Source organism: Actinoplanes sp. NPDC051851 (assembly GCF_040681165.1).
Taxonomy (GTDB): domain Bacteria; phylum Actinomycetota; class Actinomycetes; order Mycobacteriales; family Micromonosporaceae; genus Actinoplanes.
Window position 1 is genome coordinate 1 of sequence record NZ_JBFAYF010000037.1, and the last position, 57,671, is coordinate 57,671.

At 71.7% G+C, this 57,671-nt stretch carries 48 protein-coding genes (1 of these 48 running past the window's edge); 30 read left to right on the plus strand and 18 right to left on the minus strand.

What is annotated here, in order from left to right; all coding sequences use genetic code 11:
- The 11 genes from AB0M08_RS29890 to aroH all read left to right on the plus strand — a co-directional run.
- A partial coding sequence (locus AB0M08_RS29890) for a condensation domain-containing protein (RefSeq protein ID WP_364500271.1) occupies positions 1-1,955 on the plus strand: 1,955 nt, incomplete at its 5' end.
- Position 1,956: 1 nt separating this feature from the next.
- On the plus strand, positions 1,957-8,901 hold the full coding sequence (locus tag AB0M08_RS29895) for an amino acid adenylation domain-containing protein (RefSeq protein ID WP_364500274.1): 6,945 nt from the start codon (positions 1,957-1,959) through the stop codon (positions 8,899-8,901).
- A gap of 38 nt (positions 8,902-8,939) precedes the next feature.
- Positions 8,940-9,518, plus strand: coding sequence for a hypothetical protein (locus AB0M08_RS29900; protein WP_364500276.1), 579 nt, complete (start codon positions 8,940-8,942; stop codon positions 9,516-9,518).
- A gap of 161 nt (positions 9,519-9,679) precedes the next feature.
- Positions 9,680-10,282, plus strand: coding sequence for a hypothetical protein (locus AB0M08_RS29905; protein WP_364500277.1), 603 nt, complete (start codon positions 9,680-9,682; stop codon positions 10,280-10,282).
- A complete protein-coding gene (locus AB0M08_RS29910; protein WP_364500279.1) occupies positions 10,279-11,433 on the plus strand; it encodes a peptidoglycan-binding protein in 1,155 nt (384 codons plus the stop codon). Before AB0M08_RS29905 ends, AB0M08_RS29910 begins: the two co-directional genes overlap by 4 nt.
- On the plus strand, positions 11,430-12,173 hold the full coding sequence (locus AB0M08_RS29915; RefSeq protein ID WP_364500281.1) for an ABC transporter ATP-binding protein: 744 nt from the start codon (positions 11,430-11,432) through the stop codon (positions 12,171-12,173). Before AB0M08_RS29910 ends, AB0M08_RS29915 begins: the two co-directional genes overlap by 4 nt.
- Entirely contained in the window at positions 12,170-13,366 is a 1,197-nt protein-coding gene (locus tag AB0M08_RS29920; protein WP_364500283.1) for an ABC transporter permease, read from the plus strand. Before AB0M08_RS29915 ends, AB0M08_RS29920 begins: the two co-directional genes overlap by 4 nt.
- 253 nt (positions 13,367-13,619) lie before the next feature.
- Positions 13,620-13,754 (plus strand): hypothetical protein, encoded by a 135-nt coding sequence (locus tag AB0M08_RS29925; protein ID WP_364500285.1) that lies wholly within the window; start codon positions 13,620-13,622, stop codon positions 13,752-13,754.
- Between the two features lie 150 nt (positions 13,755-13,904).
- Complete coding sequence (locus tag AB0M08_RS29930) at positions 13,905-15,269, plus strand: PLP-dependent aminotransferase family protein (protein WP_364500286.1); 1,365 nt, start codon at positions 13,905-13,907, stop codon at positions 15,267-15,269.
- The gene (locus AB0M08_RS29935) at positions 15,266-16,762 is read left to right on the plus strand and encodes a tryptophan 7-halogenase (protein WP_364500288.1); all 1,497 of its coding nucleotides are present in this window, start codon (positions 15,266-15,268) and stop codon (positions 16,760-16,762) included. The genes AB0M08_RS29930 and AB0M08_RS29935 overlap by 4 nt, the downstream gene beginning before the upstream one ends.
- 71 nt (positions 16,763-16,833) lie before the next feature.
- Complete coding sequence (gene aroH / locus AB0M08_RS29940) at positions 16,834-17,196, plus strand: chorismate mutase (protein WP_364500289.1); 363 nt, start codon at positions 16,834-16,836, stop codon at positions 17,194-17,196.
- 67 nt (positions 17,197-17,263) lie between these two features.
- On the opposite strand, the gene aroF is transcribed toward aroH, so the two are convergent.
- Positions 17,264-18,307: a 3-deoxy-7-phosphoheptulonate synthase gene (aroF, locus tag AB0M08_RS29945; RefSeq protein ID WP_364500292.1), complete on the minus strand. Its 1,044-nt coding sequence runs from the start codon at positions 18,305-18,307 to the stop codon at positions 17,264-17,266.
- Between the two features lie 643 nt (positions 18,308-18,950).
- Between aroF and AB0M08_RS29950 the strand changes: the two genes are divergently transcribed.
- Both AB0M08_RS29950 and hppD read left to right on the plus strand, forming a co-directional pair.
- The gene (locus AB0M08_RS29950) at positions 18,951-19,952 is read left to right on the plus strand and encodes a ParB N-terminal domain-containing protein (protein WP_364500294.1); all 1,002 of its coding nucleotides are present in this window, start codon (positions 18,951-18,953) and stop codon (positions 19,950-19,952) included.
- A 69-nt stretch (positions 19,953-20,021) separates the two neighbouring features.
- Positions 20,022-21,104 (plus strand): 4-hydroxyphenylpyruvate dioxygenase, encoded by a 1,083-nt coding sequence (hppD, locus tag AB0M08_RS29955; protein WP_364500296.1) that lies wholly within the window; start codon positions 20,022-20,024, stop codon positions 21,102-21,104.
- A 56-nt stretch (positions 21,105-21,160) separates the two neighbouring features.
- On the opposite strand, the gene AB0M08_RS29960 is transcribed toward hppD, so the two are convergent.
- Positions 21,161-22,207, minus strand: a complete 1,047-nt coding sequence (locus tag AB0M08_RS29960; RefSeq protein WP_364500475.1) for an alpha-hydroxy acid oxidase — start codon at positions 22,205-22,207, stop codon at positions 21,161-21,163.
- Between the two features lie 271 nt (positions 22,208-22,478).
- Here AB0M08_RS29960 and AB0M08_RS29965 point away from each other — a divergent pair, with 271 nt between their 5' ends.
- The 3 genes from AB0M08_RS29965 to AB0M08_RS29975 all read left to right on the plus strand — a co-directional run bounded on the left by AB0M08_RS29965 (position 22,479) and on the right by AB0M08_RS29975 (position 25,912).
- Complete coding sequence (locus AB0M08_RS29965) at positions 22,479-23,315, plus strand: prephenate dehydrogenase (RefSeq protein WP_364500299.1); 837 nt, start codon at positions 22,479-22,481, stop codon at positions 23,313-23,315.
- Between the two features lie 92 nt (positions 23,316-23,407).
- The gene (locus AB0M08_RS29970; protein WP_364500301.1) at positions 23,408-24,664 is read left to right on the plus strand and encodes a cation:proton antiporter; all 1,257 of its coding nucleotides are present in this window, start codon (positions 23,408-23,410) and stop codon (positions 24,662-24,664) included.
- 12 nt (positions 24,665-24,676) lie between these two features.
- Positions 24,677-25,912: a cytochrome P450 gene (locus AB0M08_RS29975; protein ID WP_364500304.1), complete on the plus strand. Its 1,236-nt coding sequence runs from the start codon at positions 24,677-24,679 to the stop codon at positions 25,910-25,912.
- A 29-nt stretch (positions 25,913-25,941) separates the two neighbouring features.
- Here AB0M08_RS29975 and AB0M08_RS29980 read toward each other — a convergent pair whose 3' ends face one another.
- The 3 genes from AB0M08_RS29980 to AB0M08_RS29990 are packed head-to-tail and all read right to left on the minus strand — an operon-like array spanning position 25,942 to position 30,649.
- Positions 25,942-27,396, minus strand: a complete 1,455-nt coding sequence (locus AB0M08_RS29980; protein WP_364500306.1) for an MDR family MFS transporter — start codon at positions 27,394-27,396, stop codon at positions 25,942-25,944.
- Entirely contained in the window at positions 27,393-28,934 is a 1,542-nt protein-coding gene (locus tag AB0M08_RS29985) for a hypothetical protein (RefSeq protein ID WP_364500309.1), read from the minus strand. The genes AB0M08_RS29980 and AB0M08_RS29985 overlap by 4 nt, the downstream gene beginning before the upstream one ends.
- A complete protein-coding gene (locus AB0M08_RS29990; RefSeq protein WP_364500311.1) occupies positions 28,931-30,649 on the minus strand; it encodes an NAD(P)/FAD-dependent oxidoreductase in 1,719 nt (572 codons plus the stop codon). Before AB0M08_RS29990 ends, AB0M08_RS29985 begins: the two co-directional genes overlap by 4 nt.
- A 154-nt stretch (positions 30,650-30,803) precedes the next feature.
- Between AB0M08_RS29990 and AB0M08_RS29995 the strand changes: the two genes are divergently transcribed.
- Genes AB0M08_RS29995 through AB0M08_RS30015 form a run of 5 tightly spaced genes read left to right on the plus strand, consistent with a single transcriptional unit; the run spans position 30,804 to position 34,878 of the window.
- The gene (locus AB0M08_RS29995) at positions 30,804-31,475 is read left to right on the plus strand and encodes a response regulator transcription factor (RefSeq protein WP_364500314.1); all 672 of its coding nucleotides are present in this window, start codon (positions 30,804-30,806) and stop codon (positions 31,473-31,475) included.
- 43 nt (positions 31,476-31,518) lie between these two features.
- A complete protein-coding gene (locus AB0M08_RS30000; RefSeq protein ID WP_364500317.1) occupies positions 31,519-32,715 on the plus strand; it encodes a cytochrome P450 in 1,197 nt (398 codons plus the stop codon).
- Between the two features lie 14 nt (positions 32,716-32,729).
- Positions 32,730-32,927 (plus strand): ferredoxin, encoded by a 198-nt coding sequence (locus AB0M08_RS30005; protein WP_364500319.1) that lies wholly within the window; start codon positions 32,730-32,732, stop codon positions 32,925-32,927.
- Entirely contained in the window at positions 32,924-34,069 is a 1,146-nt protein-coding gene (locus AB0M08_RS30010; RefSeq protein WP_364500322.1) for an FAD-dependent oxidoreductase, read from the plus strand. The genes AB0M08_RS30005 and AB0M08_RS30010 overlap by 4 nt, the downstream gene beginning before the upstream one ends.
- On the plus strand, positions 34,066-34,878 hold the full coding sequence (locus AB0M08_RS30015; protein WP_364500324.1) for an SDR family oxidoreductase: 813 nt from the start codon (positions 34,066-34,068) through the stop codon (positions 34,876-34,878). The genes AB0M08_RS30010 and AB0M08_RS30015 overlap by 4 nt, the downstream gene beginning before the upstream one ends.
- 29 nt (positions 34,879-34,907) lie before the next feature.
- Here the strand turns inward: AB0M08_RS30015 and AB0M08_RS30020 are convergent, their stop codons facing one another.
- On the minus strand, positions 34,908-36,221 hold the full coding sequence (locus tag AB0M08_RS30020; protein WP_364500326.1) for a GAF domain-containing sensor histidine kinase: 1,314 nt from the start codon (positions 36,219-36,221) through the stop codon (positions 34,908-34,910).
- Positions 36,205-36,549, minus strand: coding sequence for a PAS domain-containing protein (locus tag AB0M08_RS30025; protein ID WP_364500329.1), 345 nt, complete (start codon positions 36,547-36,549; stop codon positions 36,205-36,207). The genes AB0M08_RS30020 and AB0M08_RS30025 overlap by 17 nt, the downstream gene beginning before the upstream one ends.
- Positions 36,550-37,025: 476 nt before the next feature.
- On the opposite strand from AB0M08_RS30025, the gene AB0M08_RS30030 reads away from it, so the two are divergent.
- Positions 37,026-38,267, plus strand: a complete 1,242-nt coding sequence (locus tag AB0M08_RS30030; RefSeq protein WP_364500331.1) for a family 43 glycosylhydrolase — start codon at positions 37,026-37,028, stop codon at positions 38,265-38,267.
- On the opposite strand, the gene AB0M08_RS30035 is transcribed toward AB0M08_RS30030, so the two are convergent.
- Positions 38,268-38,477: a hypothetical protein gene (locus AB0M08_RS30035; RefSeq protein ID WP_364500334.1), complete on the minus strand. Its 210-nt coding sequence runs from the start codon at positions 38,475-38,477 to the stop codon at positions 38,268-38,270.
- 231 nt (positions 38,478-38,708) lie between these two features.
- Between AB0M08_RS30035 and AB0M08_RS30040 the strand changes: the two genes are divergently transcribed.
- Genes AB0M08_RS30040 through AB0M08_RS30050 form a run of 3 tightly spaced genes read left to right on the plus strand, consistent with a single transcriptional unit; the run spans position 38,709 to position 40,825 of the window.
- Positions 38,709-39,005 (plus strand): hypothetical protein, encoded by a 297-nt coding sequence (locus AB0M08_RS30040; protein ID WP_364500337.1) that lies wholly within the window; start codon positions 38,709-38,711, stop codon positions 39,003-39,005.
- A gap of 7 nt (positions 39,006-39,012) precedes the next feature.
- Positions 39,013-39,891: a Scr1 family TA system antitoxin-like transcriptional regulator gene (locus AB0M08_RS30045; protein ID WP_364500339.1), complete on the plus strand. Its 879-nt coding sequence runs from the start codon at positions 39,013-39,015 to the stop codon at positions 39,889-39,891.
- A 46-nt stretch (positions 39,892-39,937) separates the two neighbouring features.
- Positions 39,938-40,825 (plus strand): aldo/keto reductase, encoded by an 888-nt coding sequence (locus tag AB0M08_RS30050; RefSeq protein ID WP_364500341.1) that lies wholly within the window; start codon positions 39,938-39,940, stop codon positions 40,823-40,825.
- Here the strand turns inward: AB0M08_RS30050 and AB0M08_RS30055 are convergent.
- The 8 genes from AB0M08_RS30055 to AB0M08_RS30090 all read right to left on the minus strand — a co-directional run bounded on the left by AB0M08_RS30055 (position 40,809) and on the right by AB0M08_RS30090 (position 50,387).
- Positions 40,809-42,038: an erythromycin esterase family protein gene (locus AB0M08_RS30055; RefSeq protein ID WP_364500344.1), complete on the minus strand. Its 1,230-nt coding sequence runs from the start codon at positions 42,036-42,038 to the stop codon at positions 40,809-40,811. The two genes, AB0M08_RS30050 and AB0M08_RS30055, sit on opposite strands and share 17 nt — an antisense overlap.
- Positions 42,035-42,811, minus strand: coding sequence for a glycoside hydrolase family protein (locus AB0M08_RS30060; protein ID WP_364500347.1), 777 nt, complete (start codon positions 42,809-42,811; stop codon positions 42,035-42,037). Before AB0M08_RS30060 ends, AB0M08_RS30055 begins: the two co-directional genes overlap by 4 nt.
- The gene (locus AB0M08_RS30065) at positions 42,808-44,085 is read right to left on the minus strand and encodes a UDP-glucose/GDP-mannose dehydrogenase family protein (protein ID WP_364500478.1); all 1,278 of its coding nucleotides are present in this window, start codon (positions 44,083-44,085) and stop codon (positions 42,808-42,810) included. Before AB0M08_RS30065 ends, AB0M08_RS30060 begins: the two co-directional genes overlap by 4 nt.
- 6 nt (positions 44,086-44,091) lie before the next feature.
- Complete coding sequence (galE, locus tag AB0M08_RS30070) at positions 44,092-45,117, minus strand: UDP-glucose 4-epimerase GalE (protein WP_364500350.1); 1,026 nt, start codon at positions 45,115-45,117, stop codon at positions 44,092-44,094.
- Positions 45,118-45,146: 29 nt separating this feature from the next.
- Positions 45,147-46,937 carry a glycosyltransferase family 2 protein gene (locus AB0M08_RS30075; protein WP_364500352.1) on the minus strand — a complete coding sequence of 597 codons (1,791 nt, stop codon included), beginning with the start codon at positions 46,935-46,937 and terminating at the stop codon, positions 45,147-45,149.
- Positions 46,934-47,905: a UDP-glucuronic acid decarboxylase family protein gene (locus tag AB0M08_RS30080; protein WP_364500355.1), complete on the minus strand. Its 972-nt coding sequence runs from the start codon at positions 47,903-47,905 to the stop codon at positions 46,934-46,936. Before AB0M08_RS30080 ends, AB0M08_RS30075 begins: the two co-directional genes overlap by 4 nt.
- 226 nt (positions 47,906-48,131) lie before the next feature.
- Positions 48,132-48,887, minus strand: a complete 756-nt coding sequence (locus AB0M08_RS30085) for a hypothetical protein (protein WP_364500357.1) — start codon at positions 48,885-48,887, stop codon at positions 48,132-48,134.
- A gap of 822 nt (positions 48,888-49,709) precedes the next feature.
- Positions 49,710-50,387 carry a TetR/AcrR family transcriptional regulator gene (locus AB0M08_RS30090; RefSeq protein ID WP_364500360.1) on the minus strand — a complete coding sequence of 226 codons (678 nt, stop codon included), beginning with the start codon at positions 50,385-50,387 and terminating at the stop codon, positions 49,710-49,712.
- 57 nt (positions 50,388-50,444) lie between these two features.
- Here AB0M08_RS30090 and AB0M08_RS30095 point away from each other — a divergent pair, with 57 nt between their 5' ends.
- The 3 genes from AB0M08_RS30095 to AB0M08_RS30105 all read left to right on the plus strand — a co-directional run bounded on the left by AB0M08_RS30095 (position 50,445) and on the right by AB0M08_RS30105 (position 53,190).
- The gene (locus tag AB0M08_RS30095) at positions 50,445-52,046 is read left to right on the plus strand and encodes a CocE/NonD family hydrolase (RefSeq protein WP_364500362.1); all 1,602 of its coding nucleotides are present in this window, start codon (positions 50,445-50,447) and stop codon (positions 52,044-52,046) included.
- 16 nt (positions 52,047-52,062) lie between these two features.
- Positions 52,063-52,497, plus strand: a complete 435-nt coding sequence (locus AB0M08_RS30100; RefSeq protein WP_364500365.1) for a DUF3237 domain-containing protein — start codon at positions 52,063-52,065, stop codon at positions 52,495-52,497.
- Positions 52,498-52,629: 132 nt separating this feature from the next.
- Positions 52,630-53,190: an ester cyclase gene (locus tag AB0M08_RS30105; RefSeq protein ID WP_364500368.1), complete on the plus strand. Its 561-nt coding sequence runs from the start codon at positions 52,630-52,632 to the stop codon at positions 53,188-53,190.
- A 10-nt stretch (positions 53,191-53,200) separates the two neighbouring features.
- Here AB0M08_RS30105 and AB0M08_RS30110 read toward each other — a convergent pair whose 3' ends face one another.
- Entirely contained in the window at positions 53,201-53,794 is a 594-nt protein-coding gene (locus AB0M08_RS30110) for a restriction endonuclease (protein ID WP_364500371.1), read from the minus strand.
- Positions 53,795-53,898: 104 nt separating this feature from the next.
- Between AB0M08_RS30110 and AB0M08_RS30115 the strand changes: the two genes are divergently transcribed.
- Positions 53,899-54,717, plus strand: coding sequence for a methyltransferase domain-containing protein (locus AB0M08_RS30115; protein WP_364500374.1), 819 nt, complete (start codon positions 53,899-53,901; stop codon positions 54,715-54,717).
- A 131-nt stretch (positions 54,718-54,848) separates the two neighbouring features.
- Here the strand turns inward: AB0M08_RS30115 and AB0M08_RS30120 are convergent, their stop codons facing one another.
- Positions 54,849-55,205, minus strand: a complete 357-nt coding sequence (locus tag AB0M08_RS30120; protein WP_364500376.1) for a helix-turn-helix domain-containing protein — start codon at positions 55,203-55,205, stop codon at positions 54,849-54,851.
- A gap of 155 nt (positions 55,206-55,360) precedes the next feature.
- On the opposite strand from AB0M08_RS30120, the gene AB0M08_RS30125 reads away from it, so the two are divergent.
- Positions 55,361-57,671, plus strand: the 5' portion of a protein-coding gene (locus AB0M08_RS30125; RefSeq protein ID WP_364500378.1) for a hypothetical protein. Its footprint extends 998 nt past the window's final position; the window shows 2,311 of its 3,309 coding nt (coding positions 1-2,311); its start codon is at positions 55,361-55,363; the stop codon falls past the right edge of the window.

The window sequence follows — 57,671 nt, forward strand, 5'->3', positions numbered from 1 at the left end:
ACGACCGCCTGGTCGCCTACGTCGTCGGCGGAACCGAGGGCCTGCGGGAGCACGCGGCGGCGAACCTGCCCGACTACATGATCCCCGCGATCGTCACCCTCGACGCGCTGCCCCTGACCGTCAACGGCAAGCTCGACCGGGCGGCCCTGCCGGATCCCGACCTCGACGGCGACAGTGGCCGGGCGGCACAGACCCCGCGGGAACAGCTGTTGTGCGAGCTGTTCGCCGAGGTCCTGGGCAGGGATGACGTCCCCGCCGACGGTTCGTTCTTCGCGCTCGGCGGCGACTCGATCATGTCGATGCTGCTGGTCTCCCACGCTCGCAAGGCCGGCCTGGCGATCACCGCCCGGCAGGTCTTCGAACACCAGACCCCGGCCGCCATCGCGGCCGTCGCCGCCGAGATCGTCGAGGGCGTCGTCGTCGGCGGGGGTGACTCCGGTGTCGGCGAGGTGCCGCTCACCCCGGTCATGCACGAGCTTCTCGACCGGGCCGGCCCGGAACGGCTGGCCCGGGCCAGCCAGTCCAACCTGCTGGTCACCCCGGCCGGAGTGCGCCCGGAGACCCTGGTAGCGGCGTTGCAGGCGCTCGCCGACCACCACGACGTGCTGCGCGGGCGTCTCGTCCGGGGCGACGAGAGCGGCTGGTGCCTGGAGGTGCCCGCCACGGTCGACGCCGCCGCCTGGATGCACCGCGTGGACACGGCCGGGATCACCGGCGACGCCCTGCGGAGTCTGATCGGCGACGAGTCCCGGGCGGCGGTGAGCCGGCTCGACCCGCGGGCCGGGGCGCTGGTGCGGGCGGTGTGGTTCGACGCCGGGCCGGACGCGCCCGGACGGCTGCTGCTGGTGATCAACCACCTGGTGGTGGACGGCGTCTCCTGGCGGATCCTGGTGCCCGACCTGGCCGAGGCGTACACGGCGCTCGCCGCGGGGCGCGAGGTGGCGCTGCAACCGGTGCCGACCTCGTACCGGCACTGGGCGCGGTCGCTGGCCGCGCAGGCGGTCGAGCCCCGGCGGGCGGCCGAGCTGCCGGACTGGCTGCGCCTGCTCCCGGAGACCGATCCGCCACTCACCACCCGGCCGCTCGACCCGGCGCGCGACGTCGGCGGCGCGATGCGGCAGCTCTCCCTCAAGGTGCCGTCCCTGACCACGGAAGCGCTGCTCACGACGGTGCCCACCGCCTTCCACGCGGGCATCGAGGACGTGCTGCTGACGGGTCTGGCCGGCGCGGTCGCGGAGTGGCGCCGGCGCCGCGGTCAGGAGGGTGCCGGGCTGCTCGTGGACCTGGAGGGGCACGGCCGGGAGCCGCTCGACGACCGTACCGACCTGTCACGCACGGTCGGCTGGTTCACCGCCGGTCATCCGGTGCGGATCGAGGTCGCGCCGGCCGACCTGCCGGCGCTGCGGGCCGGGGGAGTGGGCGCCGGCCGGGCCGTGAAACGGGTCAAGGAGCAGCTGCGCGCGGTGCCGGGCGACGGGCTCGGTCACGGCATGCTGCGCTACCTCAACCCGGAGACGGCCACCGCGCTCGCGGCCCGGCCCCCCGCGCAGGTCGGTTTCAACTACCTCGGCCGGCTCCCGGGCCGTCCGGTGGGTGAGCCGGCGGCGGGCGCGGATCGCTCCCGGGACTGGCAGGCCGCCGCCGAGGGCGGTGGGGGCGGCGCCAACGAGGACATCCCGGCCCTGCACGCGCTCGAGGTGATGGGTGTCGTGCACGACCAGGCGGACGGGCCGGAGCTGTCGCTGATCATGACCTGGCTGCCGGACCTGCTGGCCGAGCGGGACGTCCGCGACCTGATCGAGGGCTGGGCGGCGATGCTGTCCGGTCTGGCCGGCCACGCCACGGAGGCGGGCGCCGGCGGACACACCCCGTCCGACTTCCCGCTGGTGGAGATCGGCCAGGACGAACTGGACGAGTTCGAGGCGGCAGCGAAGCAGATCGAAGAAGGGGCATGAGATGAGCGATTCGGCGCTGGTCGGGGTCTGGCCGCTGTCACCGTTGCAGGAGGGCATGCTGTTCCACTCGGTCTACGAGGAACAGGGCACCGACGTCTATGTGTCGCAGATGATCACCGGACTGGAGGGCGACGTCGACGCGGTCGCGCTGCGGGCCGCCTGGCAGTCGATGATCGACCGGCACGAGTGCCTGCGGGCCGGTTTCCGCCGCCGGCCCAGCGGCGATCCGGTGCAGCTCATCGTGCGCCGTGCCGTGCTGCCGTGGCGGATGGAGGACGTATCCCACCTGCCGGCCGACGAGGCGTGGCAGCGCTCCGAGGAGATCGGTGTCGAGGAGCGCGCCCGCCGGTTCGACGTGGCCGTTCCGCCGCTGCTCAAGGTGCTGCTGGTCAAGGTCGGCGCGGACCGCTACCGGATGATGGTCACGCTGCACCACATCCTGCTCGACGGCTGGTCGCTGCCGATCCTGATGCGCGAGTTGTGGATGACGTACGAGGCGGGTGGCAGCGCCGCGGGCCTGCCGCCGGCCGGGCAGTACCGGGACTACCTCGGCTGGCTCGCCGCGCAGGACCGGGACGCGGCCCGGGAGGCCTGGCGGCGGGCGCTGGCCGGGATCGAGGGGCCCACCCTGGTCGCCCCGGTCGACCGGGCGGCCCCGGCCACGCTCACCGTGGCCGTTCCGGGACGGGCCGCCCCGGAGCTGGACACGGCCCTGCGCGAGCTGGCCCTGGAGCAGGGCGTCACCCTGAACACGGTCACCCAGGTGGCCTGGGCGTTCCTGATCGGCCAGCTGACCGGCCGCCGGGACGTGGTGTTCGGCGCCACCGTGGCCGGCCGACCGGCCGACCTGCCGGGCATGGAGACCATGCTCGGGCTCTTCATCAACACCCTGCCGGTGCACGTCCGCCTCGACCCTGCCCAGTCGGTCGCCGGGCTGCTCGCCGAGGTCCAGGCCGAACAGTCCGCGCTCCTCGACCACCAGTACGTCAGCCTCAGCGACGTCCAGCAGGCGGCCGGGCCGGGCGCGGGCTTCGACAGCCTGCTGGTCTTCGAGAACTTCGGTTCCGCCATGGGAAAGGGCGACGGCCCGGCGAAAGGCGACGGCCCGGCCAAGGGCGACGGGACTCCTCGTGGTCCCGGTGGCCTGCGCTTCACCGAGTCCGCGGGCCGGGAGTCGGCCAACTATCCGCTCGGCCTGGTCGTCGGCCCGGCCGGAGGCCTCAGCCTGCGGCTCAACTACCGGCCGGACCTCTTCGACGAGGCCGGCGCCCAGGCACTGGTCGACCGCCTGCTGCACGTCCTGGCCACGATGGTCGCGGCCCCGAAGGCCCCGATCGGCTCGCTCTCGGTCCTGACCGACGCCGAGCGCGACGACCTGGTGGTGTCCCGGAACGCCACGGCGTGTCCGGTGGAGTGGGGCACGTTGCCGGAGTTGTTGGCGCGTTCGGTGGCGCGTTTCCCGGGGTCGGTGGCGCTGGTGGGTGCTGATCGTTCGTGGACGTTCGCGGAGTTGGATGATCGTTCGTCGCGGATCGCTGCGGAGTTGGTGCGGCGTGGTGTGCGGCCGGGTGATCGGGTGGCGGTGATGGTGCCGCGTTCGCTGGAGTTGTTCGCGTTCTGGTTGGGGGTCTCCAAGGCGGGTGCGGCGTTCGTTCCGATCGACGTGGCGTATCCCCAGGAGCGGATCGATTTTCTGTTGGCGGATGTGGTTCCTCGTCTGGTGATCACCGTGGAGGGCTGGGATGACCTTCCGGTCGGCGAGGTGCCGCCGGTGACTGTTTTGGATCTGCCTGCGTATGTGATTTATACGTCGGGTTCGACGGGTCGTCCGAAGGGTGTGGTGGTGCCGCATCGGGGGTTGGCGAATTTGGCGGCGGCGCAGATCGATCGGTTCGCTGTGGATTCGAAGGCGCGGGTGTTGCAGTTGGCGTCGCCGAGTTTCGATGCCGCGGTGTCTGAGTTGTTGATGGCTTTGGTGTCGGGTGCCGCTTTGGTGGTTGCTGATCCGGGTGAGTTGCCGCCGCGTGGTGGTCTGTCGGAGGTGCTGGCTCGTTATGAGGTCTCGCATGTGACGGTGCCGCCGTCATTGCTGGCGACGGTGTCCGATCTGCCGGAGTCGGTGCGGACGCTGGTCGTGGCGGGTGAGGTGTGTCCTCCTGCCCTGGTGGAGCGTTGGTCGGGTCGTCGATTGGTCAATGCTTATGGTCCGACGGAGACGACGGTGTGCGCGGCGATGAGCGATCCGTTGTCGGCTGGTGGGGCGCCGATCGGTCGTCCGGTGGCGAACGCGCGAGTGTTCGTGTTGGACGAGTTCCTGCGTCCGGTGCCGGTGGGTGTGCGTGGTGAGTTGTATGTGTCGGGTCCGAATGTGGCGCAGGGTTATCTGGATCGTCCGGGTCTGACAGCGCAGCGGTTCGTGGCGTGTCCGTTCGGTGGTGGGCGGATGTATCGGACTGGTGATGTGGTCTGGTGGGACGCGGCGGGGGATCTGTATTTCGCGGGTCGTGCGGATGATCAGGTGAAGGTGCGTGGGTTCCGGATCGAGCCCGGCGAGATCGAGAACGTCCTGACCGGCCTCGAAGGGGTGGCCACGGCGGCCGTCGTCGTCCGCGAGGACACGCCCGGCGACCCGCGCCTGGTGGCCTATGCCGTCCCGGCCTCCGGCGCCACTCTTCCCGCCGCCGAGCTGCGCGGCTACCTGGCCGACCGGTTGCCCGAGCATCTGGTCCCCTCCTCGGTGGTGGTGCTGGACGCGCTGCCGGTGACCGTCAACGGCAAGCTGGACCGGGCCGCCCTGCCCGCCCCCGGCGTCGCCGGCATCGACACCGGCCGGGCCCCGGCCACCCCCACCGAGCAGATCCTCTGCGACCTGTTCGGCGAGATCCTCGGCCTGGACCGGGTCGACGCCGACGCCTCCTTCTTCGACCTCGGCGGCCACTCGCTGCTCGCGATGCGGCTGATCAGCCGGATCCGTGCCCTGCTCGACGTGCAGATCGAGGCGCGCGACGTCTTCGCCGACGCCGACGTCGCGACGCTCGCCGCCCGGATCGACCGGGAGCGGGCCGACGGCGCCGGTGCCCGGCCGCCGCTGACCCGGGCGGACCCCCGGCCCGAGGTGCTGCCGCTCTCCTACGCCCAGCAGCGGATGTGGTTCCTCAACCGCCTCGAAGGCGCCGGGGTGGGCGCGGCCTACACGATGCCGATGGCGCTGCGGATGTCCGGCGAGCTCGACGTGGCCGCCCTGGAAGCGGCCCTGCGCGACGTGGCCGGCCGGCATGAGAGCCTGCGCACCGTCCTCGCGGAGGTGGCCGGGGTGCCCCGGCAGCGGGTGCTGGACGGCGTGGCCGGGCAGCCGTCGCTCACCGTCGCCGACAGCGCCGAGGACCGGCTGGCGTCCGAGGTCGCCGAGGAGGTCCGGCGCGGCTTCGACCTGAGCAGCGACCTGCCGTGGCGGGTTCGGCTGCTGCGCCTCGGCGAGCGGGAGCACGTCCTCCTGATCGTCGCGCATCACATCACCGTGGACGGCGCCTCGATGGGGCTGCTGGCCCGGGATCTGGGCGCCGCGTACACGGCCCGCTGCCGCGGTGAGGCGCCGGACTGGGCGCCGCTGCCGGTGCAGTACGCCGACTACGCGCTCTGGCAGCGCCGTGTGCTGGGCGACCTCGACGACCCGGACAGCCTGCTCAGCGCGCAGTCGGCGTACTGGCGGAAGACCCTCGCCGGGCTGCCCGGCGAGCTGCCGCTGCCGGCCGACCGGCCCCGCCCCGAGGTCGCGTCGTTCCGGGGCGCGTCGGTGCCGGTCCGGGTGGGCGCGCACACCCACGCCCGGCTGGCGCGGATCGCCCAGCGGGGCCGGGCGACGATGTTCATGGTCGCGCAGGCGGCCCTGGCCATGCTGCTGGCCCGGTCCGGGTCCGGCGCCGACGTGCCGATCGGCACCGCGATCGCCGGGCGTGGCGACGCCGCCCTCGACGGCCTGGTCGGCTTCTTCGTCAACACCCTGGTGCTGCGGACCGACGTGAGCGGCGTGCCCACCTTCGAGGAGGTGCTGTCCCGGGTCCGCACCGGTGACCTGGCCGCGTACCAGAACGGTGACCTGCCCTTCGAGCGACTGGTGGAGGAGCTCAACCCGGAGCGGTCACTGGGCCGCAACCCGCTCTTCCAGGTCTCCCTGGCCGTGCAGAGCGTGGGCGGCGGGCGTACGCCCGGGCGGCTCTGGGACCTGCCCGGCCTGCGGGTCCGCCCGTTCGACGGCACCCGGGGCACGATGGCGGCCCGGGTCGACCTCGCCGTCGACCTGGTCGAGCAGCGGGACCCGGAGGGTGACCCGGCCGGCCTCGGCGGCTCCCTGCTGTACGCCACCGACCTGTTCGACGAGGCCACCGCGGCGGCCCTCGCCGCCCGGCTCGCCCGGGTCCTCGACCAGGTGGCGGCCGACCCGGCGGTGCGGCTGAGCGACCTCGACCTGATGACCTCCGAGGACCGGTCCCGGGTGCTCACCGGGTGGAACGACACCGCGCTCCCGGTTCCGGCCGCCACACTGCCCGAGCTGTTCGCCGCGCAGGTACGCCGTACGCCGGAGGCCGACGCGGTGATCGGTGACGGCGTCCGGACGAGCTACGCCGCGCTGGACGGCGCATCGGACCGGGTGGCCGCCGAGCTGGCCGCCCGCGGGGTACGCCCCGGTGACCTGGTCGCGGTGCTGCTGCCGCGTTCGCCCGCGACGGTCCCGGTGCTGCTCGGGGTGAGCAAGGCCGGCGCCGGATTCGTGCCGGTCGACCCGGAGTACCCGGCCGAGCGGATCGCGTTCATGCTCAACGACGCCGCGCCCGCCCTGGTGATCTGCGCGGAGGGGACCGCCGGACCGGTGCCGGACCGGCTGGTCCGGCTGGTCTGGGACGACCCGGCCACGGTGGCCTCGGTGGCGGCCCGCACGACGGCGCTGCCCGGCGTGCCGTCCGCCCTGGACGCCCCGGCGTACGTGATCTACACGTCCGGGTCGACCGGTGTGCCGAAGGGCGTCGTGGTCACCCACCGGGGCATCGGCAACCTGGCGGCGGCACAGGCGGAGCGCCTCGCCCCCGGGCCCGGCGACCGGGTGCTCCAGCTCGCCTCGCCCAGCTTCGACGCCTCCTTCTGGGAGATGATCATGGCGGTTCTCTCCGGCGCCGCGCTGGTCTCCGCCACCGCGGACCGGCTGCCGCCGGAGGGCTCGCTGAGCGAGGTCTGCGCCGAGTACGCGGTCACCCGGGTGACCGTCCCGCCCTCCGTGCTGGCGACCGTCGACGACCTTCCGCCCTGCGTCACCGATCTGGTGGTGGCGGGGGAGGCCTGCCCGCCGGCGCTCGCCGCGCGCTGGGCGGACCGGCGGCTGGTCAACGCGTACGGGCCGACCGAGACGACGGTCTGCGCGACCATGAGCCGGCCGTTACGGCCCGGTGCGGACGGTCCGGTCCCGATCGGCCGGGGCATCGCCAACACCCGTGCGTTCGTGCTCGACGACTTCCTGCGACCGGTGCCGCCCGGTGTCACCGGCGAGCTGTACCTGACCGGTCCCGGACTCGCCCGCGGCTATCTCGGGCGTCCCGGGCTCACCGCGGCGCGCTTCGTGGCCGGCCCGTTCACACCGGGACGGATGTACCGCACCGGCGACCTGGTGCGCTGGACCGGGGAGGGCGACCTGGTCTTCGTCGGCCGCTCCGACGACCAGGTGAAGATCCGTGGCTTCCGGGTGGAGCTCGGTGAGATCGAGGCGGTCCTCGCCGATGACGAGCGGCTGGCCCAGGTCGCGGTGGTGATCCGCGAGGACCGGCCGGGCGACCGTCGTCTGGTCGCCTACCTGGTGCCGGCGCCCGGGCGGGAGATCGACCCGGACGGGCTGCGTACCCGGGCGCGGGCCCGGATGCCGGAGTACATGATCCCGACCCTGGTCCCGCTGGAGGCCCTGCCGACCACACCGAACGGCAAGCTGGACCGGGCCGCGCTGCCCGGCCTGGAGCAGAGCCGGGTGGCCGGACGCGACCCGGAGACGCCCGCCGAGGAGGCGCTCTGCGGCCTGTTCGGTGAGGTCCTCGGCGTCACCGGGGTGCCCGCCGACGCGTCCTTCTTCGATCTCGGCGGCGACTCGCTGCTCGCCATGCGGCTGATCGCCCGGATCCGGGAGACGCTCGGCGCCGAGGTCGGCATCCGCACCCTGTTCACCGCGCCGACCCCGGCGGCGGTCGCCGCGTCGATCGCCGGCGATCACGACGCGGGCGCCGAGCTGCTGCTGACCCTGCGGGCAGGTGGTGACGGCGCGCCGCTCTTCTGCCTGCCGCCCAGCTCCGGCCTGAGCTGGACCTACGCCACACTGGCCCGGCAGCTTCCGCCGGGCCGTCCGGTCTACGGACTGCAGGCCCGCGGGTACGCCGCCGGCGAGGACCTGCCGGACAGCGTCGAGGAGATCGCCGCCGACTACTACGCGCGGATCCGGGAGGTCCAGCCGGACGGCCCGGTCCACCTGGTCGGCTGGTCCTTCGGGGGACTGGTGGCGCACGCGATCGCGGCCCTGGCCCAGGCCGGCGGCGGCGAGGTCGGATCGCTCACCGTCCTCGACGCGTACCCCGGCCGGCCGGAACCGGAGCCGGTCGCCGGCGACGCGCCGGACGACCCGGAGCGGCCGCGGATCCTCGCCGAGATCGAGAAGGTGAACGCGAACAGCGTCCGCCTGATCGAGGGATTCACGCCCGGCGTGGTCCAGGGCGATCTGCTGCTGGTGGTCGCCGATCAGGGCCGCCCCGGGGCGCCCACCCCGGCCGACCCGGCGCTCACCTGGGCGCCGTACGTGAAAGGCGAGGTGGTCGCGGTCCGCATCGATTCCGGGCACGACGAGATGATGCGTCCCGCGAATGCGGCCCGGATTGCGCGGCTGATCTCGGGAGAGCACCCGGCGGAACCGGGGGTCTGACATTTTTTCCATATTCTGGATTTCGAATGGGGAGGGCCATGGACGACAAGACGGAAACTGATTCCACGGTTCGCGTGGAACCGCAGCGGATCAGTCCCTGGATCATCGTTCTCGGTGTGCTGGTGGCGGCTCTTCTGGTCGGTGGCGGCGTCGCCCTCGGCGCCCTGGCCGGCGGCTCCGGCGGGGGCGGCGCCACGGCCGGCCCGGCCGCCGCGGCGAGCGACCCGGCGCGGGCCCGCACCGTCGCGTTCGCGCAGTGCATCCGGGACCACGGGGTGCCCGACTTCCCCGATCCGGATGCGAACGGAGTTCTCGCCTTCCGTCCTGACCAGGGCATCGACATCGAGAGCGACACGTACAAGGCGGCCGAGGCCGCCTGCGCCTCGCTGCGCCCGAGTGGCGCGCCGGCCCAGCAGGGACCGGCGCCCGGCACCGCGAACGGCCCCGACACCACCGCGTACGTGGCCTGCATGCGCAAGAACGGGCTACCCGATTTCCCGGACCCCGACAAGCAGGGAATGTTCATCGGCATCGACGTGAAATCGGCCGCTTTCACCGCCGCGCAGGAGAAGTGCCGTCGATATCTCCCGGGCGGCGCGCCCGAGCCCTCGGCCTGATACCGGATCCGGCCCCGGCGTGTCCACCGTGACATGCCGGGGCTTTTCCGTGTCGCCGGATCGGGGACGGCCGTGCACCGAGGAAACCTTCGGGAAACCGGGCCGGGAGTAGAAAGTCCCCATGTCTTGGCCGACGTCTTCTGGAGGACGAAATGCATAACATGACACGCCGCGTGGTCAGCGGGGGAGCCGTCCGGCGGGGCGTCGGCCGGTTCGGGGTGCTCGCGCTGGTCACGCTCGCCGTGACCCTGGCCGCCGGCTGCGGTGGCGAGAAGGAGGACCCGTCGAGCGAGGTCGCGTCGCTGCCGTCGACGGCCTCGTCCGCGCAGCCCGCGTCCAGCCAGGCCGGTGACATCCTGGCGTACGCCAAGTGCATGCGGGAGAACGGCTTCCCCGACTTCCCAGACCCGCAGGCCGGCGGCGGACTCGGCCTCCCGGAGGGCATCGACCCCGAGTCCGACCAGTTCAAGGCGGCCGAGGCGAAGTGCAAGGAGTTCATGCCCGGCGGTGAGCCCAACGTGCAGAACGGCGGGGCGGACCAGCAGACCTGGACGTCGGAGCAGAAGCTCAAGTACGCCGCCTGCATGCGGGAGAACGGCCTGCCCAAGTTCCCGGACCCGGACTCGAGCGGCGGCTTCGTGTTCCTGCAGGACAGCGGCATCGACCCGCAGTCCGACGTGTTCAAGAACGCGGAGAAGGCCTGCGCCCAGTACAAGGCACAGAGCCTGCCGCAGGATCCGACGACCGCGGGCGCCGGATCGTGAGCACGACGGACACCCGGCCGGAGGCGGGGGTCGGCGCCGGCGGCGACAGCCCCGGCCGGCACTCGGCCGGCCGGGCCCGCCGGGGCCTGACCGCGGTGGCGGTGCTCGCCGTGGTCGCCGCGGCCGGGGTCACGTTCGTGGTGGTCGACCCCCTGCACTACCGGACCGAGGCCGCCGCGACCGCGTCCGCCCCGGTGACCACCGGGCTGGCCACGGTGACCAAGGGTGATCTGAGTGCCCGTACGCTGGAGAACGGCACACTCGGCTACTCCGGCGACTACGACGTGCTGAACAACGTGAGCGGGCGGCTGACGAAGATGCCCGCGGTCGGCGACGTCGTCAAGGCGGGGAAGACGCTCTACAAGGTCGACGGCAAGGCGGTCGTCTACCTGTACGGGGCGTACGTGCCGGCCTACCGCGCCCTGTCCTGGGGGATGGAGGGCGCCGACGTCCAGCAGCTCAACGCGGCGCTGGTCGCCCTGAAGTACGCGACCAAGAGCCAGATCGACCCGGAGTCCGACTACTTCGGGCGGCAGACCTACTACGCCGTACGCCGGTTGCAGGACGCGGCCGGCCTCTCCAAGACCGGGCAGCTCCCGATCGGCCAGGTGATCTTCCTGCCCACCCGGCAGATCCGGATCACCAAGGTGAACGGCACGCTCGGCGCCACCGCGCCCAACGGCTCGACGCTCTTCGAGGCGTCCTCCACGGACCGCGAGGTGACCGTGTCGCTGAACGCGAGCCAGCAGTCCGACGTGGCCGCCGGTGACGCCACCGAGATCACCCTGCCGACCGGTAAGACCACGCCGGGCAAGGTGGCCTCGGTCGGCAAGGTCGCCACCAAGAGCGACGACAGCACGACCGTCACGGTGCTGATCCGGCCGACCAAGCCGAAGGAGACCGGCACGCTCGACCAGGCGCCGGTCCAGGTGTCGATCGTCTCGGACACCGTGAAGGACGCGCTCTCGGTGCCGGCCAACGCGCTGCTGGCCCTGGCGGGCGGCGGGTACGCGGTCGAGGTGGTGGACGCCGCCGGCGCGCACCGGCTGGTCGGGGTGACGACCGGTCTCTTCGACGACAGCGCGGGCAAGGTGCAGGTCAGCGGTGACGGCCTCGCCGAGGGCCAGAACGTGGTGGTGCCGACGTCATGACCCCCGTGGACGAGCAGGAGACGCGGGAACCGGTCCTCCAGCTGGAGGAGGTGACCAAGGTGTACGGGGGCGAGTCGCCCGTGGTGGCCCTGGAGAGGGCGAGCTTCACCATCAACCGGGGCGACCTGGTGGCGATCGTCGGCCCGTCGGGTTCCGGGAAGTCCACCCTGCTGCAGGTGATGGGCACGCTGGACCGCCCGACCTCGGGCCGGGTGCGGGTGGTCGGCGACGACGTGGCGACGATGTCCGACCGGGCCCTGGCCGGGCTGCGCGCCACCCGGATCGGCTTCGTCTTCCAGCAGTTCTTCCTCTCCGCGCACATGACGGCGCTGGAGAACGTCGCCGACGGCCTGCTCTACGCGGGTGTGCGGCACGCGGCCCGGATGGTGGCGGCCCGCACCGCGCTGACCCGGGTCGGCCTGGCCCACCGGGTCGACCACCGGCCGCCGCAGCTCTCCGGCGGGGAGCGGCAGCGGGTCGCGATCGCCCGGGCGCTGGTCGGCAACCCGGCGATCGTGCTGGCCGACGAGCCCACCGGCAACCTGGACAGCGTCTCCGGCGCCGCGATCTACAAGCTGCTCACCGATCTGAACGCGGACGGCTCGACCATCGTGGTGATCACCCACGACCGGGAGCTGGCGGCCCGGCTGCCCCGCCGGATCGAGGTGCTGGACGGGCACATCGTCGCCGACGTCCACTCGTCCGAGCAGCCGCTGATCGTCGAGAGGCAACTGTCATGAGCGGGACGTCGGCCGGCCGGCTCTACCTCGCGGACCTGGCCAGGATCGCCAGCGTCGGCCTGCGGACCCGGCGGATGCGGGCGGCCCTGTCGGCGCTCGGCATCGCGATCGGGGTGGCCGCGATGGTCGCCGTGCTCGGGCTCTCCGCCTCGTCGCAGGCCGGTCTGCTCGCCGAGATCGACAAGCTGGGCACCAACCTGCTGACCGTCACCCCGGGCCAGACGATGGAGGGTCAGGACGCGAAGCTGCCGTACGACGCTCCCGCCATGATCGCGCGGATCGGTCCGGTGGAGATGGTGGAGAGCACCGGGGCGGTCGACGCGAACGCGTACCGGAGCCCGTACATCCCGGAGATCAACACCAACGCGATCACGGTGAAGGCGGCCACCCTCGATCTGCCGACCGTGCTGCGGACCAGCGTGGCGAAGGGCGGGTACCTGAACGCGGCGACGGCCAATGAGCCGGTCGCGGTGCTGGGCGCGGCCGCGGCGCGGCGCCTGGGCATCTTCTCGATCGTGCCGGACGCGCGGATCTGGGTCGGCGGCCGCTGGTTCTACCTCGCGGGCATCCTCAACGCCTCCGCCCTGTCACCGGAGATCGACAGCGCGGTCCTGGTCGGCTACCCGGCGGCCGAGAAGTACCTGAACTTCGACGGTCACCCGACGATGGTCTACGTACGCGCCAACACCGAGCGGGTCAACCAGGTCGCCGGGGTGCTGGCCGCCACGGCCAACCCGGCCGCCGCGAACGAGGTCATCGTGACCCGCCCGGCCGCGGCCCTGGTCGCCCGGGCCGCGGCGCAGAACGCGCTCAGCGGGCTCTTCCTCGGGCTCGGTGCGGTCGCACTGCTGGTCGGCGGCATCGGGGTGGCCAACACCATGGTGATCTCGGTGCTGGAACGCCGGTCCGAGATCGGGCTGCGGCGCTCGCTCGGCGCCACCCGGGGGAACATCCGCACCCAGTTCCTCTCCGAGGCGGTGCTGCTCGCGGCGCTCGGCGGCGTGGTCGGGGTGGCGGCCGGTGCGATGGCCACCGTCGTCTACACCCAGGTCAAGGGCTGGGCCGCGGTGATCCCGCCGCTCGCCTGGGGTGGTGGCCTGGGCGCGGCGATCGTCATCGGCGCGGTCGCGGGCCTCCTCCCCGCCCTGCGCGCGGCGCGGATGCAGCCCACGGAGGCGCTGCGCACCGCCTGACCTCACCCGGAGATCTGCCCGGTGCGCGGTTCCCCCGGCCGTGTGCCGGGCAGCCGCGTGCTCGCTGAACCCCACCCAGATTGTTGGAGCGATGGTGTTTTCAAGAATTCGCGTAGCCGTTTTGTGCGCGCTGTTTCTGACGAGTGGATGCAGTACGGCGACACCCGCCGCGCCGGGGCCGTCGAATGAATCCGGTAATTCATCTCCGGCGCCGGTCACGGCGAGCGCGGATCCGGCCGCGTTCACCGCCTGCATGCGCGCGCACGGCGTACCGCAATTCCCCGACCCGGACGAGTACGGCGGCTTCGCCCTGGGGCCGAAATCCGAGGTGAACCCGGGTACGCCCGAGTATCACGACGCGTACGAGGCCTGCCAGAAGAACGTGTGATCGCGGCGCCCGGTGTCCAACCGTGAACCACTCGCGGTTGGACACCGGGCGCCGCTGTGCAGTCGGTTGGACGCCGTTGTAGCCGATGGAACCCCGTGTGATCCTGATGCGGCGAAAACCATCAGGATCGGCTTTCAGCCGGGGGTGAGAATGGCCGTACAGAATATCGATCTGCGCCGCCGGGATCTGCACGGAAGTGTCGCCGACCCGGTTCTGGACACGATGAACTTCCTCAATGAGGTGACCCTGCGGTATCCGGACGCGATCTCGTTCGCGCCGGGCCGTCCGTACGACGGGTTCTTCGACACCGAGGAGATCTTCCGGCACCTCCGGCGGTACCTCGACCACCTGCTGGAGGAGGGTGCCGCGCCGGAGCAGGTGCGCACCGCGATGTACCAGTACGGCCCGACCGCCGGGCAGATCCGCGAGATCATCGCCGACTCGCTGCGGGCGGACGAGGGGATCGACGTACCGCCGGAGTCGGTCGTGGTGACCGTCGGCGCCCAGGAGGGCATGCTGCTGGTCCTGCGCGCCCTGTGCGGCGGCCCCGAGGACGTGCTGATGGTCTCCAGCCCCTGCTACGTGGGGATCACCGGAGCGGCCCGGCTGCTGGACGTCCCGGTCAGCCCGGTCGAGGAGGGGCCGGACGGATTCCGCTGCGCCGACCTGGCCGCGGCGATCGACCGGGAGGTGGCCGCCGGCCGTCGTCCCCGGGCCTTCTACGTGGTGCCCGACCACTCCAACCCGTCCGGTACGACGATGAGCCGGGCGGCCCGGGACGAGCTGCTGGAGCTGGCCGCCCGGTACCGCCTGCTGATCCTGGAGGACAGCCCGTACCGGCTGGTCAGCCCGGGTACGCCGTTGCCGACGCTGAAGTCGCTGGACCGGCATCGTTCGGTGGTGCACCTGGGGTCGTACTCGAAGACGGTCTTTCCCGGCGCCCGGGTCGGGTTCGTCGTGGCCGACCAGCGGGTCGACCCGGGCGGGGACCGGGAGACGCTGCTCGCCGACGAGCTTTCCAAGATCAAGAGCATGGTCACGGTGAACACCTCCTCGCTGAGCCAGGCGGTGGTGGCCGGGATGCTGCTGGCCGCGGACGGCCGGGTCTCCGAGCTCAACCTCAAGGCCGCGGCGTACTACGGCGACGCCATGCAGGCCGTGCTGCGCCGTCTCGACCAGCGCCTGCCCACCGCCCGGCGCGCGGAGCTCGGGGTGAGCTGGAACAGCCCGGCCGGCGGCTTCTTCCTCGCCATGCGGGTCCCGTTCCGGGCGGACAACGCCGCGCTCACCCGGTCCGCGCAGGAGCACGGCGTCATCTGGACGCCGATGTCCTACTTCCATCCGTGGGGCGGCGGCGACCACGGCATCCGGCTCTCCACCAGCTACCTCACCCCGGCCGAGATCGACGAGGGCGTCACCCGGCTGGCGGACTTCATCGAGGTGGAGACCCGGCGGCAGCAGCAGACGGTCCCGCCGGTGGCGTACACCGGCGCTTCTCCGAGAGGCGGACAATGAGCACACCAGAACCGGAAGAGTTCGACGTCGTCGTGGTGGGCGGCGGTCCCGGCGGCTCGACCATCAGCACGCTGGTCGCGCAGCAGGGCCACCGGGTCCTGCTCCTGGAGAAGGAGACCTTCCCCCGGTACCAGATCGGCGAGTCCCTGCTGCCCTCCACGGTGCACGGCATCTGCCGGATGCTGGGCGTGACCGACGAGCTGGCCTCGGCGGGCTTCCCGAAGAAGAACGGCGGCACGTTCCGCTGGGGCGCCAACTCCACCCCGTGGAACTTCAGCTTCTCGGTCTCCCCGAAGATCGCCGGGCCGACCTCGTTCGCGTACCAGGTCAAGCGCAGCGAGTTCGACAAGATCCTGCTCGACAACGCGGCCCGCACCGGCGTCGACGTGCGGCAGAACTGCGCGGTCGCCGACGTGATCGAGGACGGCGACCGGGTGACCGGAGTGCGGTACACGGACGCCGAGGGCACCGAGCGGCGAGCCTCCGCGCGGTGGGTGGTGGACGCCTCCGGCAACACCAGCGGGCTCTACAAGCGGGTCGGCGGGGTCCGGGAGTACTCCGAGTTCTTCCGCAGCCTCGCCCTCTTCGGCTACTTCGAGAACGGCAGGCGGCTGCCCCCGCCGAACTCCGGCAACATCCTCTCCTGCGCCTTCCCGAGCGGCTGGTTCTGGTACATCCCGCTGAGCGACACGCTGACCAGCGTCGGCGCGGTCGTCCGGCGGGAGGACGCGGCCAAGGTGCAGGGCGATCCGGAGGCCGCGCTCGCCGCGCTGATCGCCGAGTCCCCGCTGATCTCGGAGTTCCTCGCGGATGCCACCCGGGTCACCGAGGGCCAGTACGGCCAGCTGCGGGTCCGCAAGGACTACTCGTACCACAACACCACGTTCTGGCGGCCCGGCATGGTGCTGATCGGCGACGCGGCCTGCTTCGTCGACCCGGTCTTCTCCTCCGGGGTTCACCTGGCCACGTACAGCGGCCTGCTCGCCGCCCGGTCGATCAACAGCGTGCTGGCCGGCCGGGTCGACGAGCGCGCCGCGTTCGACGAGTTCGAGACCCGGTACCGGCGGGAGTACGGCGTCTTCTACGAGTTCCTGATGTCCTTCTACGACATGCACGTCGACGAGAACTCGTACTTCTGGTCGGCCAAGAAGGTCACCCGCAACAGCCACACCGAGCTGGAGTCGTTCGTCCAGCTGGTGGCGGGCCTGACGTCGAGCGACTTCGAGCTCGCCGACGCCGAGGACGCCGCCCTGCGGTTGAAGGAGCGGTCCTCGGAGTTCGCCGACGCGATCGGCGTGCTCTCCGACCAGCGGGAGCAGAACATGGCGCCGCTCTTCAAGTCGTCGGTGGTACGCCAGGCGATGCAGGAGGGCGCCCAGGTGCAGACCCGGGCCCAGCTCGGCGAGGACGCCGGGGCGGAGGCGCCGGTCTTCGAGGGTGGCCTGATCGCGTCGTCGGACGGGTTGTTCTGGGAGGTACCCGAGCGGGCGTGACACCCTTTCGGTGGATCCGGGTCGTCGCCCGACGGCCCGGATCCTTCTCGTGCAGGGACAGGAGGAGTCGTATGACGGTGCGTGCCGTGCGTGGCGCGATCCAGGTGGAGTCGGACGAGCGGGAGCTGATCCTCGCCGCCACCACCGAGCTGGTCACCGAGGTGATGACCCAGAACGAGCTGATGATCGACGATGTGATCAGTGTGGTGTTCACCGCGACGCCGGACCTGGTCGCCGAGTTCCCCGCCGTCGCCGCTCGCAAGATCGGGTTCGAGGCGGTCCCGCTGCTCTGCGCCGCGGAGATCGCGGTGCCGGGCGCGATGCCGCGGGTGGTGCGCCTGATGGCGCACGTGGACACCGAGCGGGACCGGTCCGAGATCCGCCACGTCTACCTGCGGGGTGCCACCGCGCTGCGGCGCGACATCGCCCAGTGACACCGGCGCCCGGGGAGGCGCGAGGCCGGGGCCGGCGGAGAACCGCCGGCCCCGCTGCCGTGCGCGCTCAGGCCGCCACGGCCGGCTGGACGGGCTCGGCCAGGACCCGCCCCATCAGCGGCGCCAGGCCGGTCACCGCGTCCGCCAGCTCCCGCAGGTCGGCGTCGGTGAGCGCCTGGTCGCCGTCGCAGAGCGCGGTCCGGGGCCGCGGGTGCACGTCGATGATCAGCCCGTCGGCGCCGGCCGCGACGGCCGCCCGGGTCAGCGGGAGCACCAGGTCGCGGCGGCCGCCGGAGTGCGACGGGTCGACGATCACCGGCAGGTGCGACAGCTGCTGGGCGACCGGCACCGCGCTGATGTCGAGGGTGTTGCGGGTGGCCGTCTCGAACGTCCGGATGCCCCGCTCGCAGAGCACGATGTCCAGGTTGCCGCGCTGCGCGATGTACTCGGCGGCGCTGAGCCACTCCTCGACGGTGGCGCTGAAGCCCCGCTTGAGCAGCACCGGCCGGTCGATCGCGCCGACCGCCTGGAGCAGCGCGAAGTTCTGCATGTTGCGGGCGCCGATCTGCAGCATGTCGGCGTACGAGGCGACCATCTCGACGCTGCCCGGGTCGATCACCTCGGTCACCACCGGCAACCCGGTCTCGGCCCGCACGTCGGCCAGGATCCGCAGGCCCGCCTCGCCCAGCCCCTGGTAGGAGTAGGGCGACGTGCGCGGCTTGAAGGCGCCACCGCGCAGCATCGACGCACCGGCTGCCCGGGCCATCAGCGCCGCCTCCAGGGTCTGCTCGGGCGTCTCGACCGCGCACGGTCCGGCGATCACGCTGAGCGTCCCCGGCCCGATCGGCACCCCGCCGACCCGGATCACCGAGCGGGCCGGATGGTGCTCCCGGCTGACGAGCTTGTACGGCACCGAGACGCGCATGACCCGCAGCACGCCGGACCGGCTGCCCAGATTGAGGGCGTCGAAGTCCGCCACGTCGCCGACCAGCCCGACGATCGTACGGGAGACGCCCCGGCTGACGAAGGCGTCGCCGCCCGCGGCCCGGACCAGGTCCACCACGGCCTGCACCTCGGCCGGCGTGGCACCCGGAGCCATCACCACCACCATTTCGCACTCCTCTCCGATGAATGTTCGGTGAAACGCCCGCGCATCGCCGGGAACGGCGGGATTCGATGCCGGTAATGGCGGCGGAGCGAGCGTTTACAAAGGTTCTCACGATGTCATTGACCGGGCAATTAATAATGTGTCGGTAATTGTCACATCCGTGGACCACCCCTGTCCGTGGTCCGGGATGCTCCGATTGGGTGGAATGTCGGGGGTGGGCCGTTCAGGCATGTCTTATCTGGCCACTGGGCGGAGCCTAGGGGTCGGCTGAACGGTGGGCCCGGTGGGGGATCGTGAGGGAAATTGGCCGCCAGAACATCCGGCACCAGGGCTTTTTTGCCCGTGAGTCGGACATTCATCGCAACGAGTGGATCGTGCCCCGGTAAACAGGTGTTTAAGCGCGGAAGAGGTGCCGAAACCGGCAAATCTCTGCGGAGTGGCCTAGGGGGTGTCAGGGGTACCCGGTTTCACTGGGGTTTCGTCGGCAAAAAAGGCGGTGCTAGGTTCCTTTCGGTACGAAATTCGTGTTCTACCGGGGGCGCTTCTCAACAGATGATGGGGAGTCGGAAGACGTGACAGAAAAGTATCCGGAAAACATCACCGGCAGGATTCGCGGAGATCACCGCGACCGGATCTCGGAGCCGGTGTGAGAACTGACGAGGAGAAGATCAATCAGCAGCCGGCCGTTCAGGTGGAGGTCGGAGCTCTCGTCCTGGCAGACTCTCCGCGGCTGTCCGGCGTGAACGACGAGCACATCGAGGTGCTCGTCGCGGCCGAGAACCCGTTGCCGCCGATCGTCGTGCACCGGGCGACGATGCGGGTGATCGACGGGGCTCACCGCCTGAAGGCCGCCGTGCGACGTGGCGCGGCGACGATCGCGGTCCGTTTCTTCGACGGCGACGAGTCCGAGGCGTTCGTCCTCGCCGTACGCCTCAACGTGGCACACGGCCTGCCGCTCGCGCTCGCCGACCGCAAGCGGGCCGCGGAGCGGATCATCGCCTCCCACCCGCAGTGGTCGGACCGCCGGGTCGCCTCGGCCACCGGCACCTCACCGGTGACCGTGGCCGAGGTGCGCCGCCGGGTGATCGGTGAGGTCTCGTCGACCGGCAGCCGGATCGGGCAGGACGGCCGGGTCCGTCCGCTCGACGGCAGCGCGGGCCGGCTGCTGGCCGGCCGGCTCATGGTGGAGAACCCCGAGCTCTCCCTCCGGCAGGTCGCCCGGGCAGCGGCGATCTCCCCGGAGACCGCCCGGGACGTACGCAATCGACTGCGCAACGGCCGGGAACTGGTGCCCGGCCCCCGCCGGCGGGACACCTCCGGCGCCGCCGAACCGGCCACCGGCCGCGGCGAGCGGACCTCGGTCGGCATCCTGCCGCCGCCGGTCCGGCTCACCCGGCGACCGGTGCTGGACCGGGGCGTCATGGTCAACCGGCTCCGCTCCGATCCCGCGCTGCGCTACAGCGAGACCGGCCGCAACCTCCTGCGGCTGCTCAGCCTGCACGCGCTCTGGACCGAGGACTGGGAGTCGATCGTGCACAACCTGCCGCCGCACTGCAGCGGCATGGTGGCCGACCTCGCCCGGCAGTTCGCCGACCTCTGGGCCGACTTCGCGAGCCGGGCCGACCAGGACGTGGCCCAGGTCGGCTGACCTGCGTCCCGGCAGTCCAAGCAGACAACACGAACGGTTGGACGACCAACACCGCAGTGGAGGCTTGTCATGGACATCCACACCATCGATCATCTCGAGTTCTACGTGGAGGACGCCGAGAAGGCGGCCACCGAACTGAGCGACCTGTTCGGCTTCACCGTCTGCGGTCAGGGCGGTCCGGACAGCGGACTGGCCGGCCGCCGGTCGGTGCTCCTGCGCCAGAACGCGGTCACCCTGCTGGTCACCTCGGCGCTCGACGCCGGGCACCCGGCCGCGGACTTCGTCCGGGAGCACGGCGCCGGGGTGGCGGTGGTCGGCTTCGCGGTCGACGACGCGGCCGCCGCGTACGCCGAGGCGGTCCGCCGGGGCGCCGAGCCGGTCACCGGCCCGGTCACCCACACCCGGGACGGCGAGAGTGCCACGTTCGCGACGGTCCGCGGCTTCGGGGACGTCGCCCACCGGTTCACCTCGAGAACCGGGACGGGCGGCACCTTCGCGCCCGGCGCCATCGAGGAGACCACCGGGCCGGGCGCCGCACCCGGCCTGCTGCACGCGGTCGACCACCTGGCGGTCTGCCTGCCCGCCGGAACCCTCGACCCGACCATCCGCTGGTACCAGGAGGTCTTCGACTTCGAGCAGACCTTCGAGGAACGCATCATCGTGGGCAGCCAGGCGATGAAGTCCAAGGTGGTGCAGAGCGGCTCGCGGGGCGTCACCTTCACCATCATCGAACCGGACACGTCCCGTGCCCCCGGCCAGATCGACACCTTCATCCGGGACAACGCCGGGGCCGGGGTGCAGCACGTGGCCTTCCTGACCGAGGACATCGCCGCCGGCGTGCGCGACTGCACCGACCGGGGGCTGCGCTTCCTCGTCACGCCGGACGAGTACTACGCCGCGCTGCCGGACCGGCTCGGCGACGTGGGGATGCCGGTGGCGACCCTGCAGGAGCTGAACGTCCTGGCCGACCGGGACTACGGCGGCGTGATGCTGCAGATCTTCACCGAGTCCCGGCACGAGCGCCGCACCCTCTTCTACGAGCTGATCGAGCGGCACGGCGCACGTACCTTCGGCAGCAACAACATCAAGGCGCTGTACGAGGCGGTCGAGCGCCAGCAGGCCGCCGAGCGCGAGTCCCTCGACCTCGACTGAGGTCTCATGACCGGAAGGGATCACCCGCCGCACGAGAGGCGGGTGATCCCTTCCGGTCAGCGGGCCGGCCCACGGACGGTGCCGAGCGCCGCGGCCTCGGCCACGGTCGCGCACCCGGCCAGGCCCAGCGCGTCGCGGATCTCGCCGGTGAGCAGGTCGAGGGCCCGGGCGACCCCGGGCTCACCGCCGGCGGCCAGCGCCCAGCAGACCGGGCGGCCGACCAGCACACCGGCCGCGCCCAGCGCCAGCGCGCGCACCACGTCGGTGCCGCTGCCGATCGCCCCGTCCACCAGCACCGGGTACCCGCCGTCCACCGCCGCGACCACCTCGGCCAGGGCATCGACGGCGGGCAGCGCCCCGTCCAGCTGCCGGCCGCCGTGATTGGAGACGACGATCGCGTCCACCCCGGAATCGACGGCCCGCCGCGCGTCCTCGGGCGCGAGGATCCCCTTGAGCACCACCGGCAGCCGGGTGCTCCGGCGCAGCAGGCCGACCGTGTCCCAGCTCAGCGCGGGGGAGAAGGCCTCGGCCGTGTGCCGTGCCACCGCCGACGTCGTGGCCTCGCGGGTGTGCGCGGTCGCCCCGGTCTCCAGGTTGGCGGCGCGGACCCCGGCCGGCAGCGTGAAGCCGTTGCGGAGGTCGCGGAGCCGCCGGGCCATCCACGGGACGTCGACGGTGAGCACCACGGCCCGGCACCCCGCGGCCTCGGCCCGGGCGACCAGGTCGAGGGTCCGCCCGGTGTCCCGCAGCCAGTACACCTGGAACCAGACGTCACCGCCGGCCGTGGTCAGCTCCTCGATCGCCACGCTGCTCAGCGTGCTCGCGATGAACGGCACCCCGGCCGCCGCCGCGGCCCGCGCCGTGGCCAGTTCCCCCTCCGGGTGCAGCAGCCGCTGGTACGCCACCGGCGCGATGGCGACCGGAACGCTCGCCGGGCGCCCCAGCAGCCGGGTGCCGGTCGTGCACCCGGCGACGTCGCGCAGCACCCGGGGGCGCAGGAAGACGCCGTCCAGCGCGGCCCGGTTGGCCGCCAGGGTGATCTCGGCACCGCTGCCACCGGCCACGAAGTCCCGGACGGCGGGGTCCAGCACGGCCCGGGCCATCGGCTCGAAGTCGGCCAGGCAGTGCGCCGCGGCGACCCGCTCGCTGCCGGTGGGTGTGATCGTGGCGACGGTCGAATCCCGCATGGACGTCCCCCGTTCCTCGATGTTTCTGGAATCGACTCGGACCCTACGATGACGCCGGTAAATCTGGCCATGCTGTTCGCGGTGAATGGGCAGGCGTCCAACTGTCAGTTTTCCGAAGGGGCCGTACTCCCTAAACTGGGCACGCATTTCAGGAACTGCCCGCGGTTATTCGAGGCGGTGACACCGGATGATTCGCAGTATCGCCATCATCGGCACCGGGCTGATCGGGACCTCGGTCGCGCTGGCCGTACGCCGACAGGGGATCACCACCTTCCTGGCCGACCGCGACGGCGCCGTGGCCCGGGCCGCCGCGGCGCGCGGAGCCGGCCGGGCCGAGGCACCGCCGGGGCCGGTGGACCTCGCGGTCCTCGCCGTCCCCCCGGGGCAGATCGGCCCGGTGCTGACCGCCGCGCAGGCCGCCGGGCTGGCGCGCAGCTACACCGACGTGGCGAGCGTGAAGGGTGAACCGGAGCGCGCGGTGCTGCGGGACGCGCCCGACCCGGCCGCGTTCGTGGGCGGCCACCCGATGGCCGGCCGGGAGCGGTCGGGTGCCGCCGCGGCCCGGGCGGACCTCTTCGACGGGCGGTCCTGGCTGGTCACACCGTCCGCGGTGACCTCGGCGGAGGCGCTGGACCGCGGGGTCGAGCTGGCCCGGCTGTGCGGCGCCGACCCGGTGGTGATGTCCAGCGCCGTCCACGACGAGACGGTGGCCCTGGTCTCCCATCTGCCGCACCTGGTCGCCAGCCTGATGGCGGCCCGGCTCGCGGACGCGCCCGGTGGGGTGGTCCGGCTGGCCGGGCGGGGCGCCCGCGACGTCACCCGGATCGCCGCGGGCGACCCGGCCCTCTGGACCGACATCGTCCGCGCCAACGCGCCGGCCGTGGCCCGGCTGATGCGCGACCTCTGCGCGGACGCCGGCCGGGTCGCCGCGGCGCTGGACGAGGTGGCGGAATCGGGCACCGGCCTCGCCACGGTGACGGACCTGCTGGAGCGCGGCGCGATCGGTGCCGGCCGACTCCGGTGACCATTATTCCCTCGGAGGAAAAGATCGTGCTGGACGCCCCCGTACCCCCTATTCCGGGCCATTCTCTGGTACTGCTCCTATTGCAGATCGGGGTGCTTCTGACATCGGCGATCCTGCTGGGACGGCTGGCCGGGCGATACGGCATGCCGGCCATCGTCGGTGAGCTCGCGGCCGGCGTCCTGCTCGGGCCGTCGCTGCTGGGCTGGCTGGCGCCCGGGATCTCCGCCGGGCTGCTGCCGGCCCGGCCGGACCAGGTGCACCTGCTCGACGCGGTCGGCCAGATGGGTGTGCTGCTGCTGGTCGGCCTCACCGGCATCGAGATGGACCTGCGGATGATCCGCCGCCGCAGCGGCACCGCGGCCACGGTGAGCCTGTCCGGCCTGCTGATCCCGCTCGGGCTCGGCGTCGGGCTCGGCTTCCCGCTGGCCCGCCTGCTCGACGTACGTGGGGACGTCACGGTCTTCGTGCTCTTCCTCGGCGTGGCGATGTGCGTCAGCGCCATCCCGGTGATCGCCAAGACCCTGCTCGACATGCGGCTGATGCACCGGGACATCGCGCAGCTCACCCTCGCCGCCGGAACCCTGGACGACGCCGTCGGCTGGTTCCTGCTCTCGGTGGTGTCGGCGATGGCGGTCGGCGGCCTGACCGGGTGGCAGATCGGGCTGGCCGTCGGGTGTCTGCTGCTGGTGGTCCTGCTGGCGGTGGTGGTCGGCCGCCCCCTGGTCCGTGCCGCGATGCGCTTCGCCGGCGACGATCCGCAGCGGACGATCGGGGTCTCCGCCGCGCTCATCGTGCTGGCCGGCGCGGGCACCCAGGCGCTGGGGCTGGAGGCGGTGTTCGGCGCGTTCCTCTGCGGCATGCTGATCGGCAACACCGGTGACCGGGTCCGTGGCCGGATCGCCCCGCTGCGCACCGTGGTGCTCGGCGTGCTGGCCCCGGTCTACTTCGCCACCGCCGGCCTGCGGATCGACCTGCGCGCGCTGGCCCGCCCGGCGGTCCTCGGCGCCGCGCTGCTGGTGCTGGTCACCGCGGTGGTGGGCAAGTTCGCCGGCGCCTACCTGGGCGCCCGTCTCAGCCGGCTCGGCCGCTGGGAGGCCCTGGCCCTGGGCGCCGGGATGAACGCGCGCGGCGTCATCGAGGTGATCGTCGCGATGGTCGGCCTGCGCCTGGGCATCCTCAACACCGCCACCTTCACGATCGTCGTCCTGGTCGCGGTGGTCACCTCGCTGATGGCACCCCCGCTGCTGCGGATCGCCATGCGGCACGTCCCGGTCACCCCGGAGGAGGAGGCCCGGCGGCAGCTCGGCACCGTCTCCGGCCCGTCCGCCGCGGCCCTGCCGAGTCACTGAGAGGAACGAGCCATGGACGTACGCACACCCCGCTGGACGGTCGGCGAGGACATCGACCTCGCGGCACCCGATCTCTACGCCGGATCACGGCACCACGACCTCTGGCGGCGGGCCCGTGCCACCCACCCGGTCGCCTGGGTCGACTCGGCCCGGGCCGGCGGGTTCTGGTCGGTGACCACGCACGACCTGGCGAGCCGGGTCCTCAAACAGGCCCGGATCTTCAGCTCGGCGCAGGGCATGCGGCTGGGCGGCAGCCCGGCGGCGGTACGCGCCGCGTCCGGCCGGATGATGGTGGTCTCCGACGGGGAGACGCATCGCGCGCTGCGCTCGGCGCACGCCTCCTGGTTCAGCGGCCGGGCGGTGGCCGCTCTCGGCCCCCTGCTGGACCGGCGTCTCGAGGCGCGGCTGCGGGAGATCCTCGCCGAGCCGGGCCCGGTCGACGCGGTGCCGGCGATCGCCGGGCAGATCCCGATGTGGGCGCTGTTCGGGATGATGGACGTACCGGAGAGCGACCAGGACGAGCTGGCCCGGCTGACCGCGGCGGCCTTCGACGACGCGGACGAGAGCGTGGCCGCCGCCCGGGAGCGGGCCGGCGCGCACGCCGGGATCTTCGGGTACTTCGCCGACCTGGTCGACCGGCGGCGCGAACGGCCCGGCAACGACGTGGTGAGCTCGCTGACCCGGGCCGAGACGAAGATCGGCAGGCTGAGCGACGACGTCGTCATCCTGAACTGCGACGGCCTGCTCAACGGTGGCCTGGAGACCACGCCACACGCGGTGTCCGGGGCGCTGCTGGCCTTCGCCGAGCATCCCGGGGAGTGGCAGCGGCTCCGCAAGGACCCCGGGCTCATCGCCCCGGCGGTGGAGGAGATCCTGCGCTGGACGTCACCGGCGATGCAGGCGATGCGGACCGCGACCGAGGACGTGACCCTGGGCGCGGCCGAGATCCGCGCCGGTGATCGGGTGGCGGTGTGGCTGCCCTCCGCGAACCGGGACGAGACGGTCTTCCCGGAGCCGGACACCTTCCGGATCGACCGGGAGCACAACCCGCACCTGGCCTTCGGCGGCGGCCCGCACGTCTGCATCGGCGCCACCCTCGGGCGGCTCGAGCTCCGCAGCTTCCTCTCGGTGACGACCCGCCTGGTGGCGGCCGTGGAGTTGGACGGCGAACCGGTCCGCCAGCCGTCGAACTTCCTGCACGGCCTCACCCACCTGCCGGTTCGCCTGATCCCCGACTTCGGCGCCTGACACCATGGAGGACCGGCGCCGCCGCCGGCTCAGCGATCCGCGGGTTCCGGGGCCGGCTTGTCCAGGCTGGTGCGCAGCGAGACCGGCTGGAGCAGTACCGCCGCGACCACGCCGAGCAGCGCCACGGCCGCCGAGAGCGCGAAGATGTGGCCGGTGGCGTCACCGTACGCGACCGGAACCGGCACCCCCGAAGCCCGCGCGGCGGCGACCTGCCGGGCCAGCACCGCGCCCAGGACGGCGACGCCGATGGTGCCGCCCAGCGACCGGAAGAACGCCACCGTCGCGCTCGCCGCGCCGATGTCCGCGAGCGCCACCGCGTTCTGCACGACCAGCACGAAGTTCTGCAGCGTCATGCCGACCCCGGTGCCGATCAGCACCATCGCCACCGCGATCAGTGCGATCGGCGTACCGGAATCGATCAGTCCCAGGACCGCGAACCCGGCGGTCAGGCTGATCGCGCCGGAGACCAGGAACGGCTTGAGCCGGCCATGACGGCTGATCAGGCGCCCGGCGACGATCGAGGAGATCAGGATTCCGGCCATCATCGGAATGGTCAGCAGTCCGGCCTCGGTCGGTGTGTGACCGCGACTGACCTGGAAGTACTGTGTCAGGAAGACGGCGGCGCCGTACATCGCGGTCCCGGCGGCGAGGCTGCCGAGGATGGCGAGCGCGGTGGTGCGCTGCCGCAGGATCCGCGGCGGCACGACCGGCTCGGCGGCGCGCGTCTCCACCCATGCGGCGAGCACCAGCAGGACCAGCGTGCCGCCGACCATCGCCGCGGTCTGCCACGAGCCCCACGCGAAGCTGTCGCCGACGAACGACACCCAGATCAGCAGCAGGCTGACGGCGGCGGTGATCAGGGTCGCGCCCCAGTAGTCGATCGTCACGTCGTCCCGCCGCACGGTCGGCAACTTCAAGGTCAACTGCAACAGGATCAAGTTCAGGACGCTTACGGGTACGCCGATGAAGAAGCACCACCGCCACCCCAGCCACGAGGTGTCCACGATGAACCCGCCCAGCAGCGGCCCGCCGATCGTCGAGATCGCCGTGACGCTCGACAGGTACCCGGCGTACCGGCCGCGCTCCCGGGGCGGGATCATCGCGCCGATCGCGATCTGGACCAGCGGCTGCAGCCCGCCGACCCCGACGCCCTGCACCGCCCGCGCGGCGATCAGCTGACCGGCGCTCTGGGCCAGCCCGGAGGCGACCGACCCGGCGATGAAGACCACGGTCGCGATCTGGATCAGTGCCTTCTTGCTGTACAGGTCGGCGAGCTTGCCCCAGAGCGGGGTGGCGGCCGTCGCGGCGAGCAGGGTCGCGGTGACCACCCAGGTGTACTGGGTCGGCGAGCCGTGCAGGTCGGCGAGCATCCGGGGCAGCGCCGTGGAGACCACGGTGCTGGCCAGCGTGGAGACGAAGAGGGCGAGCAGCAGGCCACTGAGTGCTTCCAGGACCTGCCGCGACGGCTTACCGGTGGTGCTCATGTATCGGGGTCCCCCGTACGGATCTGCAGGACGCGGCCCTCACCGTCGGCGGCGAGGTGGATCGTGCCGTCGTCGGCGACGGCGAGCCCGGCGAAGGGCCGGGGCACCCCGGGCAGGCCGGGCAGCCCCTCGGCGAAGAGCGCCGGCTGCTCACGCGGGGGCAGCCCGACCGGGAGATCATCCGCGAGCACCCGGAGGCCCGGGCGGGCCGGCCCGGAGGCCGGCGCCCGGACGTCCCCGCCGGTACGAGGGGCGGGCAGCCCGACGGCGAGCAGCCGCCGCCGGCCGGTCTCCACGATCAGCAGGTCGTCGCCGTCGATGGCGAGGCCCTGCGGGGTGTCCAGCCCGTCGGTGATCAGGAACGGTCCGTCGTCGTCGAGGCGGTAGACCGCACCGCGCTCCTCGTCGCTGACGTGGACCCGGCCGGCGGCGTCGACCGCGAGTCCGGTCGGGAGGCCCAGCCCCTCGGCGAGCACCGTGACCCGGTCGGCGGCGTCGACGGCGATCACCCGGCCGGCGCCGGATTCGGCGACGATCAGCTCGTGCGCACGGCGTACGCAAACCGATCCTGGCTGATCGAGACCGGAGGCCCGCGTGCGCACCTGCCGTGACCCGCGATGGTAGGTCTTGATCTGACCGAACTGGGACGTCAGGTGCAACTCGTCGCCGTCGGCCGCGATCCCGTGGGCGAAGGTGTGCAGCTCCGTGGTGCCGCCGTCCGCCGTGATCATCCGGTAGTGGTCGGCGGCGTGAACCTTTCCGGCCAGGTCGATGGTCACGCCGAACGGGCCGCAGAGCCCCGGCGGCACGATCTCGCGGGTCCGGCCGCCGGGCAGCAACTCGGTGATCCCGCCGCGCGCATAGCTGGAGACGAAGATCCGGTTCTCGTCGTCGACGGCGCCGTTGTCGATGCCGATCACCCCGGTGGTGAGCACGGTCCGACCGTCGTCGCCGATCACCGTGACCGTGCCGGCGGCGTCCCGGGAGAGCACGTGCAGCAGCCCAGCCCGGTCGAAACGCACCGCCACCGGCTGATCAACCTGGGTCACGAGCTCGGGAGCGGAAGAGCCTGCGAGGGGCAGCCGGTAGATCTCGCCGGTGAGCATGTGCGGGTAGTAGAGGCAGCCGTCCGGGCCCACCTGCATGGCGTTCCCCATGGCGAGACCGGTGGCCAGCACCACCGGTCGCCCGGCGGTCAGCTCCAGGAGCCGCCCGCCGGGGACCATCTCGTTGACGAAGAGTCGCCCGTCCGCGCAGGCGATCCCGTTCGGTGCCCGGATCCCGTCGGCGACCAGCGTGAACGTCCCGTCGGGGGCACGCCGCCAGACCCGGCCGGGCACCAGGTCGGTGACGACCATCGCCCCGGACGAGTCGAACGCCAGGTCGTCGGGCGCCTGGATCGGACCGCCGGGCGGCACGATCGGCTCGACGTCGCCGGTCGCGAGGTCCACGGCGCTGATCCGCCCGGCCAGGAACTCGGCGACGTAGAGCCGCCCGTCCGGACCGAACGCGACGCCGTTGGAACCACGCAGGGTCATAGCACCTGATCCATCCCGCCGTTGGCGCGCCATTCGCGCAGCAGAGCGTGGAAGGCGACCGGACCGGGCCCGTACGCGTTGCTCACCGGCCGCGGCTTGCCCTCGTTGTTGTAGTAACCCGGTGTGCACGCGGCCTGGAACTCGCGGGTGTCCGGCGCCGTCGCGCGGATCGTGTCGACCCACGCCTGCTCGGCCTCGGCGGTCGGCTCGATGACGGTGCTGCCCCGGCGCCGCGCCTCGGCGACCACCGCGCCGATGTGGTCGGCCTGCTCCTGCAGGACGTGCACGAAGTTGACCGAGGCGGCGTTCTGCAGGCTCCCGAGGTGGAACAGGTTCGGGTACCCGTGGCTGTAGAAGCCGTGCAGCGTCCGCGGACCCTGCGCCCAGGAGTGCAGCAGCGGCAGCCCGCCGCGGCCGAGGACCGGCAGCGTCCCGGAGAAGACGCCCGAGACGCCGACCTCGAAGCCGGTCGCGAAGATGACGCAGTCCAGCTCGTACGCGGTGTCGCCGACCACGACGGCCGTCTCGGTCATCCGGCTGATGCCGCCGGTGTCCGCGGTGTCGACCAGCGTGACGTTCGGCCGGTTGAAGGTCTGCAGGTAGAGATCGCTGAACGCGGGCCGCTTGCACATGTAGCGGTACCAGGGTTTGAGCAGCTCGGCGATGGCCGGGTCGGCCACGACGGCGTCCACCCGGTCGCGGATGCCGTTCATCTTCTCCGCGTCGGCGAGCTCCAGCTCCTCGTCGGTCAGCCCGGTGTCGCTGCCGGTCAGGAAGGTGCGCTGCAGGCCCGCGGTGCTGGTCCAGCCGTCGGCGACCAGGTTCTCCGCGTAGTCGCCGCCGGTCACCACGGCGAGGAAGTTCTCCATCCGCTCCCGCTGCCAGCCGGGCTCCAGCGAGGCGGCCCACTCCGGGTCGATGGGCCGGTTGTCGCGTACGTCGACCGAGGACGGGGTGCGCTGGAAGACCACGAGCTCACCGGCCTCGGCGGCGATCTGCGGGATGACCTGGATGCCGGTCGCCCCGGTGCCGATCACGCCGATCCGCTTGCCGGCCAGGTCGTAGCCGGTGTCCCAGCGGCTGGTGTGGAAGGTGTGCCCGCGGAAGTCCTCGATGCCGGGGATGCCGGGCAGCTTCGGCTGGGTCAGGGTGCCGGAGGAGAGCACCACGTACCGGGAGCGGAACTCGTCGCCCCGGTCGGTGCGCACGGTCCACTCGTTCGCCTCGTCGTCCCAGCGCAGCTCGGTGACCCGGGTCTGGAACATGGTGTCCCGGTAGAGGTCGAAGTGCTTGGCGATCGCCACGGTGTGCTGGCGGATCTCCTCGCCGGGGGAGTACCGCCACGTCGGGACGTACCCGAGCTCCTCCAACAGCGGGAGGTACACCGTGGACTCGATGTCGCAGTGGATGCCGGGGTACCGGTTCCAGTACCACGTACCGCCGACGTCACCGGCCTCGTCGATCAGCCGCAGGTCCTCGATCCCGGCCTGGCGCAGCCGCGCCCCGGTCAGCAGGCCGCCGAACCCGGCGCCGATCACGGTCGCCTCGACCCGGTCGGTGACCGGTTCGCGCGGGGTGAACTCGGTGTACGGGTCCTTCGCGTAGTAGCCGAACTCGCCGGTGGCCCGGCGGTACTGGCCACTGCCCTCGGGCCGGATGCGGCGGTCGCGTTCGGCGCGGTACTTCGTCCGCAGGCCCGGGAGGTCCAGGGTCATCAGTGCCCTTCCGTCGGTTTCGTCCGATCGATGGGCACGCTAGCGGTTGGACCGATTTTAAATCAAGTGACTGAATCCGACTCGGCGCGGGGTCACATCGGATACCGCGGATGCGGTACGCCGCCACCCGGTCGAAAGGTCCATGCTTGTACGCATGCCCGCTGCCACCAAAGGGCCGACGAAGCCCCGCCTCCTCGTTGTCATCCCCGACCCTGACCAGCGCGGATCCCTCTCCGCGCGGCTGGCGCTGGCGGGGTACGCGGTGGAGACGGCCGCCACCGGCGCCGCCGCCCTGCGATTACTCGACGACCGCCACGTGGACCTGATCGTGGTCGATGTGGAGATCCCCGACCTCTACGAGCTGTCCCGCAACCGTCCCGCCCTGGCCGCCCGCCCCTCGGTCCTCTGTGTCACCCCCTGCGAGAACCTGGAGATGCTGCTCCCCGAGCTCGGCACCGAGGTCGGCGACTACGTGACCAAGCCGTGCCGGGAGGCCGAGCTGCTGGCCCGGGTCCAGGTGCTGCTCAAGGCCCGCCGGCCGGACGTGCTGCGGCACGGCGACCTGCTGCTCAACGAGGTGGTCTGCCAGGCCTGGCGCGGCGAGCGGCTGCTCGGCGTCACCCCGGCCGAGTACCGGCTCCTGCGCTACCTGCTGGTCAACGCCGGTCAGGTGCTCTCCAAGGACCAGCTCGCCTGGCAGGTCTGGCGCGAGCCGCGCGGCGGGAACGCCATCGAACGCCTGGTCAGCCGGCTGCGGGACAAGGTGGACCAGAGCCCGCCGGTCCGGATCCACACCCACCGCGGATTCGGATATCAACTCAAGTAGGACGCGTCAGGTGTTTGTCAGCTAATCCTGTTCGGATGGGGTCATGACGGTCGCCGATTACCCGATGGAACGGGAAAAGACGTGCCCCTTCGCCCCCGCCGCCGGCATCCGCGCGATGCCGGGCCTGGGCCGGGTGCGGATCTGGGACGGCAGCACGCCGTGGATCATCACGAGCCACGCCGATCAGCGGGCGCTGCTCAACGACCCCCGGCTGAGCATCGACGAGAAGAAGCCGAACTACCCGCACATGACCCGGTCGCGGGCGGCCCAGGCACCCCATCACCCGAATCTGATCACCAACACCGACCCGCCGGAGCACACCCGGCTACGGCGTACGGTGAACGCGCCCTTCATGGTGAAGCGGGTGGAGGCGCTGCGCCCGCGGATCCAGCAGGTGATCGACGGGCTGATCGACGACATGCTGGCCGGCCCGAACCCCGCCGACCTGGTCACCGCGATCGGCCTGCCGGTGCCGACCCTGGTGATCACCGAGATCCTCGGCGTCCCCTACGCCGACCACGAGTTCTTCCAGGAGGCGAGCCACCGGGCGATCAGCCACGACACCGACCCGGAGGACGGCGCCGCGGCCGGCCGGGACCTGGGCGAGTACCTCGCCGCGCTGCTGGTCAAGAAGATGGCCGAGCCCGCGGACGACGTGCTCTCCGAGATGGGCGCGCGGGTCAAGGCCGGCGAGATGACCCACACCGAGGCGGTGATCATGGGTAGCGCCATCCTGATCGCCGGCCACGAGACCAGTGCCAGCATGATCTCGCTCGGCACCCTGGCCCTGCTGCAGAACCCGGACCAGCTGGAGCTCCTGCGGGAGCGGAGCGACGACCCGAAGTTCGTGGCGAACGCCGCCGAGGAGATCCTGCGCTACCTGACGATCGTGCACACCGGCATCCGGCGGATCGCGATCGAGGACATCGACCTGCGCGGCACCACGATCCGGGCCGGCGACGGCGTCATCTTCGACCTCTCCGGCGCGAACTGGGACGCCGCCGAGTTCCCCGAGCCGGAGAGGCTCGACCTGAGCCGCCCGGCGCGCTCGCACCACGCGTTCGGCTACGGCGTACACCAGTGTCTCGGGCAGTCGCTGGCGCGCGTCGAACTGCAGGTCGCGTACGGCACGATCTACCGCCGGATCCCCACGCTCGCGCTCGCGGTGCCGTTCGAGGAGGTGCCGTTCGCGATGGAGGGCGTCGCCTACGGTCTGCGATCGCTTCCGGTCACCTGGTGAAAGGGGTTCCCCTCATGAAGATCGAGTTCGACGAACCGAAGTGCGTCGCCGCCGGCCAGTGCGTGATGGTCGCGCCCGACGTCTTCGACCAGCGGGACGAGGACGGCGTGGCGATCGTCCTCGCCGCCGAGCCCGGCCCGGAGCAGCACGACGCGGTGCGCGAGGCCGCGGCGGTCTGCCCGGCCGCGGCGATCCGCCTGGTGGAGGCATGAGGTCGGTCGTCGTGGTGGGCGCCTCGGCCGCCGGGCTCTCGGCCGCCGAGACGCTGCGGCGGGAGGGCTTCGAGGGGACGCTCACGCTGATCGGCGAGGAGCTCGACGCACCGTACGACCGTCCGCCGCTCTCCAAGCAGATCCTGGCCCAGGAGTGGGAGGCCGGCCGGCTGGCGCTGCGGACCGTCGAGCAGCTCACCGCGCTCCGTCTGGACCTGCGGCTCGGGGTCCGCGCGACGGCGCTCGACACCGCGTCCCGGGTGGTCACCCTGGCGGACGGGACGGCCATCGGCTACGACGGCCTGGTCATCGCCACCGGGGTGCGGCCGCGCACGCTCCCCGGTTCCGGCGCGCACGTCCTGCGTACCCTCAAGGACGCGCTCGACCTGCGGGAACGGCTGCGTCCCGGCACCCGGCTGACCATCGTCGGCGCCGGATTCCTCGGTGCCGAGTGCGCCGCCGTGGCCCGCGGGATCGGCTGCGACGTGGTGATGCTCGAACCCGCGCCGGTCCCGCTGGCGCACGCGGTCGGCGAGCAGATCGGCCGCTTCCTCTCCGGCGTGCACCGGTCGCACGGGGTCGACCTGCGTACCGGGGTGGGCGTCGACGCGGTGGCCGACGGGGGAGTGCGGCTCGCCGACGGAACGCTGGTCGAGTCGGACGAGGTGCTGGTCGCGATCGGGTCGGTGCCGAACACGGAGTGGCTCGACGGCAGCGGGCTGACCGTGGACGACGGCGTGGTCTGCGACGAGTTCAGCGCCGCCGGGCCGGACGTGTTCGCCGCCGGTGACGTGGCGCGGTGGCACAACCCGCTCTTCGGTACGCCGATGCGGATCGAGCACCGGACCAACGCCGCCGAGCAGGGCATGGCCGCGGCCCGCAACCTGCTCTGGCCGGACGGGCGGAAACCGTTCGCGCCGGTGCCGTACTTCTGGTCCGACCAGTACGACCTGAAGATCCATGCGTACGGGTACCTGCGGGGCCACGACCGGGTGGAGATCGCGGACGGCGATCTCGCGGACGGGCGCTTCGTGGCGGCGTACCGGAGGAAGGGTCGTCTGGTCGGCGCCCTGGCGGTGGGCATGCCGCCGAAAGTGATCAGGCCGTGGCGGCAGGCCATCGCGATGGGAGGTCAGGAATGAGCGACGACGTCGTGGTCATCACCGGAGCCGGTGGCATGGGACTCGCGGTCGCCCGGCGGATCGGCAGCGGGCGGACGGTGATCCTCGCGGACGCCTTCGCCGCGTCGCTGGACCGTGCGGTGGCCGAGCTGTGCGCCGAGGGGTACGCGGCGAAAGGCCAGGTCACCGACGTCTCCTCGGCCGAGGCGGTCGGGTCGCTCGCCTCGTACGCGGCGGCCGAGGGGCGGATCGCGGCGATCGTGCACACCGCCGGGGTGTCGGCGGCGACCGCGACCGTCGACCAGATCATGCGGGTGGACCTGGCCGGGACCGCCCACGTGATCGACGCGTTCGAGCCGGTCGTGGGGCGCGGCTCCTCGCTGGTCTGCGTGGCGAGCATGGCCGGGCACTACGCGTCGCTGTCCGCCACCGACGAGCAGGCGCTGGCCACCGCACCCTCCTCGGAACTGCTCGCGCTGCCGGTGCTCGGCTCGGTCGGCGACGATCGGGTGGCCGCCTACATCCTGGCGAAGCGGGCCAACCAGGTACGGGTACAGGCCGCGGCGCTCGCCTGGAACCGGCGCGGCGCCCGGATCAACACGATCAGCCCGGGCGTGATCTCGACGGCGATGGCCCGGGCCGAGCAGGAGTCCTCGTCCGGCGACCACATGATGGCGATGCTCACCGCGTGCGGCGCCGACCGCACCGGCACGCCCTCGGAGATCGCCGCCGCGGTGGCCTTCCTGACCGGCCCGGAGTCGCTCTACATCACCGGCACCGACCTGCTGATCGACGGCGGCCAGGCGGCGTGGATCCGCCACCACCGCTGATCACGTGCCGGTGCCGGTCACCGTGCTGGTCACCGTGCCGGTGCCTGCTCCGTCAGCCGGCGGGGGAGCCGGATCACGAAGGTGGTTCCGGTCTCCCCGTCGGCGAGGCCGATCGTGCCCTCGTGCCGTTCCACGATGGCCCGGGTGATCACCAGGCCGAGGCCGGTGCCCGGGATCCGCCGGTCGACCGCGCTGGACGCCCGGAAGAACCGCCGGAACAGCTGCGGCCTCTCGGCTTCGGGGATGCCGATCCCGGTGTCGGCCACCCGCCACACCACCTCGTCGGATCCGGCGTCCACCCGGATCGTGACGGCACCGCCCGCCGGGGTGTATTTCACCGCGTTGGAGAGCAGGTTGTCGGCGACCTGTCGCAGCCGATTCGGATCACCCTGCAGGCGGACGGTCCCGGGCAGCGCCGCGTCCACCGTGAGGTTCTTGTCCCCGGCCGCCGCGCGTACCGCCTGCATCGACTCCCGGATGATCTGGCAGAGATCGGTCCGCCGCGGTTCCAGCGAGAGCTGCCCGGATTCCAGGCGCGCCAGATCCAGCAGGTCGTCGGAGACCACCCGGAGATGGTCGGCGTTCCGGATGATCGTCCGGATCCGCCGTCGCTGCTCGTCCGGCCCGATCTCGTCGATCTCCTCCTCCAGCATGGTGGCCTCGGCGCTGATCACCGACAGCGGATTGCGCAGTTCGTGGGTCACCAGCGCCAGGAACTCGTCCTTGGTGCGGGCCAGCTCGACCGCGAGCTCCTCGGCCCGCCGTCGTTCCAGGTACTGCCCGACCTGTGCCGTGATGTTCGTCAGCAGGGCCGTCAGGGTCTTGTCCGGGTCCTCGATCCGGTCCCCGTACACGCAGAGCACCCCGATCGGCCGTCCACCGCTGGCCACCGGCACCCCGACCGCCACGTGCAGCCCGATCCGGTCGGCCGCCCGGCTCCGCGGCGACGCGGTGTCCGCCGCCAGGTGCGGCACCCAGATCGTCCGTGCCTGCGCGACGACGCGCCCCGGCACCGTCGTCGGCCCGACCGTCAGCTCCTCGGCCGCGAAATCCCCGAGCTCCATCCCCGGCGCGTACCTCGCCGCGCAGGTGAGCACCCGCTGCTGCTCACCGGCCACCTGGTGCCGCGCATCGGTCAGCCACAGCTCGGTGACCGGCCATCCCATCCGCGAACCGAGCGCCTCGGTGACCCGTGCCGCCGCGTCCGCGCTGGAATCGGCCTCGACCAGCCCCCGCGAGATCGCCGCCTCCACCGCCGCGAACCGCCGTACCCGCTGGTCCACGGTCATGTCCCGGGCGAACCCGTGCAGGACCCGCCCCTCCGGTTCATCGATGATCGTCACGGTCATCTCCACCGGGAACTCGTGCCCGTCCCGGTGCGCGGCGACGAACGACAGATGCTGCCGCGTTCGCGGTCGCCCCACTCATCAGCGCCGCCAGTTCGGCCCGGTGCCCCTTCCGGAAACGTTCCGGAATGATCAGGTCGACCGCGTCCCGCCCGCAGGCCTCACGCGCCCGATGCCCGAACACGCTCTCCGTCACCGCGTTCCAGGCGAGCACCCGCCCACTCGCGTCCACCGCGAAATACCCCTGGTCGGCCGCTTCCAGCACCCTGAGCGGATCGGTCAGCACCACCGCCCCGCACTCGTTCCGCGCCACCGCTGACGACACCGTCTCACCGCCCTATCCCGCCAACGTACGCCGACCGCGTTCCCCCCGTCCGTCGATCACCGACGTCGACGTCTCCGGCCGGGGAATCCGGTCGCACCGCCGAGTGACGCGGGAGCGGTACCGGGGCCCACCGGCCGGGGCGTTTTCCCCGCGCCGATCGGGACGATCCGCCGCGGCGGCAAGCGTTCGCACACCGGCGCGCAGGCCGCACCAGGGAGCAGGATCGGCCGGGACCCACGCTGACCGTGGATCTGGCCACTGCGCGGCGGTGGCCTGCGCGGCCTGCGCATGCGGATCGTGGCCCCCCCCGCCGGCATGACCGCCCGGGTGATCGCCATCGCCGGTCTCCCGGGCAGGATCACGATCTTCGAGAGCCTGGACGAGGCCCGGTAATCCGTCGCCCGTTCACCGGCAGAATGGCGTTCATTATGGTCGATGCCATGGGTCTCGGGCGGCGGTCGTTGCTGGGTGGTTCGATGGGGCTGGCTCTGGCGCCCCGGTTCTCGTCGGTGGTGGAGGGGGCGGTGCCGGGCGGGCGGCTCGGGGACTGGCCCGATCCGGAGAGTTACGGGATCGCGGACACCCGACTCGACCTCTGGCCGCGGGACGACAACTCGTTCGTGCTGCCCCTCGAGCTGCGACCGCGCGATCGGGAACTGGGGCGGGTCTGGTTGCGTGATACGTACGTCAACTGCTTCGACGTGGAGGGCCGGGCGGTCTATGTCGCGACCGGGACCACGCGGGTGGCCGGGCTGGAGACGGCGGCGCCCTGGAACGACGGAATCTTCGTGTGGACGGCGCCGGCGCTGCGCGGGCCGTGGACGCTGGCCGACACCACGGGGATCCGGGCCGGTGCCGAGCGCGGGAAGGTCTGGTCGCCGGAGTTCGTGGGGGAGAACACGAGCGGGCGGACCGTGGTGGCGCCGTGGCAGGAGTACTGGACGGACACCGAGTTCGGGAAGCGGGGGGAGGCGTGGGCGCCGGAGGTGCACTACGTCCGGGGGAAGTGGTACATCGTCGCGTGCATGGGTGACCACTCGCGCAAGGTCGGGTCGTTCCTGCTGGTCAGTGAGGGCGGGGTGGCGGGGCCGTACCGGGTGGCGACCGGGAACCTGGAGAAGCCGTTCGGGGAGTCGTTCATCGGTGGGCCGGCGTTCGTCGAGCCCGGCGCCTACCACCACATCGACGGCGGATTGTACGCCGAGGGCGACGACGCGTGGCTGGTGCTGCACAACCACTGGTACGCGAGGTTCGCCGACGACATGGAGGACATCGTCCCGTCGACCGGGCTGCGGCAGTTCCGGGAGACGGCGTACAGCCCGGAGCCGTACCTGGAAGGTGCCCATGTCTTCCGGCACGCGGGGAAGTACTTCCTGGTCCAGGCGGCGTGGGACCGTACCTCGATCAACGCGGACGGCACCGTGCGCAACGCCTACGACACCGCGGCGACCGGGCGGGTCCAGTTCCAGTACGACGCGGTCGTGGCGGTGGCCGACGCGTTCGAGGGGCCGTACTCCGAGCGCTGGACGGCGGGCGTCGGGGCCGGCCACGACAACTTCTTCACCGACCACAACGGCGGGTTGTGGGCGACGTTCTTCCGCAACCCGAACTACGGCTACTGGTCGAACGCGGCGCGCCTCGCCGGCGCCGCCGTCCCGGGTGTGGTCCGGCTGGAGTGGACCGGTGACCGCCTCTACGTCCGGCGCCGCAAGCCCTGACTACCTGTCACGGGCGTAATGGGCGATGGCCAGGAGGAGTCCCGCGGCGCCCGCGAAGGCGCCACCGCCGGTGAGGATGGCCGCGGGGACGTTATTCCCTGCGGCATGGGCCAGCATTCCGGCGACACCGCTGACCCCGGTGGCCGTGAGCAGCATGAACCCGATCGGCATCCAGCGGTTCATCGCCGTTCGAGGTGCCTGATCGGACATGGGAACCACCTGGTCGCGAGGAACGATTCTGTCTCCAGTTTCTATTCAGTGCAGTGACTAGGCTAGTCATCGTTCGCCTTCTGTCAGACGATCTCGTCCATTGAATCTGCTACCTCGCAGTCAGGTATGGTGCATTCAGCTGGGAAGCAGCTGGTAATGTGGCTGCTGAGAGCGTCATCGTAGATGCTCACTCCAGACTGACTGAGGTTGAATAGAATGACTAGACTAGTCATGGCTGCGGATTCCGCCGGTTCCATCGGGCACTCCGCCCCGCTCGGGGCGCTGCGCCCGATCGCCAATCAGTGCACTGCGGGTAACTGCCCGACGGTGTATGTGGAGACTGATTCCGATCTGTCGGGTACGGCGACCGCCGTGGTTCAGGGATATGTAGTCTCGCCGGAGCGAGCGGGAATCGAGCTGCCCGAGGGCGAGGTGCTGGTGGAGGTGCCCATCAGCCTCCTGGCCGAAGCGGTTCGTAACCTGCCGGCCCAGCAGGGTCCGCCCGGAAGGTCTACTGAGGAGGTCTAGGATTTCTGTGGCACTCGGACTCCCCGGCGAGAGGGACGAGCCGGTCGGTAAGACGTTGGCCCGCATGCGCCAGGCCCGGCGGATGAGCGGTGCCAGACTGGCTGCCGCCGTGGGTCTGAGCCAGCCCAAGATCTCCCGGATCGAGCGGGGCAAGGGCCCGCTCACCGCAGAGGACATCGAAGCGATCGCCCGCGCGCTCGGCGCGGGCGACGCCGAGGTGCAGGCGCTGCTGGAGCGCGCGGAGCGTACGCGCGATCAGATGACGGACTGGCGGCCCGCCTCGAGCGGCCTGGCCGTGCAGCAGAAGACCCTGGCCGATTGGGAGGCCGGCGCCGAGTGCGTCCGTGTCTTCGAGCCGGCGCTCGTGCCCGGTCCCTTGCAGACCAGCGGGTACGCGAAGCTGGTGTTCCGGTCCTTCCAGCGGGTGCTCCTGCTTCCCGAGGAGGGCCAGACCGAGGCGGCGCTGCTGTCGGCGGTCTCGGCGCGGGTCCGGCGTCAGGAGGCGCTGGCCAATCCCGCCATCTCGTTCCGCTTCATTCTGGCCGAGGCGGTACTGAAGCGCCGGTCCTACCCGCTGGCGGAGCTGCTGGCCGAGATCAGCCACCTGCGGGAGATCATCGCGCATCATCCCAACGTCACCATCAGGATTCTCCCGGACGGCGCGCCGGCGGAGATCCCGCCGCTGCACGGGTTCGTCGTCGTCGACGACGGACTCGTCGTGGTCGATCTGTACAACACCGGGCTCACCTCCCGCAGTGACCGGGACGTGCAGAGCTACCGGCAGGTGTTCGAGCTTCTCGATGAACACGCCACCGACATCGGTCCCTTCCTCGACAGCTACGAGTCGCTCTACATCGACATGCTGAAGGCGACGTCAGGGAGGTAAAAGCAGTACCCCTCTCCTCTCGGGTGGAGCTCCTAGGGTCGAAGGCATGAACCGAGAGCTTGTGCTGAACAACGGGGTCGCGATGCCCGCGCTGGGGCTCGGGGTGTTTCAGAGCCCGCCCGAGGAGACGGCGGCGGCGGTGGAGACGGCGCTGCGGGCCGGGTACCGGCATGTCGACACCGCGGCGGCCTACGGAAACGAGCGGCAGGTCGGGGAGGGGCTCCGGCGGTCGGGGGTCGATCGGGACGACGTGTTCCTGGAGACCAAGGTGTGGGTGAGCGACTATGGATACGAGGCCACCCTTCACGCGTACCGGAAGGCGGTCAGGAAACTCGGCGTGGAACGGATCGATCTGCTGATCCTGCATCAGCCCGCGCCGGACCGGTGGGAGAAGACGGTCGACGCCTACCGGGCGCTGGAGCGGCTGCTCGCCGACGGTGGTGTGCGGGCGATCGGGGTCAGCAACTTCATGCGGCACCACCTCGAGCGGCTGATCGAGGCGACCTCGGTGGTGCCGGCGGTCAACCAGATCGAGCTGCACCCGTACTTCACCCAGCCGGACGTGCAGAAGGCCGGCGCGGAGCACGGCATCCTCACCCAGGCGTGGTCGCCGATCGGCGGGATCACGTTCTACCCGGGCTGGGGCGAGGAGCGCCGGAACGTGCTGCGGGATCCGGTGATCGCGGCGATCGCGGGCGAGACCGGGCGGACGCCGGCTCAGGTGATGCTGCGCTGGCACCTGCAACAGGGGCGCTCGGCGATCCCGAAGTCGACGAACCCGGGGCGGATCGCGGAGAACGTCGACGTGTACGGCTTCGACCTCACCGAGGAGCAGATGGCGCGGATCGACGCGCTGGACGCCGGGGTGCGCAACGGCCCGGACCCGGACGTGCCGCGTCCGGAGCGGTTCGACATGGTCATCCCGGAGGACTGACCTGGCTGGTCGTCGAGATCGACGGGATGTTGATCATCAGGTCGAACGCGTCCAGGACCGGCGTGGGCTGGTAGATGTTCATGACCCGGATGCGGTCCGGGGCGCCCGGGGGAGCCGCGGCCCGGAGCGGGCGCAGGTCCACCGCGCACAGACGATCCGGCATCGCCGCCTCGATGCTGCCCGGCTCCGGGGCGTCGAGGTCGGCGCCGACGATCGCCACGCCGCCCGGGACGCCGGGGTCCGGGCGGTGGGTCGACGTGCGGCCGCCGGTGCAGGTCACGCCGATCGCCAGATACTCCGGGCCGAGCCGGTTCGCCAGGTGGTGGCCGGCGGCGGAGAGCGCGAACGCCGGGGTCTGGACCGGGACGCGCTGGATGTGGCTGTTGTGCGCGGCCACGATGATCTTCGCGTCCGGGCCGAGGTGGTCCAGCAGCCAGAGGACCGTCTCGGCCATGCCGCGGTCGCGGGGTGCGACGCGCGGGTGGATGGTGGGGATGCCGCCCGGGGTGGTCACCTGGGCCGCGTAGACCCGCATCGCCTGGTCGAGCAGCACGGCGAGCCGCAGTTCGTGCCGGACGACCGCGTAGGAGGCCGCGTGATATTCGGGTTCGAGCGCGTCGAATCGAGTGGATAAATCCGCGTAGACAGCGGTGATCTCGTCGCGGTCCGCGGCGGAGAGCGCGCCATACGCCGCGTACGCGGGCAGGGCGTGCTCTCCGGCGAACGGTGAGACGGCGGCGGTCAGCCGGTCCACCACCGCCACGGCGCCGGGGTCGGCCTCGTGCAGGAAGTCGCGGATATTCGCCAGCGCCGCCAGGGGCGACGCGGTCGAGCCCGGCACGTCCAGGCCGAAGAACCGGACCGGCGGCTCCGCCGAGCGCATCCAGGTCAGGTGATCGCGCATCTCCGCACAGCGGCCCATGGTGTAGCAGATCTTCTCGTCCGCGATCTTCCGGAGGTCGGCCGAGGCGTCCCGGATCCCGGCGTCGACCTCCAGGCCTTCGCTGAAACCCGTTTCCATCGCGTACGCCGTGAACCCCAACCGCGCCGACAGGAAGCGCTGCAGCCGGTGGCGGATCCGATAGAACTCGCTGATCAGGTGGGCGTTCTCGCCGATCGCGATCACCCGTGCCCCGGCCAGCAGTTCGGCGAGCGGTTCCAGGTCGTCGAGCGGTGCCGCCGGATCGATCGTGCTCAGTTCAAGCGGGTTCACCGCGCCACCCTAGCGGACCGGTACGCGTCGAGCAGCGCGGTCGGCCGCCCGGCGTGGTCGTAGAGCCCGCTGGGCTGCTCCGCGGCCGGATCACTGAGCGCGAACCATGCATATCGCTCCAAGTAGGGCACTCGGTCGAGCATCGGGAGAGCGGCGCGCAGGAACGTCTCCTGGTCGGCGCGCGGGGCGTAGACCAGCCCGTCGGTGAAGTCGGCGACCGCGAACTCGGTGAGCCAGATCGGCAGGCCGTACCGGTCGTGCACGTCGTGGAGATAGTCGATCAGGGCGGCCGGGTCGGAGCCGTACCAGTGCACGGCGATGAAGTCGACCCGATAGCCGAGCTCCGCGGCGGAGGACATGAACAGATCCAGCCAGCCGTCCGGGGTGGCCGCGTTCGCGGAGACCGCAGGGCTGCCCAGGCGCAGTCCGGTCGCCATCAGTGCGGGCCACAGGTGGAGGGCCTGCGCGACGGTCATGTTCGCCTGCGCGGCGACGTCGGGTTCGTTGAACCCGAGCAGGGTGTCCCCGGCCGGGACGTCCGGCATCGCGGAGAAGGCACCCCAGATCATCGGCACGAACTGCGCCCCCGGCGGCCCGGCCAGCGAGCCCGGGCCGGGTGACCAGGTGTAATACCAGGTCACCCGGCTCTCCGCGAGGGCCTGCTCGACCCCGGTGAACCCCCAGGTCCCGATGCCTCGGGCGGGCGGCAGGGGTTCACCGGCGGTCGTCAGGAACGCCAGCAGCAGTGCCAGCAGCGGCCGGAGCACGGTCATGGCCGTCCGAGGGCCCGTACGGCCCACCCGGCGGCCCGCCACCGGGGGTGATCCAGGGTGTTGCGCCCGTCGAGCAGCCGGGGCGTCCTGGTGAGAGGGGCCAGGACGGCCGGGTCGAGTTCCCGGTAGCGCTTCCACTCGGTCAGGTGCAGCACCACGTCCGCCCCCTCGCACGCCTTGGCGGGTTCGAGAGCGTAGTCGAGCTGCGGGAACGCGGCCCGCGCGTTCTCCACGGCCTCCTCGTCGTGCACGGTGACGTGCGCGCCCTGCAGGTGGATCGCGGCGGCCACGTTGAGCGCGGGCGAGTCCCGGATGTCGTCGCTGTCCGGCTTGAACGCGGCCCCGAGCACGGCCACCCGCCGTCCGAGGAAGGAGCCCCCGGCCAGCTCGCGGGCGACGTCGACGGCCTTGGCCCGGCGCCGCATGTTGATCTCGTCGACCTCGCGGAGGAAGGCGAGTGACCTCCCCACGCCGAGCTCCTCGCCGCGGGCCATGAACGCGCGGATGTCCTTGGGCAGGCAGCCGCCGCCGAAGCCGAGCCCGGCGGAGAGGAACCGCGGCCCGATCCGCTCGTCCAGGCCGATCGCCCCGGCGAGTTGCACGACGTCGGCGCCGGTCGCCTCGCAGACCTCGGCCATCGCGTTGATGTACGAGATCTTGGTGGCCAGGAACGAGTTCGCCGCGACCTTGACGAGTTCGGCGGTGGCGAGATCGGTCTCGAGGAACGGCACGCCGGCCGAGAGCATCGGCGCGTAGACCTCGCGGAGCAGTTCGACGGCCCGTGCCGAGGTGGCACCGACGACGATGCGGTCCGGCTGGAGCGTGTCCTGGACAGCGGTCCCCTCCCGCAGGAACTCCGGGTTCCAGGCGACCGGGATCGGGTCCAGCCGGGCGGCGAGTCGTGCGGCGGTACCGACCGGGACCGTCGACTTGCCCACCACCAGGGCGTCCTCGCGAAGGTACGGCCGCAGCCCCTCCACCACCGCGTCGATGTAGGAGAGGTCGGCGGCGTGCGAACCGCGCAGCTGTGGCGTGCCCACGCAGATGAAGTGCACGTCGCCGAAGGCCGCGGCCTCCTCGAGGGAGGTGGTGAACCGCAGCGACGACGAGGTGGCGAGCAGCTCCGGCAGGCCGGGCTCGTAGAACGGCGGCCGTCCCGAGGCGAGCGCCTCGATCTTGGCGGTGTCCACGTCGACGCCGAGCACGTCGTGACCGATCTCGGCCATGCATGCCGCGTGCACCGCGCCGAGGTAGCCGGTGCCGATGACAGTGATACGCATTCAGATGCCTCCGAGATAGCCGGCCGGGTTGAGACGCTGGAATCGCCACGCGTCGCGGCACATGTCCGCGAGGTCGCGGGTCGCCTGCCAGCCCCAGGCGCGCTCGACCCGCTGCGGGTCGGCGACCAGGGTGGCCACGTCGCCGGGGCGACGGTCGGCGAGCTGGTACGGGAGCGCCTTTCCGCAGGCCACGCTGAGCGCCGAGACCAGCTGGAGCACCGAGGTGCCGACGCCGGTGCCGAGGTTGAAGACGCGCATCCCGGACTCGTCCTCGAGGTGCTCCATCGCGACGCGGTGACCGGCGACGACGTCGAGCACGTGGATGTAGTCGCGGACCGCGGTGCCGTCCGGGGTGGCGTAGTCGGAGCCGAAGACGCTGAGCTTCTCCAGCCGGCCGACGGCGACCTGCATCAGGTAGGGGACCACGTTGTTCGGCACCCCGGTCGGCACCTCGCCGAGCTGGCCGGACGGGTGCGCGCCGATCGGGTTGAAGTAGCGCAGCGCGATCGCCGAGATCTCCGGGTACCGCTCGCAGGCGTCGCGCAGGATCTGTTCACAGATCCACTTCGATCTGGCGTACGGGTTCGTCGGCCGTGCCTGATCGTCCTCGGTCAGCGGCACCCGTACCGCGTCGCCGTAGATCGAGCAGGACGACGAGAAGACGATCTGGTGGACGCCGTGCGCGTGCATGCTGCGCAGCAGGCTCGTGGTGCCGGCCAGGTTGATGTCGTAGTAGTCGATCGGGATCTCCATCGACTCGCCGACCGCCTTCTTCGCGGCGAAGTGGATCACCGCGTCGATGGCGTGCCGCTCGAAGACGCCGTCCAGGGCGTGCCGGTCGCGCAGGTCGGCGACGTAGCCGACGAGCGGTCGCCCGGCGATCTTCTGCACCCGGTCGAGCGCGGCCGGCGACGAGTTGGTGTAGTTGTCCACGACCACCACCTCGTAGCCGTGTTCGAGCAGGTCGACACAGGTATGGCTGCCGATGAAGCCGGCGCCTCCGGTGACCAGGACTGTGGTTGGCACGGGATTTTCGCTCCTTTTGGGATGGTCTTTCAAGCCAGGGCGTGCAGGGCATATCCGGGGTAGAGCGCGATGGCGACCAGCAACGGCGGCGTCGCCGCCAGGGTCAGGAGCAGGGCTCGGTGGGCGGTCGCCCTCAGCGCCTGAGGCACGCTCATCGCGTTATTGCGTGTTATTTCGTACGCGTGCAGCACGCAGACGGCGAGTCCGACCAGCGCGTACGAGAGCCCGCCGAGCAGGCAGAGGAAGACGTAGCCGACCACCCGCGGGTTCTGCTCGCCGATCAGGGCCGCCGTGCCGAGGACGAGCACGATCACGGCGTACGGGAGAATGGTGAAGACCCGCAGGGGTTCGAGGCCGTCCCGGGTCTTCGGGGTGACCTTGAAGGTGATCTGTCGCGGTCGGAGCTTGGTGAGCGTGGCGGCGGCGACCCCCCACGTGACGTACGGCCACCGGCTGAGCGCGCCGAGCCACGCCTCCCAGCTGAGCACCGGCGCGTGGCGGGGCCGCAGGAGTCCACGACGGCGCAGCAGCAGGACGACGGCGAGCGGCCAGGCGGCGATCGCGCCCCAGCGGATCAGGAACTCCACGTAGTTGACGTGCACCCAGTTGATCCCGGTGACCGCGGCGATCGGCGGCAGGCTGAGTCCGGCCACGGTGGCAATGGCCAGTAGCAGATAGTGCAGGAGCGCGTTGCCGTAGCGGATCCGCAATCGCCACGGCAGGCGCGGGAGATGGCCCGGGACCAGGTCGTACGCCAAGGTTTGCAGTGACCTTGACCATTGGAACTCCTGCGTGATCATGGCGGCGAATGTGTGCGGACCGTCACCGGAGGCGGCGGCATCGAGGGCGAACGCGCCCTGCCAGCCGGCCGAGGTGAGCAGGAAGCTGGTGGAGAAGTCCTCGGCGAGCTCGGGCCCGATGCCGCCGATGTCACGCAGCGCGTCGGTGCGGACGGCGTAGTGCGAGCCGATACAGACCGGCGCGAGCCCGTCGTTGTGCCCGGCCTGGAACGCGCCGTGGAAGAAGCCCTCCCGGTAGAGGCGGCTGCGCGCGGCCCAGGAGGTGCTCGCGTTGGCGTCACAGACGCTCGGTGCGCCGACGAAGCCGATCGCCGGATCCGCGAACGGCCGAACCATCTCGGACAGGTAGTCCGGCTCCGGCACGTGGTCGCAGTCCAGCTGGCTGACCACGTCGTAGCGGTCGTACCCGCCGTTGTCGTAGAACCAGGCGAGGTTCCCCTCCTTGCAGCGGGTCCGCCGGGGCCACTCGGTGCGGTGGTAGTCCGGCTCGTCCATCCGGGTGGAGAGCTCGACGCCGTTCGCCGCGCACCACTCGCGGATCTCGTCGTCCGGGCGCTCGTCGCAGAGCCAGGTGTCGTACGTGAAGGGGATTCTCTGGCCCAGCATCGCCTGGAGGGTGCGGCGGGCCACCGGCCACGGCTCGGACGGGGCCCGGGTCACCACGAACGCCACCCGCAGGTCCGGCACCGGGATGGCCGGGTCGACACGGCGCAGCCGGTTCACCGTGATCATCAGGGAGACCGGGAGCAGGGTGAGGTAGAGCAGCAGGGCGCTGTTGACGGCCAGTCCGGCCCAGCCCGCCCGGTGTGCCGGCCCGAGCCACCACGCCCAGAACGCGACCAGGGTGACCGCCCAGCCGCCGGTCAGCACGGCGACCGCGATCCGGTCGCGGCGCGACAGTGCGTACGTGAAGGTTGATTTTTGGGTTCTTCTCCTGATGAACGTGCGGCGCAGGACCGGGCCGCTGGGTGGGGCGGCGAGGACGTTCCCGGCGGACAGCACCGAGAGGTCAGTGCTCACTGCCCGCCGACCAGGGCGCTCGCGGCCGCGCGGACCTCGTCGGGTCGGGAGGCGAAGTACGCGATGGTCCGCCGCAGCCCCTCCTCCAGGGCGATGAACGGGCGCCAGCCGAGGCGCTCGGTGGCCCGGGTGATGTCCGGGCGGCGGCGGGTGGGATCGTCGGTGGGCAGCGGGTGGAACTCCACCGTCGACGGCGAGCCGGTCAGGTGGATGACCAGGGAGGCCAGCTCGACCATGGTGAACTCGCCCGGGTTGCCGAGGTTGACCGGGCCCGGCTCGTGGCTGTCGATCATCGCGACGATGCCGCGGACCAGGTCGTCGACGTAGCAGAAGCTGCGGGTCTGCAGGCCGTCGCCGTAGCAGGTCAGCGGGTCGCCGTTGAGCGCCTGGCAGACGAAGCTGGAGATCACCCGGCCGTCGCGGGCGCGCATCCGGGGGCCGTACGTGTTGAAGATCCGCAGGATGCCCACGTCGGTGCCGAGGGTGCGGCCGTACGCTGCGGTGACCGCCTCGGCGTACCGCTTCGCCTCGTCGTAGACGCTGCGCGGGCCGATCGAGTTGACGTTCCCCCAGTACTCCTCGGTCTGCGGGTGGACGAGGGGGTCGCCGTAGATCTCGCTGGTCGAGGCGAGCACGAAGCGGGCGCCGGTGCGCTGGGCGAGCCGCAGCATGTTCTCGGTGCCCCGGCTGCCGACGGCGAGCGTCTCCAGCGGGCGGCGGTGGTAGTCGGGCGGCGAGGCGGGACTGGCGAAGTGCGCGACGGCGTCGACCGGCCCGGCGACCTCGACGCGCTCGCTCACGTCGGTCTCGACGACGGTGAATCCGGGGTGGCCGGCCAGATGGGCGAGGTTCTCCGGCGAGGAGGTGGACCAGTCGTCGAGACAGACCACCTCGTCGCCCCGGTCGAGGAGGGACTCGCAGATGTGCGAGCCCAGGAACCCGGCCCCGCCACTGACGACGATGCGCACGAAAGCCTCCAGGCATACATGACTTTGAATGTCTGGAGAGATTCTTTCGTCGCTTTTGAAGTTATGGCAAGGAGAGTTTAAGGCCGTTCACAGGGCTGTTACCTGCGCATACACCAGTTTCGTGACGGCGCAAGTATCGGTACTTATGAATCTCCTGTGATGTTCTCAAGCCTCCTACTACGCCTGTAGTATTACCCGGAATATCGGCTACTACGCTGGTGGTAGCTCAGCTCAGGAACACCGCCAGGCGGCGCAGCAGATCGGTGTCGTCGCGGCTGCCGGACCACGTCATGATCTCCAGGCGGTACCCGGACCGGCGCACCTGCTCGACGTACCGGTGCACGTCGTCGGCGATCCGCTCGCCGCTCACGCAGAGCGCCGCCGGGATGCCGACCTGCTGTGTCGCGAGCTCCACGTGACGGAGCATCACCCGCCCGTCGTCGACCTGGGACGCCACCACGACCAGGCGCATCCGCGGGCCGCTCGCCAGCCACACGCCGGGCGGGGCGCCCTCGATCGGAGAGAGATCGATGTTGGCACGGCCGAGCACCCGCGCCACCGCCGACTCGAAGCGCCGGGCCAGCACGGACTCCGCCCGCAGCGGCGACACGACGTCGAGCATCCGGCGCGCCTCGGTCGGCGGCAGCAGGTCCAGCAGGTCGGCGATGGCCGGATCGCTGAGCCGCGACACGACCTCGGCGTGCTGCCGGTCGGAGAGCGACGCGATCGAGTCGTGCGCCTCCTCGGCGGGAAGGCACTCCATCACCGGCGTCAGATGCGTCGGTGGCAGGGCCATGATGACTTTCGCACGCTTCTTCGCGGGTACGCCCGGGAGCAGCCGGGCGATGTCCGCCGGGTCCATCTGGGCGAGGGCGGCGGTGAGCTTGTTCGCCGGGATCGACAGCAGCGCGCCGGCCGTCGTCGGCACGCGACCGCGCGAGTCCGAGGCGAGCTGGGCTAGAGCCATTTCGGGGGGCAGCATCTACACACCAATTCCGCACACAAGATCAGCATTGAGTGACGGAACACTAACGCGGAGATCGCGCTATGTCCACGCTCTGTTCGCAGAACCTTGCTCAATGATCCGGGAATCGTGATTCGGGCTGTCTAACAGGGGTGTGAGCTGGAGCGCTCCCATGTCCACAAAGGGCGATAGTTGAAAGTCCCACAATTTTGCCAGGGGTCGATGCGTATCCATGCGGGGCCGTCGACGGTCACGCTCAGGCGCCACTCAATCACGCAATCGAATCCGCATTCCGCTCGCCGGGCATCCGTCCCGACGCATCCGGCTTGATGCATCCGTTGTGATGCATCTGCCGTGATGTATCTGCCGTGATGCATCACAGCGGATGCATCGGCGCTGATGCATCAAGTTGGATGCATCAGTCTTGATGCGTCTCTGGCGGGGCGAGGTCCCGCATGGGGGAGTCGGTGTCGACCGTGATGCCGTCGAGGGTGACGTCTGGCGCCATCGTGCACTGTATGCCGGATTCATTCCGGCGATCGGCATCCGATCATTTGCGGCTCAGGGGTGTCGGTCCGCGGTTCGCCGGGAGAGGGCGATGGATTTCTCCGGCTGGGGGCGTGTCTGTCGGCTGGCTATGCGCGGTTTTTCCGGTTCGCGACCTGTCGATGAGCGGGCGGGAGTGGCGGCAACGGCGGGAGATGTGGAGCGGCGGCGGAAGCACGGGAACGAGAGCGGTGGCGGGAGCGGCGGCGGGAGCGGTGGCGGGAGCAGCAGCGGCGGTGAGAGCGGGAGCGGTGGGTGGGCGCGGGAGCGGTGGGTGGGTGCGGGAATGGAGGGCTACGGAGTGCGGTGTGGGGGTGTGGTGCGGGGTGGGCGGCGCAGGGCGGTGAACCACGTTTCGAGGGTGTCGTCGTCGATCGGGGGCGTGATCGGGACCGGATCGGGGCTCGGGGCCAGGCCCTTCAGGAGCAGCTCCAGGTAGCGGTGGGCCAGCGGTGGGCCCAGCACGCGGTCGGTGTGCGACAGGCGGCTGAGCATCAGGATCAGTGGGGGGATGTCGGTGGCGCGGAAGTCGGGGCGCAGGGCGCCCTCGGACTTGGCCTGCTCGACGATGGCGGTGAGTAGCGGCTCGACGCGGGTGCGCAGGCGGTCGAAGTGGAGTCCGGCGGCCTCGGCGAGGTAGAGGAACTCGTGTAGGCCCCGGTCGCCGGACTGTTCCAGGAGGCTGCGCCGGAGGTACTCGGTGAGGGCGGCCCAACCGGTCGGGAGCTCGCGGCACTCGGTGAGCAGCTCGACGCCGAGGTCGATGCCGCGCTCGAAGACGGCCTCCAGGAGGGCGGCCTTGGAGGGGAACCGGCGGTACACGGTGCCGACGCCGACCCCGGCCGCGGCGGCGACCTCCTCCAGGCTGGCGTCCAGGCCGCGGGCGGCGAAGACCTGCTCGGCGGCGGTGAGCACCCGTTCCCGGTTGCGGAGTGCGTCGCTGCGAGGAGCCCGGCGGGCGGGGGTTGACACGGCGTCAGGATAGTCCGCACCCTTATCCGGAATTCGCCATTCCGCTTAAGGGGTGTCATGCGGCTGCTGGAACGACTCGCTTTTCGGGTGCTCGGCGTGCAGGGGGTGCGGACCGACTACACCGTCACCACGGTGCGGGTTCCGATGCGGGACGGGGTCGAGCTCGGCGCCGACCTCTTTCTGCCGCAGCGCGAGGCTGTCGGGACTCTTCTGGTACGGGGACCGTACGGGAGAGGGTGGGCCTTGTCCTTGATCTCTGCCCGGATGTATGCGGCGCGCGGCTATCGGGTGCTCTATGTCAGCAGCAGGGGGACCTTCGACTCGGGTGGTGCGTTCGACCCGATGCGCGACGAGGCGGCCGACGGGCAGGACGTGGTCGCGTGGATGCGGGGGCAGCCCTGGTTCACCGGGACGTTCGCGACCGTGGGGGCGTCCTATCTCGGGCACACCCAGTGGGCGCTGCTCGCCGACCCGCCGCCGGAGCTGGTCGCCGCGGTGATCTCGGTCGGGCCGCACGACTTCAGCCGGCACGCCTGGGGGACCGGGGCGTTCAACCTGGACTTCGTCGGGTGGAGCGACATGATCGTGCAGGCCCGGAAGCGGCAGCCGCGGATCCCGGGATTCAGCGGCGGGCGCGAGCGCGAGCTGAAGGCGGTCACCGACGGGCTGCCGCTGGCCGACGTCGCCGACGCGTACTTCCAGGGGGAGGCGCCCTGGTTCCGGTACAGGGTCACCCACCCGGACCTGACCGACCCGTACTGGGCGCCGATGCAGCACGCGGACGCCCTGGAACGGGTGACCGTGCCGGTGCTGCTGATCAGCGGCTGGCAGGACATCTTCCTCGGGCAGAGCATGGAGCAGTACCGGCGGCTGCGCGAGCGGGGGGTGGACGTCGCGCTGACCGTGGGGCCGTGGACGCACATCGACGTGATCGCCAAGGGGGCCCGGGAGACGACGCCGCAGGTGATGGGCTGGCTCGACGAGCACCTGGCCGGGCGCGGGGAGCAGGGGCGCGGGGAGCAGGGGCGCGGGGAACGGGGGCGGGCGACCCCGGTGCGGGTCTTCGTGACCGGCGCGGGGGAGTGGCGTGACCTGCCGGACTGGCCGCCGGCCACCACCGAGCGGGAGGTGCGGCTGCACGGGGACCGGTGGTCGTTCGACTTCGACCCGGCGGATCCGACGCCGACCGTGGGCGGGCCGCTGATCGCGGGTGGCGGCGTGGTCGACGACAGTGCCCTGGCGAGCCGGAACGACGTGCTCGCCTTCACCGGCGAGGCGCTCACCGCCGACCTGGACGTGCTCGGGGCGCCCTCGGTGGAGCTCGCGCACTCCACCGACAACCCCCATGCCGACCTCTTCGTACGGATCAGCGACGTGGACCCGAAGGGCGTGTCGCGCAACGTCACCGAGGGCTACCTGCGGCTCGATCCGGAGCGTGGCGAGGAGCCGGTACACCTGACGCTGCTCCCGGCCGCGCACCGCTTCCTGGCCGGGCACCGGGTCCGGGTGCTGATCGCGGGCGGGTGCCATCCGCGGTTCGCCCGGAACCTCGGGACCGGCGAGAACCCGGGCACCGGCACGGAGCTCAGGTCCGCCCGGCACACCGTCCGGCCGGGCGGAGCCGTACTGCGGATTCCGGTCTTGACCGGAGAAGCCTGATCAGAGAGGGACGACGATGTCGCTGAGTTTGGAACCCGCCTTCACCCTGACCGTGGATCTCGCGGAGGCCCGGGAGGTGGGGAAGACCCACGCGGGGTTCCGGCGGGTCATCCCGATCACCGGCGGTACGGTCAGCGGACCGCTGCTCACCGGCGAGGTGCTGCCCGGCGGCGCGGACTGGAACGTGGTCCGGCCGGACGGCGCGATCCACGTCTGGGCCCGCTACGAGATCCGGACCTCGGACGGCGCGGTGGTGTCGATCGTCAACGAGGGGCTGGGCTTTTTCAGCCAGGAGGAGCGTGCGTCGAGCCCGTCGATGCCGACCCGGCCGGTCTTCGAGGTGCCCGAGGGCGGCCCGATGTGGCTCGCCACCGGCTTCTTCCTGGGCGAGCTGCGCCCGCTGAGCCCGGCGCGGGTGGAGATCGAGGTGAGCCGGGTGCGCGCGGGGTGAGCCGCGGGGTGAGCCGGGTGCGCGGGATGAGCGGGCGGCCCTGGTGCCGGGGGCGTGGTGGATCTAGGGTTTCGGGGCGAAGATCCAGGGCGGGCTCGGCGGGTTGTGGAGCCCAGGGTGGAGGGTGCCGTCTTGTCCCGATTCGAGATGCCGGCGGAAGAGGTGCTGCGGGCGCGGGAGAAGCTCGTGCTCGATCACTTCCACGATGAGGTGCGGCAGGACTGGGATGCGACGCTGTCGACGTTTCCGCATCCGCACTATGAGCTGATCGCGCAGATGCTGGTGCACGACGGCGACCGGGAGGTCCGGGACTACTACCAGGACACCCGGGTCGCGTTCCCCGATCAGGATCACGAGATCATCGCGCTGCGGCACTCGCCCGACGCGGTGATCGTGGAGTTCTGGCTGATGGGGACGCACCACGGGCCGCTCGGGAGGATCCCGGCGACCGGGTCGCGGCACCGGACCCGGATGACGGCGTACTTCATCTTCGACGAGGACGAGAAGCTGGTCACCGAGCGGGTCTACTTCGACCAGCTGACCATCCTCAAGCAGCTGCTCGCCGGGCTCGACAAGAGGAAGCCGGCCGACCTGATGAAGCTCGGCCGGGCGGTGGCCGGCGCCCTCTCGATGGCCGGCGCCGACCCCGACCCACGCCTGACCGGCACGACGGAGCCCGACCTCACCGACTGATCGGGGCCGGTCAGCAGTCGAGCGTCCGGGTGGTGAGCCAGCGGCCCAGCGAACGGCGGTCGATCAGGGTGATGCGGCAGAGGAGGGCGACCTCGCGGGCCTGAGCCGTCGGGGAGCCCGTGGTGACCAGCAGGGCGACGTCGGCGCGGTGGATCTCGCGGGCCGTGCCGGCGAAGCGCTGGACGTGCGGGCTGCCCAGGTTGCCGGCGAAGCGCTTGCACTGGACCACCACCCGGCGGCCGTCCGGGGTCCGCGCGACCACGTCGGCGCCCATGTCGCCGCTGCCGCCGATCACGCGGACGCCCCGGAAGCCGCTGGCGCGCATCAACCGGGCCGTGAAGTGCTCGAACTGGGTGCCGGTCATGTCGTCGGTGACCGCGACGTGGCGCTCGTGCTCGGCGAGGACGCGCAGGTTGCGCTGCCGCAGGTGGAGTGCGGTGGCGGCGACGGCGAGCAGCACGACGACCACGGCGGTGGCGATGAACGGGTGGGCGCGGGCGGCGTTCACGACCACCGCGATCAGCGCGACGGCGCCGAGACCGGCGATGCCCGCCAGGATGGTGTCGCCGTCGCCCCTCCGGCGTCGGCGCCGGCGTCGTGCCATCGGCGATCCCCCTTGATCACTCTGGGTTCCGAAGACCTGAGCGCAGGGTAAAACAGGGGTACGACACTTCCCGGCCGAGTCCGGTGTGGACGAAGATCGTCGGCATGACGACGAGATACGGGCTGCGGCGGACGCCCGAGGAGTACGAGCGGCTCCGGGCACAGGCGCGGGCCTGGGAGGACGCGACCGCGCGGCTGCTCGACCGGGTCGGGCTGAGCGAGGGGATGTCGTGCCTGGACGCGGGGTGCGGTCCGGGCGAGACGATGCGGCTGATGGCGGAGCGGGTCGGCCCGGCGGGGCGGGTGCTCGGGCTCGACGCCGACGGGGCGCTGGGTGAACAGGCGCAGGAGATGCTGCGAGACGCAGGCCACGGGCAGTGCTCCGTCACGGCGTACGAGATAGGGGGTGAAACCCTGCCGGGCGGCACCTATGACCTGGTGTTCGCGCGATTGTTGCTCTTCCACCTGCCGGAGCGCACCGAGGTGCTGGCGCGGCTCTGGGAGGCGGTCGCGCCGGGCGGCACGCTGCTGGTGCAGGACTACGACCTGAGCGTGGTGAGCACGGTGCCGGAGTCACTCGTGGTGGAGGGGTTCACCGGTCTGATGACCCGGATCTTCGAGGGGATCGGGTGCGACGTCCGGGTCGGCACCCGGCTGCCGGCGCTCTTCGCCGAGGCGGGGATCGGCACGCCGGACGGCACCGAGATCGCCGGGATGGTGGCGACGCTCGGGCCGGCCCGGATGATGCTGGAGGCGGTGGTCCGCGGCGCGCTGCCGGCGGCGGTGGCCCGCGGCGTGGTCGAGCCGGAGGGCGCCGAGCGGGTGCTGGCCAGGCTGGCGCAGGAGGCGGCCGAGCACCCGGACCGGCCGCTGCTGCCGCCGCTGCTGGTCGGCGCGTGGAAGACGAAGGCGCCCACCCCGTAACGGTGACGGGGTGTGTCCCCGGAGGGTGACGGTGTTGCCAGTCGTCACCCGGTGCGACGACGATGCCATGTCTTGACTTCCTCCCCCTCCGGTAGGAGGGGGATTCCCTTCGGCCTTGCGGCCGTACCGGCTTACGCCGGACGCCTCGCGGCGTGGGTTTCCTGCTTCACGGCCGATTGCAGAAGGGTTTCCCCTTGCTGTCTGACATCAGCTCCACAGGCATCGCCGGGTGTTCCGGCTACGGCTCGTCCAGCCGCAAGGATGTTCTTGGCCGCGTTGATGTCCCGGTCGTGGCGGGTGCGGCAGGCGGGGCACGTCCAGTGGCGTGTCCCGAGGTCGTAGGAGGTCTTCTCGCCGCGCTGGAAGAACGCGGCGTGCCGGTCGGCGAGGGTCTTGTTCCAGACCAGGCGCACACACCCGAAGGTGCGGTTGAACACCGCAGCCTGTTCGGGGGTCGGGTAGGCCCGACACTTGTACGCCGTACGCATGTTCTAAACCTCACAGCAGGAGACGAAATGCGTAAGATGACACGCCGCAGGCCAGCGAACTACGGTCTCGGACCGTCCCGGTCGCGCCGGGCCGCTCCTGACGGAGCCGCCATTCCTCCCCGCCCTAAAGGACGGGGCATCCTGGCGGAGTCCCGGTGAGCGTTGTGCCGGACGGCATCGGAGAGGTCTGCCCCTACCGGGGTCTGGAGCCGTTCGGCAGCGCGGACGCCGACTGGTTCCACGGGCGCGGCGCGGTGGTCGACGGGCTGCGGGCGGCGCTCGGCCGGCGGGGCGTGCTCCTGCTCGGGCCGTCCGGATCCGGCAAGTCCTCGGTGGTCCACGCGGGACTGCTGCCCGGCGTCGACGGGCAGGTGATGGCCGTACGACCGGGGAACAGCCTCGTGGCCGAGCTGGAGAAGGCCGGTCTCGCGGACGCCGTCGGGTACGGGCTCGGGCCGGCGCTGGAGTGGCACCTCGCTCCGCTGCCCGGCGGCGCCCGGCTGCTGCTGGTGATCGACCAGTTCGAGGAGATGCTGACCGCGGGTGATCAGTGGGAGGTGCTGGACGCGCTCACCACGGTGATCCGCGGTACGGCCCCGGTCACCGTGCTGCTGGTGATGCGGAACGACTTCTACGCCCGGCTCGCCGAACAGGCGCCCGACCTGTTCACGGCGCTCGAGCCCGGCGTGGTGAACATCCCCGCCACGGTGAGCCGCGCCGACCTGCACGCCATGATCACCGGGCCGGCCGCGCGGGCCGGATGCGGGCTGGAGGCCGGCCTGGCCGACCGGATCGTCGCGGACGCCGCCCCCGCACAGGGCGGTGACCGACACGGCCAGGCCTCGGTCAGCGTGCTCCCGCTACTCCAGCTGACCCTGTTGAGGCTCTGGCACCTCCACCACGGGGGACTGCTGACTCATCGGGCGTTCGAGCAGATCGGCGGGGTGGCCGGAAGCCTCGCCCGGCTGTGTGACGAGGTCTACCAGTCCCTGCCGGAGCCGCAGCGGGCGATCGCGCGGCGAATCCTCACCGCCCTGATCCTGCCCGCCGACCTCACCCGGCACATCCCCGCGGTACGCCGCCGGATGCCGCTCGACGACCTGCGCGAGCTCGCCGCCGACCCGGCGAGCCGGGACCCGGCGGAGGTCGAGACGGTGCTCCGGGCGCTGACCGCCCCGGTCCCGCTGGTCAGCACCCGGGCGGTCGACGGCGCGCCGCCGGTCGCCGAGCTGATCCACGACGCGGTCATCGACGGCTGGCCGGCGCTGCGCGACTGGGTGCTCGTGGACCGCCAGTTCCACGACTGGCTGCGGCGCGCCGAGGAGCAGCGGCACCAGTGGGCAGGGAGCGGCGATCCGGCCTACCTGCCCCGGGGCGGCGAGCTCGTGGAGGGTCTGGAGTGGTCCCGGCGGCGCACACTGCCCCGGGACGTCGGGGCGTTCGTGGCCGCCGGGGAGCGCGCCGCCCGGTCCCGGCTGCGACGGTCCCGCGCGGCGGCCGGGGTGATGGCGGTGCTGCTGGTGCTCGCCGTGGTGCTGGCGGGTGTGGCCTCCTGGCAGTGGCGGGAGGCGGTCACCGCACAGCGGCAGGCTCTCTCCCGGCAGCTGGCGGCCCAGTCCCAGCTGACCGGTACGGGCGATGTCGAGCTGTCCGCGCTGCTCGCCCTGCACGGGTATCGGGCCGCGCCCACCGAGCAGGCGCTGGCCCGGCTCTACGACGCCGACTCCGGTCTCCGGTCGTTGCGGCGGATCCTGACCGGCGGGTTCGACCGGATGACCGCGGTCGCCGTCAGCGCGGACGGCCGGCGGGCCGCCGCCGGTGGCGACGACGGGGTGCGGATCTGGGACGCCGGGACCGGCGAGCTCCTGACCACCCTGGCCGTGGTGGACCGGCTTGCGGTGTACGCGCTCGCGTTCAGCCCGGACGGCACGATGCTCGCCGGTGGTTCCCAGGGTGGCGACGTGCTGCTCTGGCACGTCGCCACCGGAGCACCCGGGCCGATTCTGCCCGGGGACGGGAACGCGATGCTCGATGTCCGGTTCAGCCCGGACGGCGGAACCCTGACCGGCGTGAGTCGCGAGGGCACGGTGCGGAGCTGGGCCATGCCGTCGGGGAAGCCGTCGGGGAAGCCACGGCGGAACGCGGCCGGGCGGCTCCACGACGTCTCTGCGATCAGGCTCAGCCCGGACGGCCGGTCGATCGCTACCAGCGACGCCGGCGGCGTGGTGCTGTGGGACACGACGGGACGACGATCGCGGTCGATCGACGCTGCGGGCGGGCACGTGCTGGCGATGGCGTTCAGCCCGGACGGCGCGAACCTCGCCACCATGAGCGGGAAGGGCGTGATCGAATTGTGGCGGGTCGCCGACGGCGCGGCGGTGACCACGAGTCTCGGCCGTGGCGACAGTGTCCTCGCGATGGCGTTCGGCCCGGACGGCACGGCCCTGGCCACGGTCGGCGACGACG

What these genes read in the sequence shown, in the direction of transcription:
- AB0M08_RS29895 (WP_364500274.1), top strand. Translation starts at nt 1,957, where the DNA reads ATGAGCGATTCGGCGCTGGTCGGGGTCTGGCCGCTGTCACCGTTGCAG.
- AB0M08_RS29900 (WP_364500276.1), top strand. Translation starts at nt 8,940, where the DNA reads ATGGACGACAAGACGGAAACTGATTCCACGGTTCGCGTGGAACCGCAG.
- AB0M08_RS29905 (WP_364500277.1), top strand. Translation starts at nt 9,680, where the DNA reads ATGACACGCCGCGTGGTCAGCGGGGGAGCCGTCCGGCGGGGCGTCGGC.
- AB0M08_RS29915 (WP_364500281.1), top strand. Translation starts at nt 11,430, where the DNA reads ATGACCCCCGTGGACGAGCAGGAGACGCGGGAACCGGTCCTCCAGCTG.
- AB0M08_RS29920 (WP_364500283.1), top strand. Translation starts at nt 12,170, where the DNA reads ATGAGCGGGACGTCGGCCGGCCGGCTCTACCTCGCGGACCTGGCCAGG.
- AB0M08_RS29925 (WP_364500285.1), top strand. Translation starts at nt 13,620, where the DNA reads ATGCGCGCGCACGGCGTACCGCAATTCCCCGACCCGGACGAGTACGGC.
- AB0M08_RS29930 (WP_364500286.1), top strand. Translation starts at nt 13,905, where the DNA reads ATGGCCGTACAGAATATCGATCTGCGCCGCCGGGATCTGCACGGAAGT.
- AB0M08_RS29935 (WP_364500288.1), top strand. Translation starts at nt 15,266, where the DNA reads ATGAGCACACCAGAACCGGAAGAGTTCGACGTCGTCGTGGTGGGCGGC.
- aroH (WP_364500289.1), top strand. Translation starts at nt 16,834, where the DNA reads ATGACGGTGCGTGCCGTGCGTGGCGCGATCCAGGTGGAGTCGGACGAG.
- aroF (WP_364500292.1), bottom strand. Translation starts at nt 18,307, where the DNA reads ATGGTGGTGGTGATGGCTCCGGGTGCCACGCCGGCCGAGGTGCAGGCC.
- hppD (WP_364500296.1), top strand. Translation starts at nt 20,022, where the DNA reads ATGGACATCCACACCATCGATCATCTCGAGTTCTACGTGGAGGACGCC.
- AB0M08_RS29960 (WP_364500475.1), bottom strand. Translation starts at nt 22,207, where the DNA reads ATGGCCCGGGCCGTGCTGGACCCCGCCGTCCGGGACTTCGTGGCCGGT.
- AB0M08_RS29965 (WP_364500299.1), top strand. Translation starts at nt 22,479, where the DNA reads ATGATTCGCAGTATCGCCATCATCGGCACCGGGCTGATCGGGACCTCG.
- AB0M08_RS29975 (WP_364500304.1), top strand. Translation starts at nt 24,677, where the DNA reads ATGGACGTACGCACACCCCGCTGGACGGTCGGCGAGGACATCGACCTC.
- AB0M08_RS29980 (WP_364500306.1), bottom strand. Translation starts at nt 27,396, where the DNA reads ATGAGCACCACCGGTAAGCCGTCGCGGCAGGTCCTGGAAGCACTCAGT.
- AB0M08_RS29985 (WP_364500309.1), bottom strand. Translation starts at nt 28,934, where the DNA reads ATGACCCTGCGTGGTTCCAACGGCGTCGCGTTCGGTCCGGACGGGCGG.
- AB0M08_RS29990 (WP_364500311.1), bottom strand. Translation starts at nt 30,649, where the DNA reads ATGACCCTGGACCTCCCGGGCCTGCGGACGAAGTACCGCGCCGAACGC.
- AB0M08_RS29995 (WP_364500314.1), top strand. Translation starts at nt 30,804, where the DNA reads ATGCCCGCTGCCACCAAAGGGCCGACGAAGCCCCGCCTCCTCGTTGTC.
- AB0M08_RS30000 (WP_364500317.1), top strand. Translation starts at nt 31,519, where the DNA reads ATGACGGTCGCCGATTACCCGATGGAACGGGAAAAGACGTGCCCCTTC.
- AB0M08_RS30005 (WP_364500319.1), top strand. Translation starts at nt 32,730, where the DNA reads ATGAAGATCGAGTTCGACGAACCGAAGTGCGTCGCCGCCGGCCAGTGC.
- AB0M08_RS30010 (WP_364500322.1), top strand. Translation starts at nt 32,924, where the DNA reads ATGAGGTCGGTCGTCGTGGTGGGCGCCTCGGCCGCCGGGCTCTCGGCC.
- AB0M08_RS30015 (WP_364500324.1), top strand. Translation starts at nt 34,066, where the DNA reads ATGAGCGACGACGTCGTGGTCATCACCGGAGCCGGTGGCATGGGACTC.
- AB0M08_RS30030 (WP_364500331.1), top strand. Translation starts at nt 37,026, where the DNA reads ATGGGGCTGGCTCTGGCGCCCCGGTTCTCGTCGGTGGTGGAGGGGGCG.
- AB0M08_RS30035 (WP_364500334.1), bottom strand. Translation starts at nt 38,477, where the DNA reads ATGTCCGATCAGGCACCTCGAACGGCGATGAACCGCTGGATGCCGATC.
- AB0M08_RS30040 (WP_364500337.1), top strand. Translation starts at nt 38,709, where the DNA reads ATGGCTGCGGATTCCGCCGGTTCCATCGGGCACTCCGCCCCGCTCGGG.
- AB0M08_RS30050 (WP_364500341.1), top strand. Translation starts at nt 39,938, where the DNA reads ATGAACCGAGAGCTTGTGCTGAACAACGGGGTCGCGATGCCCGCGCTG.
- AB0M08_RS30060 (WP_364500347.1), bottom strand. Translation starts at nt 42,811, where the DNA reads ATGACCGTGCTCCGGCCGCTGCTGGCACTGCTGCTGGCGTTCCTGACG.
- AB0M08_RS30085 (WP_364500357.1), bottom strand. Translation starts at nt 48,887, where the DNA reads ATGCTGCCCCCCGAAATGGCTCTAGCCCAGCTCGCCTCGGACTCGCGC.
- AB0M08_RS30095 (WP_364500362.1), top strand. Translation starts at nt 50,445, where the DNA reads ATGCGGCTGCTGGAACGACTCGCTTTTCGGGTGCTCGGCGTGCAGGGG.
- AB0M08_RS30100 (WP_364500365.1), top strand. Translation starts at nt 52,063, where the DNA reads ATGTCGCTGAGTTTGGAACCCGCCTTCACCCTGACCGTGGATCTCGCG.
- AB0M08_RS30110 (WP_364500371.1), bottom strand. Translation starts at nt 53,794, where the DNA reads ATGGCACGACGCCGGCGCCGACGCCGGAGGGGCGACGGCGACACCATC.
- AB0M08_RS30115 (WP_364500374.1), top strand. Translation starts at nt 53,899, where the DNA reads ATGACGACGAGATACGGGCTGCGGCGGACGCCCGAGGAGTACGAGCGG.
- AB0M08_RS30120 (WP_364500376.1), bottom strand. Translation starts at nt 55,205, where the DNA reads ATGCGTACGGCGTACAAGTGTCGGGCCTACCCGACCCCCGAACAGGCT.